Source organism: Streptomyces xanthophaeus, from assembly GCF_000725805.1.
Classification (GTDB): domain Bacteria; phylum Actinomycetota; class Actinomycetes; order Streptomycetales; family Streptomycetaceae; genus Streptomyces; species Streptomyces xanthophaeus.
Window position 1 is genome coordinate 1 of sequence record NZ_JOFT01000012.1, and the last position, 57,671, is coordinate 57,671.

The 57,671-nt window shown below is 73.6% G+C and carries 46 protein-coding genes and 1 riboswitch (1 of these 47 running past the window's edge); of the genes, 25 read left to right on the forward strand and 21 right to left on the reverse strand.

Going from position 1 to position 57,671, the window contains the following annotated elements; all coding sequences use genetic code 11:
- Positions 1–94 precede the first annotated feature (94 nt).
- The gene (locus IO30_RS0105925; protein ID WP_031139995.1) at positions 95–589 is read right to left on the reverse strand and encodes a hypothetical protein; all 495 of its coding nucleotides are present in this window, start codon (positions 587–589) and stop codon (positions 95–97) included.
- Between the two features lie 157 nt (positions 590–746).
- Positions 747–896: riboswitch (cobalamin riboswitch) on the reverse strand.
- Between the two features lie 91 nt (positions 897–987).
- Positions 988–1,194 (reverse strand): hypothetical protein, encoded by a 207-nt coding sequence (locus IO30_RS45250; RefSeq protein WP_157853119.1) that lies wholly within the window; start codon positions 1,192–1,194, stop codon positions 988–990.
- Positions 1,195–1,312: 118 nt separating this feature from the next.
- Here IO30_RS45250 and IO30_RS0105935 point away from each other — a divergent pair, with 118 nt between their 5' ends.
- From IO30_RS0105935 to IO30_RS0105970, 8 genes are all read left to right on the forward strand, one after another.
- A complete protein-coding gene (locus IO30_RS0105935) occupies positions 1,313–4,648 on the forward strand; it encodes a DUF3376 domain-containing protein (protein WP_031139996.1) in 3,336 nt (1,111 codons plus the stop codon).
- A 104-nt stretch (positions 4,649–4,752) separates the two neighbouring features.
- Entirely contained in the window at positions 4,753–5,769 is a 1,017-nt protein-coding gene (locus IO30_RS0105940; RefSeq protein ID WP_031139998.1) for a hydroxyacid dehydrogenase, read from the forward strand.
- 181 nt (positions 5,770–5,950) lie between these two features.
- Positions 5,951–7,261 (forward strand): ABC transporter substrate-binding protein, encoded by a 1,311-nt coding sequence (locus IO30_RS0105945; protein WP_031140001.1) that lies wholly within the window; start codon positions 5,951–5,953, stop codon positions 7,259–7,261.
- A gap of 82 nt (positions 7,262–7,343) precedes the next feature.
- Positions 7,344–8,270 carry a carbohydrate ABC transporter permease gene (locus IO30_RS0105950; RefSeq protein WP_234321599.1) on the forward strand — a complete coding sequence of 309 codons (927 nt, stop codon included), beginning with the start codon at positions 7,344–7,346 and terminating at the stop codon, positions 8,268–8,270.
- Positions 8,267–9,190, forward strand: coding sequence for a carbohydrate ABC transporter permease (locus IO30_RS0105955; protein ID WP_031140003.1), 924 nt, complete (start codon positions 8,267–8,269; stop codon positions 9,188–9,190). Before IO30_RS0105950 ends, IO30_RS0105955 begins: the two co-directional genes overlap by 4 nt.
- Positions 9,191–10,810 (forward strand): glycoside hydrolase family 13 protein, encoded by a 1,620-nt coding sequence (locus tag IO30_RS0105960; protein WP_031140005.1) that lies wholly within the window; start codon positions 9,191–9,193, stop codon positions 10,808–10,810.
- A 74-nt stretch (positions 10,811–10,884) separates the two neighbouring features.
- Positions 10,885–12,147, forward strand: a complete 1,263-nt coding sequence (locus IO30_RS0105965; RefSeq protein ID WP_037893240.1) for an alpha-L-fucosidase — start codon at positions 10,885–10,887, stop codon at positions 12,145–12,147.
- Between the two features lie 50 nt (positions 12,148–12,197).
- Entirely contained in the window at positions 12,198–13,715 is a 1,518-nt protein-coding gene (locus IO30_RS0105970) for an HAD-IA family hydrolase (RefSeq protein WP_031140008.1), read from the forward strand.
- Positions 13,716–13,750: 35 nt separating this feature from the next.
- On the opposite strand, the gene IO30_RS0105975 is transcribed toward IO30_RS0105970, so the two are convergent.
- The 3 genes from IO30_RS0105975 to IO30_RS0105985 form a co-directional block, all read right to left on the reverse strand.
- Positions 13,751–16,156 carry a polysaccharide lyase 8 family protein gene (locus IO30_RS0105975; RefSeq protein ID WP_031140010.1) on the reverse strand — a complete coding sequence of 802 codons (2,406 nt, stop codon included), beginning with the start codon at positions 16,154–16,156 and terminating at the stop codon, positions 13,751–13,753.
- A gap of 113 nt (positions 16,157–16,269) precedes the next feature.
- Entirely contained in the window at positions 16,270–17,370 is a 1,101-nt protein-coding gene (locus IO30_RS0105980; RefSeq protein WP_031140012.1) for a LacI family DNA-binding transcriptional regulator, read from the reverse strand.
- A 109-nt stretch (positions 17,371–17,479) separates the two neighbouring features.
- A complete protein-coding gene (locus IO30_RS0105985) occupies positions 17,480–18,736 on the reverse strand; it encodes a Gfo/Idh/MocA family protein (protein ID WP_031140014.1) in 1,257 nt (418 codons plus the stop codon).
- A gap of 453 nt (positions 18,737–19,189) precedes the next feature.
- Here IO30_RS0105985 and IO30_RS40110 point away from each other — a divergent pair, with 453 nt between their 5' ends.
- Complete coding sequence (locus tag IO30_RS40110) at positions 19,190–19,594, forward strand: luciferase domain-containing protein (protein WP_037893242.1); 405 nt, start codon at positions 19,190–19,192, stop codon at positions 19,592–19,594.
- Between the two features lie 25 nt (positions 19,595–19,619).
- On the opposite strand, the gene IO30_RS0105995 is transcribed toward IO30_RS40110, so the two are convergent.
- The gene (locus IO30_RS0105995) at positions 19,620–20,276 is read right to left on the reverse strand and encodes an HAD-IA family hydrolase (protein WP_031140018.1); all 657 of its coding nucleotides are present in this window, start codon (positions 20,274–20,276) and stop codon (positions 19,620–19,622) included.
- Positions 20,277–20,313: 37 nt separating this feature from the next.
- Positions 20,314–20,772, reverse strand: coding sequence for a MarR family winged helix-turn-helix transcriptional regulator (locus IO30_RS0106000; protein WP_031140020.1), 459 nt, complete (start codon positions 20,770–20,772; stop codon positions 20,314–20,316).
- An 84-nt stretch (positions 20,773–20,856) separates the two neighbouring features.
- Between IO30_RS0106000 and IO30_RS0106005 the strand changes: the two genes are divergently transcribed.
- The 7 genes from IO30_RS0106005 to IO30_RS45860 all read left to right on the forward strand — a co-directional run bounded on the left by IO30_RS0106005 (position 20,857) and on the right by IO30_RS45860 (position 28,463).
- Positions 20,857–21,708, forward strand: coding sequence for an SDR family NAD(P)-dependent oxidoreductase (locus IO30_RS0106005; protein ID WP_031140022.1), 852 nt, complete (start codon positions 20,857–20,859; stop codon positions 21,706–21,708).
- 127 nt (positions 21,709–21,835) lie between these two features.
- Positions 21,836–22,576: a PP2C family protein-serine/threonine phosphatase gene (locus IO30_RS0106010; RefSeq protein WP_031140024.1), complete on the forward strand. Its 741-nt coding sequence runs from the start codon at positions 21,836–21,838 to the stop codon at positions 22,574–22,576.
- 17 nt (positions 22,577–22,593) lie between these two features.
- Positions 22,594–23,121: a hypothetical protein gene (locus tag IO30_RS0106015; protein ID WP_051901958.1), complete on the forward strand. Its 528-nt coding sequence runs from the start codon at positions 22,594–22,596 to the stop codon at positions 23,119–23,121.
- Between the two features lie 179 nt (positions 23,122–23,300).
- Positions 23,301–24,572 (forward strand): MFS transporter, encoded by a 1,272-nt coding sequence (locus IO30_RS0106020; protein WP_037893244.1) that lies wholly within the window; start codon positions 23,301–23,303, stop codon positions 24,570–24,572.
- Between the two features lie 53 nt (positions 24,573–24,625).
- A complete protein-coding gene (locus IO30_RS0106025; RefSeq protein ID WP_234321598.1) occupies positions 24,626–25,195 on the forward strand; it encodes a TetR/AcrR family transcriptional regulator in 570 nt (189 codons plus the stop codon).
- A gap of 218 nt (positions 25,196–25,413) precedes the next feature.
- Positions 25,414–27,156, forward strand: a complete 1,743-nt coding sequence (gene paaN, locus IO30_RS0106030; RefSeq protein ID WP_051901959.1) for a phenylacetic acid degradation protein PaaN — start codon at positions 25,414–25,416, stop codon at positions 27,154–27,156.
- A 14-nt stretch (positions 27,157–27,170) separates the two neighbouring features.
- Positions 27,171–28,463, forward strand: coding sequence for a LuxR C-terminal-related transcriptional regulator (locus tag IO30_RS45860; RefSeq protein ID WP_031140034.1), 1,293 nt, complete (start codon positions 27,171–27,173; stop codon positions 28,461–28,463).
- A gap of 41 nt (positions 28,464–28,504) precedes the next feature.
- Here IO30_RS45860 and IO30_RS0106040 read toward each other — a convergent pair whose 3' ends face one another.
- From IO30_RS0106040 to IO30_RS0106050, 3 genes are read right to left on the reverse strand one after another with little or no spacing between them, the layout of a single operon-like run.
- On the reverse strand, positions 28,505–29,386 hold the full coding sequence (locus IO30_RS0106040) for an SDR family NAD(P)-dependent oxidoreductase (protein ID WP_031140036.1): 882 nt from the start codon (positions 29,384–29,386) through the stop codon (positions 28,505–28,507).
- Positions 29,370–30,617, reverse strand: a complete 1,248-nt coding sequence (locus IO30_RS0106045) for an FAD-dependent monooxygenase (RefSeq protein ID WP_078904572.1) — start codon at positions 30,615–30,617, stop codon at positions 29,370–29,372. The genes IO30_RS0106040 and IO30_RS0106045 overlap by 17 nt, the downstream gene beginning before the upstream one ends.
- Positions 30,618–30,625: 8 nt before the next feature.
- Positions 30,626–37,921 (reverse strand): amino acid adenylation domain-containing protein, encoded by a 7,296-nt coding sequence (locus IO30_RS0106050; RefSeq protein ID WP_031140040.1) that lies wholly within the window; start codon positions 37,919–37,921, stop codon positions 30,626–30,628.
- A 266-nt stretch (positions 37,922–38,187) separates the two neighbouring features.
- Here IO30_RS0106050 and IO30_RS0106055 point away from each other — a divergent pair, with 266 nt between their 5' ends.
- Entirely contained in the window at positions 38,188–40,092 is a 1,905-nt protein-coding gene (locus IO30_RS0106055) for a DUF2264 domain-containing protein (RefSeq protein ID WP_031140042.1), read from the forward strand.
- Positions 40,093–40,128: 36 nt separating this feature from the next.
- Here the strand turns inward: IO30_RS0106055 and IO30_RS0106060 are convergent, their stop codons facing one another.
- From IO30_RS0106060 to IO30_RS0106085, 6 genes are all read right to left on the reverse strand, one after another.
- Positions 40,129–40,971: a hypothetical protein gene (locus IO30_RS0106060; RefSeq protein ID WP_031140044.1), complete on the reverse strand. Its 843-nt coding sequence runs from the start codon at positions 40,969–40,971 to the stop codon at positions 40,129–40,131.
- On the reverse strand, positions 40,968–42,776 hold the full coding sequence (locus tag IO30_RS0106065; RefSeq protein WP_031140046.1) for a GMC oxidoreductase: 1,809 nt from the start codon (positions 42,774–42,776) through the stop codon (positions 40,968–40,970). The genes IO30_RS0106060 and IO30_RS0106065 overlap by 4 nt, the downstream gene beginning before the upstream one ends.
- Positions 42,773–43,297 carry a hypothetical protein gene (locus IO30_RS0106070; RefSeq protein ID WP_063768415.1) on the reverse strand — a complete coding sequence of 175 codons (525 nt, stop codon included), beginning with the start codon at positions 43,295–43,297 and terminating at the stop codon, positions 42,773–42,775. The genes IO30_RS0106065 and IO30_RS0106070 overlap by 4 nt, the downstream gene beginning before the upstream one ends.
- A complete protein-coding gene (locus tag IO30_RS0106075; RefSeq protein WP_051901960.1) occupies positions 43,257–44,171 on the reverse strand; it encodes an isocitrate lyase/PEP mutase family protein in 915 nt (304 codons plus the stop codon). Before IO30_RS0106075 ends, IO30_RS0106070 begins: the two co-directional genes overlap by 41 nt.
- Before the next feature lie 128 nt (positions 44,172–44,299).
- Entirely contained in the window at positions 44,300–44,551 is a 252-nt protein-coding gene (locus IO30_RS0106080; protein WP_031140051.1) for an EF-hand domain-containing protein, read from the reverse strand.
- Between the two features lie 96 nt (positions 44,552–44,647).
- Positions 44,648–46,150, reverse strand: a complete 1,503-nt coding sequence (locus tag IO30_RS0106085; RefSeq protein ID WP_031140053.1) for a glycoside hydrolase family 18 protein — start codon at positions 46,148–46,150, stop codon at positions 44,648–44,650.
- A gap of 238 nt (positions 46,151–46,388) precedes the next feature.
- Here IO30_RS0106085 and IO30_RS0106090 point away from each other — a divergent pair, with 238 nt between their 5' ends.
- Positions 46,389–46,829 carry a DUF6086 family protein gene (locus IO30_RS0106090; RefSeq protein ID WP_031140055.1) on the forward strand — a complete coding sequence of 147 codons (441 nt, stop codon included), beginning with the start codon at positions 46,389–46,391 and terminating at the stop codon, positions 46,827–46,829.
- Positions 46,830–46,921: 92 nt separating this feature from the next.
- Here the strand turns inward: IO30_RS0106090 and IO30_RS0106095 are convergent, their stop codons facing one another.
- The 3 genes from IO30_RS0106095 to IO30_RS0106105 form a co-directional block, all read right to left on the reverse strand.
- On the reverse strand, positions 46,922–47,101 hold the full coding sequence (locus IO30_RS0106095; RefSeq protein WP_031140057.1) for a CsbD family protein: 180 nt from the start codon (positions 47,099–47,101) through the stop codon (positions 46,922–46,924).
- Between the two features lie 83 nt (positions 47,102–47,184).
- Positions 47,185–48,315 (reverse strand): PP2C family protein-serine/threonine phosphatase, encoded by a 1,131-nt coding sequence (locus IO30_RS0106100; protein ID WP_031140059.1) that lies wholly within the window; start codon positions 48,313–48,315, stop codon positions 47,185–47,187.
- A 205-nt stretch (positions 48,316–48,520) separates the two neighbouring features.
- Positions 48,521–49,003, reverse strand: a complete 483-nt coding sequence (locus IO30_RS0106105; protein WP_031140061.1) for a DoxX family protein — start codon at positions 49,001–49,003, stop codon at positions 48,521–48,523.
- A gap of 279 nt (positions 49,004–49,282) precedes the next feature.
- Here IO30_RS0106105 and IO30_RS0106110 point away from each other — a divergent pair, with 279 nt between their 5' ends.
- Positions 49,283–50,227: a tellurite resistance/C4-dicarboxylate transporter family protein gene (locus IO30_RS0106110; RefSeq protein ID WP_051859019.1), complete on the forward strand. Its 945-nt coding sequence runs from the start codon at positions 49,283–49,285 to the stop codon at positions 50,225–50,227.
- On the opposite strand, the gene IO30_RS0106115 is transcribed toward IO30_RS0106110, so the two are convergent.
- Positions 50,184–51,011 (reverse strand): YoaK family protein, encoded by an 828-nt coding sequence (locus IO30_RS0106115; protein ID WP_063768416.1) that lies wholly within the window; start codon positions 51,009–51,011, stop codon positions 50,184–50,186. The genes IO30_RS0106110 and IO30_RS0106115 overlap by 44 nt on opposite strands.
- A 77-nt stretch (positions 51,012–51,088) precedes the next feature.
- Here IO30_RS0106115 and IO30_RS0106120 point away from each other — a divergent pair, with 77 nt between their 5' ends.
- From IO30_RS0106120 to IO30_RS0106140, 4 genes are all read left to right on the forward strand, one after another.
- Positions 51,089–51,523, forward strand: coding sequence for a VOC family protein (locus tag IO30_RS0106120; protein ID WP_031140068.1), 435 nt, complete (start codon positions 51,089–51,091; stop codon positions 51,521–51,523).
- Positions 51,524–51,543: 20 nt separating this feature from the next.
- Positions 51,544–52,230, forward strand: a complete 687-nt coding sequence (locus IO30_RS0106125; protein ID WP_031140070.1) for a Rossmann-fold NAD(P)-binding domain-containing protein — start codon at positions 51,544–51,546, stop codon at positions 52,228–52,230.
- Between the two features lie 91 nt (positions 52,231–52,321).
- Positions 52,322–54,643, forward strand: coding sequence for a phosphatase domain-containing protein (locus IO30_RS46760; RefSeq protein WP_237403367.1), 2,322 nt, complete (start codon positions 52,322–52,324; stop codon positions 54,641–54,643).
- Positions 54,640–55,008, forward strand: coding sequence for a PIN domain-containing protein (locus IO30_RS0106140; protein ID WP_031140072.1), 369 nt, complete (start codon positions 54,640–54,642; stop codon positions 55,006–55,008). The genes IO30_RS46760 and IO30_RS0106140 overlap by 4 nt, the downstream gene beginning before the upstream one ends.
- 9 nt (positions 55,009–55,017) lie before the next feature.
- Here IO30_RS0106140 and IO30_RS41690 read toward each other — a convergent pair whose 3' ends face one another.
- Positions 55,018–55,539 (reverse strand): SH3 domain-containing protein, encoded by a 522-nt coding sequence (locus IO30_RS41690; RefSeq protein WP_051901961.1) that lies wholly within the window; start codon positions 55,537–55,539, stop codon positions 55,018–55,020.
- A 424-nt stretch (positions 55,540–55,963) separates the two neighbouring features.
- On the opposite strand from IO30_RS41690, the gene IO30_RS0106150 reads away from it, so the two are divergent.
- Positions 55,964–57,160, forward strand: a complete 1,197-nt coding sequence (locus tag IO30_RS0106150; RefSeq protein WP_237403365.1) for a sensor histidine kinase — start codon at positions 55,964–55,966, stop codon at positions 57,158–57,160.
- A 52-nt stretch (positions 57,161–57,212) separates the two neighbouring features.
- Positions 57,213–57,671: the 5' portion of a response regulator gene (locus IO30_RS0106155; protein ID WP_031140078.1), read on the forward strand. 204 nt of this gene lie beyond the right edge of the window; the window shows 459 of its 663 coding nt (coding positions 1–459); the start codon lies at positions 57,213–57,215; the stop codon falls past the right edge of the window.

Consider the following 57,671-nt stretch of genomic DNA (forward strand, 5'->3'; position numbering starts at 1 on the left):
TCGGTGGAGATGTCGCAATCCACACCGAACCCGGAGGCCCTCACCCATTTCAAGAACCCAGCACGCGTGTCACCAACGTCCCGGGACAACACACCTAGAAGGCCGTCCAGACGAAGGCGACCTGGTCGCCCGCCCGGAGTCTGAACTGGCAGCCGCCGACCGGGGTCGACACCCCGTTCACGGAGATGTCCCAGTAGGCCTGCCCCCCGCCGCTCACGTCCTTGACGGTGTCGACGGAGAAGTCGTCGAAGGAGGCGTACCAGGTGCCGTCCCAGCCGAAGTAGTTGCTGCGGGCGGCGTCGTCGAGGGCGGCCGTGGGGGTGGGGACGGCGGTCGGGTTCGCGCCGCCGTTGGTGCCGTCGCACTTGTGGGTGCCGCCGGTGGCGGTGGTGACGTCGTGCCCCTTGGTGGTGACCTTGCCCGTGAACAGCACCCCGTCGGGGCCCTGCACGGTCAGGGCCACCCTGACCGGCTTGTTCGTGTTCGGGTGGTGCGCGGGCTGCGCCTGGGCGAGGGCCGGCGCAGTGGTCAGGGCGAGCCCGAGGACGGCCGCGGTGACGGCGGCGCGGCGTATGACGTTCTGGCGCATGGAGATGCCTTCCTGGCAACGGGCCACGGCCTGCGCCCGGCCGCACCCCGCCGGCCCGCGCGCGCGATGGCCCTCCCGCGGCCAGCCCGGAGGCGGGGGAGGAGGGACCGGTGGCCCGGGTGGGGTGCTCCGCGCTGTAGACCGTGACAGGGAGAAGCGGTGATCGCGCCGCACGCCGGGTTCTCCGACTCACGGCGCCGGGGCGCCGTTCACGGTTGCAGGTCAGCGCCGGATTCCCACCGGCTTCCCCCAGTCGCACACGCATTCAGTTGTCGCTCCGGTCAGGGCCGGAACATGCGCATCGTACGGCCTGGCGCGCAGCGGCCGCCAGGCTGTTCGGGACCCATCTCCGGCCGGGCGCACCGCCGTTCGGGGCGCGCCGGGGACCCGGGCGCGGTTCAGGCCCGCCGGAAGCGGTCGTCGTCGTCCACCCGCCGCCACCCGGCCGGGCTCACCGGCCGCGGCACCGTCCGGCCCGCGCGCAGCCATTCGAGCTCCAGCCGGTCGTAGATGGGCGAGTCCGACTTCACCCGCGCAGCACCGAGCGCACTGAGCGGACGCGGTGGCACGGCCGTTGCTTCTGTGGCGAAATGCGTCTCCTGCATGCCGGAGCAACGATCCTGCTGCCCCCGGCGTGGCGGTGCGTGACCGCATCGTCACCGCGCCGTGACCGCAGGGGGTCTCCACCGGGCCGCGCGCCGCGGGCGGGTGGACGCTGGGAGCATGACCCCTGCCGAGCCGAGTCCCCTGAGCAAGGAACTGCGCCTGGCCCTGGCCATGCGCGGCGGCGTGAGCCTCGCGGTGTGGATGGGCGGATCGTGCTGCGAGGTCGCCGCCCTGCGCAACAAGGACGGGGTCTACGGCCCGCTCCTGCGCGACTGCGGGTACGAGGACGTCACCGTCGACGTCCTCGCCGGCACGAGCGCGGGCGGCCTCAACGGCGTCCTGCTCGCCTGCCACCTCGTCTACGGGATGCCCTTCGACGCGGGCGTGCGCGACGTGTGGCTGGAGCTCGGCGACCTGGAGTCGCTGCTCCGCCGCGCCGCCCGGCCCGGCCGCGTCCCCGACTCCCTCCTGCGCGGCGACGCGGCCTTCTACCAGGGCCTGCGCGCCAAGCTGGAGCTGCTGATCGAGCGGGGCTCGCCGCCCGAGCAGCCCCCCGCCGCCCTGCGCCTGATCCTGACGGCCACCCGGCTGCGGGCACGGCCCGACCGGGTCCGGCCCACCCTCGGGCAGCCCCTGCTCACGGGCCGTTCCCGCGCCTACTTCCGGTTCCGCCACCGCACCGCGGCGGACCCCGCGGCCGCCGCCCTGACGGACTTCCCCACCGGTGCCGGGAGGCCGGAGGCCCTGAACCGGCTGGCCTACGCGGCCCGCGCCTCGTCCTCCTTCCCCGGTGCCTTCGAACCGGCCCGGCCGGTGACCGGAACCCCTCCGACCGGGCCCACGCACGTGCCGGACCCCCCGAACCTGTGGGGCATCAGCAGCGAGACCGGCTACCCGGACCCCGGCTCCGGCGGCCGGGTGGAACTGGTCGACGGAGGGCTGCTGGACAACATCCCGGTGGCCTGGGCCCTGCGGGCCATCGCGGGGTCCCCGGCGGACCGGAGCGTCGACCGGTGGCTGCTCTTCCTCCAGCCGGTACCCCCGTACCCGTCCGCCCCCGGGGAAACGGAAGCACCCGGGCGGGTCACCCGGATGCTGCACCTGGCGTTCAAGTCCTTCGCCGTCAAGGCCGGGGCCGAGTCCCTGCTCGACGACGCCGCCGAGTTCCAGGCGGTCGAGGACACCGTGGCCCGGCGGGCCGCCCTCACCGGGGTCCTCCCGCCCACCCTCGTCCAGTGCGCGCAGGCGGCCACCGGCGGGCTGGCCGGCTACCGCGAGCAGACGGGCGGCGCCGAGGCCCGCAGACTGGTCCGGCTGCTCCAGGACCCCGTCGAGGTGACCGGCGCGGACCCGCTGCCGCTGCCCTCCGGCCCGGGCCCGCTCGACGCGCTGGACACCGGCGGCGGCGACGGTTCGGTGCCGTTCCTCAAGGACCTGCGGACGCTGGGGGGCCACTGGATCCTGCCGGAGGGCATGCCCTTCGTACGGATCGCGGACCAGGGACGCTCCCCGATGACGCCTGCGCGTTCCCTGCGGCTGCTGCTGCAGTGGATCTGCACGTTCGAACGGATCGGCCGGACCGGGAACGTCCCCCTGCTGACGGAGTGCCGCCCCCGCCTGTACGCGCACCGGCTCGCCATCGCCACCCTCATCGCCGCCCGCGACCGGGCGCTGCTCACCGCGTTCAGGGCCGGGCTCGCCGCGGGCCTCCTCGATCCGGTCGCGCTCGTACGCAGTGCCACCGTCCAGCTGGACGGCGTACTGCCGGCCCTTCCGGACACGGACGAGGAGTGGGACGGCTGGGCTGCGCGCCTCGCCGCCGCGGCCGCCGGACCGGCGACGGCCACGGTGGCGCCGGGGACGCCGGGGGCGCCAGGGACCCCGCCGGGGGCTTCGCCCGGGGAGGAGCTCTACGCGCGCCTGTGGCGGAGCCTCGCCGAGCTCGGCCGGGACATCGGCCTGGCGATGTCCCCCGGTCCGGGCGCCGAGCCGGACCCGCCCGTGCCGGGATTCGCCGCTCTCCACGAGGCCGCCGCGCTGGGCAGCGCGGGCATGATGACCGCCCTGACGGCCGCGGAGGTGCTCCTGGGGCCGCTGTGCCCCGACCCGCTGGCCGAGCCCGCACCGGTCTCCTTCCACACGATCTCGGCGGCGAACACCAGCTGGGCGTCCGAGAGGCTGCTCGGTGACCGGGCCCCGAAGGAACTGGTCGAGGGCAAGCTCAGCGGCAACCAGCTCAGCAACTTCTCCGCGTTCCTCAGCGCGCGCTGGCGCATCGGCGACTGGACCTGGGGCCGCCTCGACGCCGCCGCCTCGCTGGTCCGGGTCGCCGCCACCGACGAACGCCTGGAGGAGGTGTTCCAGGACCCCGAGGCCCCGGGATTCTTCGACGGCGTCGTGGCCGCGCTCGCGCCCTCCCTGGGGTGGCTGCCCGGACAGCTGTGGCCCGCAGGCGTTCCGGACGATGCCTGTGCCGGTGCGGGCCCGGTCACCGCCGCCCTGTCCCGGCTCTGGGCTGAGGCACCGGACGGGTCGCCCTGGGACCGGCTGCGCCACCTGCTGATCCAGATCCGGCAGAGGGAGATCCTCGCGCAGGAACTCCCCGTGATCTCCGCGCTCGTCGGTGCACCCGGCGGAGGCGACCGGCCCCTGGTCCCGCAGGATCCCCCTGACGTCGAATTCGATGCGGCCCTCAAGGACTTCAAGGGCATCGGGGCCGAGAACGTCCCCGCCCTGCTGCGGGCTCCCGACCCCCGCCGAGCCCTCCTGCGGGCGGGCCTCCTGGCCTGGCCGGCGCTGCAGCCCTCGGGCAGGCGCCTGGCCCGGGTGCCCCAGGTCGTGCTCGGCCTGCTCAAGCCCTTCCTCTGCCTGCCCGCGGTCCTGGCGCTGGTCGCACCGTTGTGGGCGGCCTTCGCGGCCTCCCTGGCCTGGGTGGGCGTGGCCTTCGGCGCCGGAGCCTGGTTCTCGCCGCCCGGGCACCTCATCCTGCTCTGTGCCTTCGTACCCGGCCTGGTGGGCGGGATGGCCGTCCGGACCGGTGGGGAGGGCGCGCTCCGGGCCCTGGGGCGACTGGGCCTCGCCCTGCTGCCCGCCGCCCTCTTCGCGGTCCTCCTGTGCGTGGTGTGCGACGCGTGCCCGTCCGCGGGCCCGGACGGCCTCCCGCCGGGGGTGCGCTCGCTGATCGTGGGCGCCGCGATGGCCGCGGGCGCGGGCGGCGCCCTCTACGTGGGTTCGGACGGGGAGACGCACTGGGAGGCCATGGCAGGCGTGGCGGTGACGGCGGGGGTGCTCGCCTTCTTCCTGCAGAGCCTCGTTCCGGGAACGGGTACGAACGCCTGGTGGCCGGTTCTCGTCCTGTACGCCGTCCTGTTCCTGGTGACGGCAGCCCTCAGCTGGCTGCGCCCGCGTCCGCGGACCGGCCGCCGGAGACTGCGGGGGCCGGAAACCGAGTAGGCGATCGTATCGATCGAATCGACGTTTATGATTGATGAATCTTGACGATCGGAAACCGGCTTCGTAGAGTCGGCGCGGCCTCACTTCGCCGCAAGGAGCACCAGATGCCCGTTCGTCGCCCGCGGATCCTGCTGGCCATGGCCCCCGCGCTGGGCCCCCGCCTGCTGGACCACGCGACCGCCCGTCGGCTCCACGACGTGGCCGAGTTCGACCCGGAACTGATCGTCGAAGACTTCTCCGCACCCGAGGCGGCCGCGGCCCTGGACCGGGCCGAGGTGCTGCTCACCTTCTGGGGCGCGCCCGCCCTCGATGCCCGCGTCCTGGCCGCCGCACCCCGCCTGGAGGCCGTCGTCCATGCCGCGGGCTCCGTCAAGCACATCGTCACGGACGCCTGTTGGGACCGCGGCATCGCCGTGTCCTCCGCCGCCCAGGCCAACTCCCTGCCGGTGGCCGAGTACACCGTCGCGATGGTCCTGCTCGCGAACAAACGGGTGATGGAGCTCCGGGAGGAGTACCGCAGGGTCCGCGACAAGCCGCACGACTGGCACCTGAGGTACGGCCACGCGGGCAACTACCGCCGCACCGTCGGCATCGTGGGCGCCTCCCGGATCGGCCGCCGGGTGATCGAACTGCTGCGCCCCTACGACCTGGAGCCCGTCCTCTACGACCCCTACGTGAGCGTGGCCGAGGCCGCCGGACTGGGGGTCCGCAAGCTGGGGCTCGACGAACTCTGCGCGACGTCGGACGTGGTCAGCCTGCACGCGCCGGAGCTGCCCGAGACGCGCCGGCTGATCGACCGCCGGCGGCTGGCACTGATGCGCGACGGGGCCACCCTGATCAACACGGCGCGCGGTTCCCTGGTCGACGGGGCCGCGGTCACCGAGGAGTTGGTCTCCGGGCGGCTGCACGCCGTCATCGACGTGACCGATCCCGAGGTCCTGTCGGCCGACTCCCCGCTCTACGACCTGCCGAACGTGCTGCTGACCCCCCACGTCGCGGGCTCCCTCGGCAACGAACTGCACCGGATGGCCGATTCGGCGGTCGACGAGATCGCGCGCTATGCCGCGGGCCTGCCGTTCGTCCATGCGGTGCGCCGCGAAGAGCTCCGCCGCATCGCCTGACGCAGCACTTCCCCGGTTCCCCGTGCCCCGTGCCCCGTGCGCCGCCGCGCGCGCAGCCGTGCGCGCGTACGGGGCCGCCTTTGAGTGATCGTATTGATCAATTGTTCACATGCTCTTGACGTTCAAGATGTAGTGGGCGAATGATTCGACCCGTTCACTCCACTCGCCAAGGAGCAGGTCAATGAAAGCTCAGTCCTTGCGTGCCCACGGTGCGGTGGCCGCAGCGGTGTCCCTCGCCCTGCTGACCTCCGCCTGTGCCGGTTCCGGATCCGACTCCGAGGCCGGCGCCTCGGGCGACCAGGGCAAGCCCGTCACCCTCACGTACTGGACCTGGACCAGTGGAGCCGAAGCCGCGGCGGCCGCGTTCAACGCGTCGCACAAGGACATCCAGGTGAAGTTCTCCCAGATACCCGGCGGCGCCGACGGCTACAGCAAGATCAGCAACGCGATCAAGGCGGGCGACGCGCCCGACGTGGCGACCATCGAGTACAACATGGTCCCGGAGTTCGCGAGCCAGGGATACCTGGAGGACCTCACCGCCTCGTCGGGCGACCTGGTGAAGAAGCGCTTCCCGGCGGGCGTACAGAACCTCGTGACCTTCGGCGGCAAGACCTGGTCGGTGCCCTTCGACGCCACCCCGCAGGTCTACTTCTACCGCAAGGACCTCTTCGAGAAGCACGGCGTCGCCGTCCCCACCACCTGGGACGAGTACCGCGCCGCAGCGGAGAAGATCAAGGCCGCCGAGCCCCAGGCGCGCATCGGCAGCTTCCCGACCGACACCCCCCTGGAGGCGACCCTCTCCTGGCAGGCAGGGGCCAAGTGGTTCCAGATCAAGGACGGCGCCTGGAAGCCGGACATCAACGACGCCCCCTCCCAGAAGGTCGCCGCCTTCTGGCAGGGCATGCTCAAGGACGACCTGGTCTTCAACTACGGTGCCGGAAGCCCCGAGGAGAACAAGTCCAGGGCCGACGGCACCACCGCCAGCGTCCTCGGCGCCGCGTGGAGCGCGGGCGGGATGATCGCCGCCATGCCCGACCTCAAGGGCAAGTGGGGCGTCGCCCCGATCCCGCACTGGGGCACCCCCGCCAGCGGCATGTACGGCGGCACCAGTTTCGCCGTCACCAAGGGCAGCAAGCACGCCAAGGCGGCGGCCGAGTTCATCAAGTGGGTGACCACCGACCCGGCGGCGATGGAGGCCCGGATCGGCGCCCTGAAGAGCCCGAGCAGCGCCCTGCCCGCGAACCCGGAGATGGCGGCGGTCGCCGCCAAGGCCTTCGACACCTCCTACTTCGGCGGCCAGGACCTCTACAAGCTGACCGGGGAGCAGGTCGCCACGATCGTTCCCGGCTGGACCTGGGGTCCCGTCTGGGGGAAGGTCAACGCCGACTTCAAGGACGAGGCGGCGCGCAGCGGCCTGCCGAGCGGCCTGGTCAAGGCACAGGAGTCGGCCCGCACGGCGATCCAGAGCCGCGGTCTCAAGCTCGCCGACTGACCCGCCGGGGCGGCCGCGCAGACCCCAGTCCGGCGCGGCCGCCCCCACGTCCGAAGCACCCGCACCGCCAAGGAGCACGCCCGTGGCCACACCCTCCACCACAGCGGCAGCCGCCGCGAGCACCGCGCGACGCAGCAGACGCGGCGCCCTGGTCCTCTTCCTCTCCCCGTTCTTCGTCCTGTTCGCCGTCGTGATCGTGGCGCCGGTGGCCTACGCGGGCTGGATGAGCCTGTTCCGGGAACAGTCCTCGGGACTCGGCTTCGGCGGTGTCGAGCGCAGCTTCGCGGGACTGGCGAACTACTCGGCGGTCCTGGCCGACCCGGCCTTCCGCACCTCCTTCCTGCACGTGGCCGCGTACTGCCTGGTGTACATCCCGGTCCTGATCGGCGGGGCGCTGGGCCTGGCCCTGCTGGTCGACTCGGCCCACGCCCGGGCCAGGCGGTTCTTCCAGCTCGCGTTCTTCCTGCCGCACGCGGTCCCCGGACTGATCGCCGCGCTCATCTGGATCTACCTCTACACCCCGGGCCTCAGCCCGGTGATCGACTGGATCGACGCCGCCGGCGGCAGCTGGAACTTCTTCTCGCCCGCCAACTCCCTCTCCTCCATGGTCAACATCGCCGTCTGGCAGTGGATCGGCTACAACCTGGTGATCTTCTTCGCGGCGCTCCAGGCCGTGCCCCGCGAGGTCATCGAGGCCGCCACCGTGGACGGGGCCGGGGCCTGGCGCATCGCCCTGCGGATCAAGGTCCCGATCATTCGCTCCTCGGTGGTCATGACCGTCCTGTTCACCTGCGTCGGAGCGATCCAGCTCTTTACGGAGCCCCGGCTGCTCTCCGACAAGGCACAGGCCCTCGGCAACGACTGGTCGCCCACCATGTACATCGTCAGCAAGGCGTTCATCGACCAGGACTACGCGAGCGCGGCCGCCGCCTCGCTGCTCCTGGCGCTCGTGGCCGGAGCACTGTCCTTCCTGGTCACCCGGATCGGGAAGCGGTGGCAGGAATCATGAGCACACAGACCGCCGCACCGCGCACCGCGGAGCACACCGGCGCCGCCCCCGCGCCCCCCGCACCGACACCACGCCGCCGCCCCCGGCGCGCCTGGGCCTCGAAGACCGCCGTCAACGCCGTGCTGATCATGCTGGCCTGCTACACGCTGATGCCGGTCAGCTGGCTGCTGATCGCCGCCACCAAGAACCGCCGCGACCTCTTCGGCACCGACGGGTTCAGCCTCGGGGAGTTCAACCTCTTCAGCAACATCCACGAGGTGTTCACCCACGACGACGGCATCTACGGACGCTGGCTCCTCAACACCGTCCTCTACGCCGTGGTCGGCTCGGCCCTGTCCTCCCTCGTCTCCGTCGCGGCGGGATACGCCTTCGACAAGTACGAGTTCAGCGGCAAGGAGAAGCTCTTCGGAGTCGTCCTGGCGGGCGTGCTCGTCCCGGGAGCCGTACTCACCCTGCCGATGTACCTGCTCGCCTCCCAGGCCGGACTCACCAACACCTACTGGGCGCTGCTGATCCCCTCCCTGGTCAACCCGTTCGGCGTCTACCTCGCACGGGTCTTCTGCGAGGGCTACGTCCCTTACGAGGTCATCGAGGCGGCCCGCGTCGACGGCGCGGGCGACGTACGCACCTTCCGCTCCATCGCCCTGCCCATGCTCGCCCCGGGCTTCGTGACCCTGTTCCTGTTCTCCTTCACCGCCAGCTGGAACAACTTCTACGGCGGGCTGATCATGCTGAACGACAAGGACCTCTACCCGGTCAGCCTCGGCCTGCACATGTGGAACATCTCGATCACCGAGAGCCCCGAGATGTACTCGCTGGCCATCACCGGATCGCTGATCGCCGTGGTCCCGCTGGTGATCGCCTTCCTCTGCCTCCAGCGCTTCTGGCGCTCCGGCCTGACCGCAGGGGCGGTGAAGTAGGTGCCGGACCGCGGATGGCTGAGCAATGCCGTCGTCTACCAGATCTACCCCCGCAGCTTCGCCGACGGGAACGGCGACGGCATCGGCGACCTGGCCGGCATCCGTCAGCGGCTGCCCTACCTGGCCGGCCTCGGCGTCGACGCCGTCTGGCTCAGCCCCTGGTACGCCTCCCCGATGGCCGACGGCGGCTACGACATCGCCGACCACCGCGCCGTCGACCCTGTGTTCGGCACGCTCTCCGAGGCCGAGGCACTGATCGGCGAAGCCCACGCCCTGGGCCTGCGCATCATCGTCGACCTCGTGCCCAACCACTGCTCGGACCGCCACCCGTGGTTCCGGCGCGCCCTCGCCGCCGGACCAGGCTCACCCGAAAGGGCCCGCTTCCACTTCCGTCCGGGCCGAGGCCCCGACGGCGCGCTCCCGCCCACCGGCTGGTCCTCCCATTTCGGCGGCCCCGCCTGGACCAGGGTCCCCGACGGCGAGTGGTACCTGCACCTCTTCGCCCCCGAACAGCCCGACTTCAACTGGGAACACCCGGCGGTCCGCGCCGAGTTCGAGGACATCCTGCGCTTCTGGCTCGACCGCGGCGCCGACGGCTTCCGCATCGACGTCGCCGACCACCTCGTCAAGGCACCCGGGCTGCCCGAGCTCCACGACTACCCGGCCCGCGACGCAGACGACGTCCCCTGGGCCGACCAGGACGGCGTGCACGAGATATACCGCTCCTGGCGGGCCCTCGCCGACTCCTACGAAGGCGAGCGGGTCTTCGTCGGGGAGATATGGAGCGACGACCGGGAACGCCTGCGCGCCTACCTGCGCCCCGACGAACTGCACACCGCCTTCAACTTCCCCTTCCTCGGCGCCGCCTGGGACGCCGACGCACTGCGTGCAGTCATCGACCGCACCTTCGACGACCACACCCCCGTCGGCGCGGTCCCCACCTGGGTGCTCTCCAACCACGACGTGATCCGCCACGTCACCCGCTACGGCCGCGCCGACACCCGCCACCGGTGGGACCCGGTCACCGAGGGCGTCCCCGTCGACCTCGGCCGCGGAACCCGGCGCGCCCGGGCCGCCGCCCTGCTGACCCTCGCCCTCCCGGGGTGCGCCTACGTCTACCAGGGCGAGGAACTGGGCCTGGCCGAGGTCGAGGACATCCCCGCCGGCCTGCTCCAGGACCCGAGGTGGCCCCGGTCCGGCTACACCGACCGGGGCCGCGACGGATGCCGCGTACCCCTCCCCTGGTCGGGGGACCGGGCCCCGTACGGCTTCAGCCCCGACGGGGCGACCGCCCCGCCCTGGCTGCCGCAGCCCGCGCACTGGGCTCCGCTCACCGCCGCGGCGCAGCAGGGCGACCCGGCCTCCGTGCTGGAGCTCTACCGCGCGGCCCTGGCCCTGCGGTGCAGCGAACCCGCCCTGTCCGGAGCGGAGTTCGGCTGGCTCCCGGCACCGGCCGGAGCGCTGGCCTTCGGCCGCGGACCGGGCTTCACCTGCCTGGTCAACCTCGGCGACCGGCCGCTGCCGCTGCCGCCCCGGACGCGACCCCTCCTGGCCAGCGGACCGCTCCCCGCGGACGGAACGCTGCCGGGAGAGACCGCCGTGTGGCTCCGCACCGCCTAGGTGAGGGCCCCACAGGAGCCGGCCCCGGGCGTGGGGGCCCGCGGGCCGGCTCCGCCCCCTTCGAAGGAGACCCGATGACGATCCGCCCCACCCCCGCCCAACTCGCCTGGCAGCAAGACGGGTTCGGACTGTTCCTGCACTTCGGGGTGAACACCTTCGGCGGCTGCGAATGGAGCGACGGAACGCTGGACCCGGCCCTCTTCGCGCCCTGCGCCCTCGACACCCGCCAGTGGGTGCGGACCGCGGTCGAAGCAGGGGCCGCGTACGTCGTCCTGACGGCCAAGCACCACGACGGGTTCTGCCTCTGGCCGACCGCCACCACCGCCTACTCGGTCGCCTCCTCCCCGTGGCGCGGCGGGAAGGGCGACGTGGTCGGTGAACTCGCCGAAGCCTGCCGGGAGGCCGGCATCGGGCTCGGCCTCTACCTCTCGCCCTGGGACCGCAACGCGGCCTGCTACGAGGACCCCGAGGCCTACGACGCCTTCTACCGGCAGCAGCTCACCGAACTGTGCACCCGCTACGGACCGCTGTACGAGCTGTGGTTCGACGGTGCGGGCTCCGAAGGCAGGACGTACGGCTGGGACGCGGCGATGGCCGTCGTGGCCGAGCACCAGCCGGACGCGATGGTGTTCAACATGGGCCTGCCGACCATCCGCTGGGCCGGCAACGAGGACGGCCTCGCCGCCGACCCCTGCTGGTACACCGTCGACTCCACCGGCATCAGCCTGTACGACGACGGCGTCAGCGCCCTCGACCGGGCCCGCTACCTGCCGCCCGAGTGCGACGTGCCGATCCGCGCGAACTGGTTCTGGCAGGAGGGCGACCTGCACACCCTCAAGAGCCGCGAGCACCTGCTGGCCGTCTGGTACCGCTCGGTCGGACTCGGCGCAGGCCTGCTCCTCAACGTGCCGCCGGACCGCACGGGCCGGATCGACCCGGCGGACCGGGCCCGGCTGCTCGAATTCAGCGGGGAACTCGCCCGGCGCTTCGCACGCCCTGCCCGCGCCACGCTCGCCGCCGGACCCGACGGCGAGGTCGTGGCCCGCTTCACCGCGCCCGTCCTGCTCGACCACCTGGAACTGGCCGAGGAACTGACCCACGGCCAGCTCGTCACCGGCCACGAGGTGCTGGCCGACGGCGAGGTCATCGCCTCCGGCCGCACCGTGGGCGTACGCCGCGTGCACGCCTTCGCCCCCGTGGAAGTCACCAGGCTGACCGTCCGCCTCACCGGCCCCGGCGGCCGCCTGGCCGCCGTCACCGGCTTCTGCACGGGTCACAGCTCGCTCCCCGAACTGGCGGCGGAGCCCGGCCCCGCGGCCGGGCACCCCACCGCATGAACCCCCTGCCGTCCCCGCCGCCCCACCCCACCGAAGACGGGAGCCCGACCGTGGCCACCTCACCCAGCCCCCGCCGACACGTCCTGGTCGTCGGCATCGACGGAGTCCGCCTCGACCTGCTCCGCACCACCACGACACCGCACCTGGACGCGATCGCCGCAGCCGGATTCCTCGCCCCGGTCGAGATCGACGAGGACACGCCCACCATGTCCGGCCCGTGCTGGACCACCATCGCCACCGGCGTGGGCATCGCCAAGCACGGCGTCCACGGCAACCACTTCGGCGGCAACCGCCTGGCCGTCTTCCCCGACTTCACCACCCGGCTGGCCCAGGAGGACGGGCGCAGGACCTTCGTGGCCGGCGGCTGGCAGCCGCTGCTGCTGGCCCGTGACGGCGGCCCGCTGTTCGCGGCGCCGGCCCGGCTGTCCTACGTCGCCCCGCGCGCGGACACCTGCGAGGACTGGGAGGTCTGCGACGACCAGGTCACCGCGGAGGCCGTCCACGTCCTGGGCAGCGACGACCCCGAGGTCTCCTTCGTGTACCTCGGGGCGGTCGACGAGACCGGCCACCTGCGCGGCTGCGGCGCCGACTACCTGAGGGCGATCGAACGGGCCGACGAGCGCCTCGGGCGCCTCCTCGACGCCGTCCGGGCCCGGCCCGGCTACGCACAGGAGGCCTGGACGGTGATCGCGGTCACCGACCACGGACACCGCGACTGCGGCGGCCACGGCGGCCGCAGCGCCCGGGAACGGACGGCGTGGATCGCCTCCTGCGGGCCCGGCATCCCGGCCGCACCCCCTGCCCGGAAGCTGCGCCTGGAGGACGTCGCCGCGCAGGTGTACGCGGCCCTCGGGCGCACCGCAGACCCGCACTGGACGCTCGACGGCCTCCCGTTCTGCGCCCCCGACCGCCCGGCCGCGGGCCTGCAGGCGGTGCTCTTCGACATGGACGGCACGCTGGTGGACACCGAACCCCTGTGGTGGCAGACGGCGCAGGCCGTCACCCGCACCCTGGGCCACGCCCTCACCGAGGCCGACGAGCCGTCCGTGGTGGGACGTTCGGCCGCCGACACCGCCCGGCACGTGCACCGGGTCACCGGCGGCCGGTCCCCGGTCGAGGAGATCGAACGCGTCCTGCGCGCAGGCTTCCAGCAGCAGGTCGCCCGAGGTTCCCGGCCCATGCCGGGGGCCCTGGAACTCCTCGACGCCCTGGCCTCGGACGGCATCCCGCTCGGCCTCGTCTCCGCCTCACACCGGTCCGTCGTCGACCTGGTCCTGGAGGGACTCGGGGCGCACCGCTTCGCCGTCACCGTCGCGGAGGGCGAGACGCCGAGGACCAAACCGCACGCCGACCCGTACCTGGCCGCGGCGAAGGCCCTGGGCGTCGACCCGCGGTCCTGCGTGGCCGTGGAGGACAGCCCCGCGGGCCTGGCCTCCGCCGAGGCCGCGGGCTGCGCCGTGCTCGCCGTCCCCTCCACGGTGCCCATACCGGCCGCGGAAGGGCGGATGGTCCTCGGCCGGCTGACCGAGGCCGATCCGCAGCTGCTGCGTTCTCTCGTGGCGGACTGACCGGGGACTTCGGTGCGCCGGGCCTTCCGGGCCGCTCAGCCCAGCGCCACCTCGATCCGCTGGGTGGCCCCGGCCTGCCCGGTGAGGTCCCCGAAGGCCAGGGTCAGCGCGGACCCGGTACCGGCGGAGACGACGGTCGACGGCCGGGACAGCACGGCGGCCACGGGGCGGTTCCAGGTGACGGTGAGGCCGCTCTGCATCCGCATCGGGTCGCTCACGCAGACGGTCGCGGTCCCGTCGCCGCGCTCGCGGACCAGGACGCAGGCGGGCCGGTCGGCGGTGAGGCCGCCGACGCTCCCGGCGAACCAGAAGTTGACGGCGGTCACGCCGAGCGAAGCGACCCGGACGCCCTGCTGGTCGTTGGAGTTGGCGAGCACCGTCAGCCAGCCGGTGTCGGCGGCCCGGGCGGCGGTGGCCTGGACGGTGGCCCCGGGCATCAGCACGTACGCGCAGGCGGCGCCCGCCGGATCCACGCCGTGGTCGAACCAGAGCGTCAGGTAGCGGCGGGTCACCGGGTCGCTGCTGCCCCCGGTGTTGATGTCGCGCCAGGAGCCGGTCCGTGCCTCCCGCAGCGCCTTGACGGCCGCCCCGCCGGGGAAGACGTAGCCGCCGTGACCGGCTATCTGTGCCCAGGAGGCGCCGTTCAGGGTCGCCGACCAGCCGAGCGCGGCGGGCTGGACGGCGCCGTTCACGGTCAGGGCCTGGGTGCCGCTCGCGCCGAGGTTGCGGTTGTCGACCACGGTCTCGACGGCGACCCCGTCCGTGGCGCGGACGGAGCCCGCGAGGCAGACGACGGAGTCGGCCAGACAGAACCAGGACTTCTTGGCGTACAGGGTGCTGGACAGCCCGCGGACGAACTGCCCGAGGGCGGCGTACTCCCCGTCGGTGGCGCCGCCGACCCAGTTGACGTCCGGCCTGGGCAGTCCCCACGCGCCGCCCTCCGCGTCCGCGAGCACCTTGCGGCTCACCGTGGTCCCGGGCAGCCGGTACGGGTCGACGGTGGGCCAGAAGGCGTCGGTGTACTGGCCGTTGCCGAAGGTCCGGCCCCACCACTGGAGCATGCCGGCCCCGGCGTGCCAGCCGCGGAGGTTCTCGCCGTTGCCCGTCTCGTAGAGGCCCATCCGCTTCGAGGCCATGCTGATGGACGCCGCCCAGTCCGGCCTGCGGTGGACGGCCCGGTCCATGCCGGGGAAGAGGCGGTGTCCGGTGGGTTCGGGGAGCGCGGTGACGGAGGTGTCGTCCTGCACGGCCTTGAGGCGGGCCAGTGCGGCGACGCCCAGATCGGTGTCGGTGAGCGGGGGGCTGTAGTAGTCCCGCTGCATCCAGCCCTTCACCAGGGCGCGCCAGCGCGCGCCCTCCGCCTCGCCCGTGGCGGTGGCGAGCAGGGCGACGGCGGCCATGGCGCCGTGACCCCGGCCGTGGTCCCCGCCCTGGAACCCGTACGCGTTGGTCCTCGGGTTGCCCCGGCTGGTGGAGCGCCCGGAGACGGCGTCCATCATCAGGCCGTTGAACAGGAACGGGGCGAAGGACCCCTCCACCGAGTCGAGGACGAGCCGGCGGCGGGGGTCGGTGACCGCCCAGGCGGAGCCGTTCAGCAGGGAGAAGAGGCCGGCCAGGCCGCTCAGCAGCACCACACCGTAGGCGCCGGTGTAGGAGAGGTAGGTGTGCTGGACGAAGGAGCCGTCGGCGTAGAAGCCGTCCCCGGACGTCACGAGCGGGAAGACGGGGGAGAGGGCGTCGCGGGCGAGCGCGATCTTGGCCGGGTTCTTGCCGAGGACGCCGCGCAGGGCCAGGGAGCGGCACAGGTCCACCCGGTTGGCGCCGGTACTGACGCCGGTGTACGCGGAGACCGAGGAATCCGGTACGAAGCGGTCGACGGCCGCGAGATAGCCGGAGAGCCGGTCCGGGGAGAGCTCGTCGTAGAGGATCGTGACGGTGTCCAGCAGGCTCTGGGGGGAACCGATCTGGAAGTCCCACCAGTTGCCGAACTGGCTCTTCGCGGGGTTGTAGACCTGCTGGTGGAGGTGGTCGAGACCGGCCGTGATCTCGGCGGCCAGGGCGGGGGCGCCGGTCAGACCCGTGCCGGGCTGTGCGTACGCCTGGGCCATCGTGCCCAGCCGGGTGTAGCTGCCGGTGATCGAGGCGGACACCGTCAGGGGCAGGTCCGGCCAGAGCGAGCCGCTCACCGCCGCCATGGTGGCGCGGTGTCCGGCGGCCTGACTGCCCAACAGCGCCAGTTTCCCGGCGAAGGGCTCGGCCGCCGGGTCGAACCCGCTGCCCAGGACGGTCTCGCGCCAGACGCCGCGGAGGGTGTCGTAGGCGTCGCCCGCCGCGAGGGCGGGACCGGCCGCGGACAGGGCTCCGGCCGAGGAGAGCGCGGACAGCAGTGCGGCGCTGCCGGAGAGGTGCAGGAAGGAACGGCGGGACCATGGGGTGGACATGGAGCCTCCAGGAATGGGGCGCGGGGGTGGGAGGGGGCGCCGCGCTGACCGGTTTGTAGCACGCAGTTGAATGACCGCTCAAGAGGTGCGTAACAACCGATTCATTCAAGCGATCAGCTGGTGGGTGCTGCGCCGCACGATTCGCGCACGCGCAACGAGGGCAGCAGGTCGATGTGCTGACCGGGCCCCCGCTCCCCGCCGCCCAGCCGTTCGAGCAGCATCCGGGCGGCCGCCGCGCCCACCGCGCGCCGGGGCGGGGCCACGGCGGTGAGGGCCGGTTCGGACAGCCCCGCCACCTCGTCGTCGTGGACCACCAGCGCGAGATCTCCGGGGATCTTGATCCCGAGGGCCTGCAGGCGCGGCGCCAGCACCGCGGCGTCCGCGGCCGTGTGGACGAAGGCGGCCGTGACGCCCTGGCCGCGCACCCCGCGCAGCAGGAACTCCTGGGTGAGGTCGTGGCGTTCGGCCTCGGAGACCGTACGGCCCGGGGTGAAGCACGGCGCGGACTCCGCAGGCAGTCCGAGGCCGGTGAGGGCGTCTTCGAAACCGGCTCTCAACTGCCGTGCGTGCGGACCGTCCTGGAGGGCGAGCGCGATGCGACGGTGGCCCAGTGCGGCCAGGTGCCGTACGGCGCAGGCGGCGCCGAAGGCCGAGTCCGAGCGCACCCGGTCGAGGCCGTGCGCCGCACTGCCCGGCCCGGCCCACCGCTCGACCAGCACCGTGGGCACGGAGGCGGCGGGCAGGGGAAGGGCCTCGCCGGAGAGGGGCGCACCCTGCCAACTGGGAGTCAGCAGCAGGCCGTCGGCCCCGGCGGCGATCAGCCGCTCGATCTGGCTCCGGTCCTCCTCGGGCAGATAGCCGGACAGGCTGAGCACCAGGCGCGCCCCGCCCTGCGCGAGCACCTCCCGGGCGCCCTGGACGACCTCGGAGAACGAATGGCCCATGGTGGGCACGATCATGCCGACGACGGTCCCCGCCTTGACCGCCGGGGCGGGGGCCGCGAGCGTCATCTGCGCAGGCCGGCCGGGACCGGGCCACACCAGCGAGCCGTGCACCCGGCCGAGCCGCCCCTCGGAGACGAGGAGCCCCGCGTCGCGGCGGACGGTGACCATGGAGACGCCGAGCCGGACGGCGACCTCGGCGATGCTCAGGCTGCCGTGCTCGCGCACGATCCGGATCACCCGGTCCTGGCGCGCACGGACATGAGCTCGCATGGTGTGTCCCCCTGCCGTCGGCCGCTGACGTGACGTCCGGCACCACTCTAGGTGATTGTATTGAGCGATCGCTCGATATCGCCGATACCGTTCAGGCCGCCCGTACCGCTCAGGTGACCACGGTCTCGACGCTGCCCCGGCGCCGGGCCCGTTCGGCCGCGAGTACGGTCAGGTGGCTGACGAGGGACTCCTGAGGGCCGGACCTCACGAGAGAAGGGTCCCCGGCGGCGACCGCGCTCACGAAGGCGTCCATCAGCCCGGCGTCGCCGCCCCCGTGGCCCCCGGCTGCGTCCATCGCCCCCGCGGGGCCGGGGCCGATGCTCTCCGTCGTGCGCGTCAGGAAGTCGTAGACGTGCAACTGCCGTCCGTCCCCGCGGAGTTCGCCTCGTGTGCCGAAGATCCGGGTCTGGCGGTCGGCCTGTTCGGTGAACGCGGTCATCGTGAAGGTGGCGGTGGCTCCGGAGGCGAACTCCATGGCCACCACCTGGTGGTCGACCACGTCGTTGTCGCAGGCGTAGACGCAGCGCCCGTAGGGGCCCTCGCGCAGCGCGGTCTCCAGGGCCTGCGGGGTGAACTCGTCGATCAGCACGCTCAGCGGCCAGCCGTGCCTGCCCTGCGCCAGCCGGTCGCCGTACTCGCGTGGGGCGGAGTACGGGCAGGTGGCCTCCACCGCGCAGTCCAGGCACCGCCCGGCGGCGCCCACGGGCCGCTGCTCGGGCCGGAAGTGCGAGAGCCGGCCGAAACTCGACACGCGCACCGGAGGACCGCCGAGCACGTACTGGAGCCAGTCCAGATCGTGGCAGGACTTCGCCATCAGCATGGAGGTGGCCTCGTCCGAACGGCGCCAGTTCCCGCGCACGAACGAATGGGCCTGGTGCCAGAACCCGACCGGCTCCAGGTGCTGGACGCTCACGACCTCCCCGATCCTGCCGGAGTCCAGGACCTCCTTCAGCGCCCGCGTGTACGGGGTGTAGCGCAGGACGTGGCCGACGGAGAGGATCACCCCGGCCTCCTCCACCGCGGCCACGATCCGCCGGCACTCGTCCTCGGTCAGCGCCATCGGCTTCTCCAGCATGATGTGGTGGCCGAGCGCGGCGAACTCCAGTACGGGCTCCAGGTGTTCGCGGTCCAGGGTGCAGATCAGCACGGCGTCCGCTACCCGGCCGCGGGCCGCCAGCTCCCGCCAGTCGGACACCGCCGCCCCGGCCGGCAGGGCGTGGTCCGCGGCGAACCGCTCCCGCCGGACCGTGCGCGGCTCGGCCACCGCGACGACCTGGGCCCGCCCGGGATGCGCCAGCGCCCAACGCGCGTGCGCGGACCCGCGGTCCCCGGCTCCGACGACCGCGAGAGTGACTCCGAGAGGCATCGGGTTCCCCGTCCAGAGAGCTGTTCCCGGCGTACCGGGGTGCGGGCCGCGAGGCTAGCGAGCGGGGACGCCCCCGACAAGCCGCCCGGCCGGGGGAGCGAAAGCCATGGCGTACCCCTGCATTTCCCGGACTCTGCGGACCATCCGGGCGCCGGGATGTATCGTCACGGCCAGGGCCTCGCCGCAACCCCCGTCGGCGAGGCCCTGCCCCTCCCCGCCGGACCCCGCGGCCGTGCTCCGTCGTACCTCGCGGCCGTGCTCCCGACCGGCCTTCCGCGGCGTTCTCCCCGCCGTTCTCCCCACCGCCTCCCCGCCGTTTCTCCTCGCTCACCGCCCGGCCCCGTACGCGGGCAGTGACGGGCCCCGGCCGGGACCGGAACGGACTGCGCCGCGGGCCGACGGTATTGGGCCACGGGCCTTGTGCGGCGGCCTCCAGGCGGGCAGTCTCGGGGCATGAACACAGCTAGGCACGCCAGTGAACAGCTGATGGGCTGGCCCGCGCTCAGCGAGGGCCACCCGGCTTGTGGCGTCGGACTCGGGCTGAACGCCGGTCCGCAGGAGATCGTCCACTTCCACGGCGCGCACGAAGCCGACGTCCACCTCACCCGTTCCATGATCACGAAGCTCCGGCCGGCCCTCGCCGGCTCCACCGCGATCCGGCTGTCCGCCGGATCCGACTGGGTGACGGTGCGTCTGGACACGAGCTCCGACGTCGACCTGCTGGCCACCCTCGTCAGTGCCGCGCTCCAGGCGGCGACCCGTACACCGGTCGACGTGGCCGACGGGGCCCGGCGGCCTGATCCCTGTACGCACCACGGGAGTCGGGTCGCCATCGTCGCGGGCCTCGCCTGCGCCTGATCGGGTCGCAGCTCCTGATCCGGCCTCAGCCCCCGGACGCGAAGGCCAGGATCTCGGGGGCCGCTTCGCGCAGGGTCCCGAAGTGGCGGTGGACGCCCTCCACCGCCACGGGCGCGTTGACGCCCCATACGGTCATCCCGGCGCGCAGTCCGGACCGTACGCCCGAGGGCGCGTCCTCGACGACCAGGCAGTCCCGCGGCGCGGCGCCCAGCCGGGCGGCGGCCAGCAGGTAGGGGACGGGGGAGGGCTTGCCCTCCTCGACGCCGGCGGCGTCGACGAGCACCTCGGGCACCGGCAGGCCGGTCCGCGCGAAACGTCCGCGCACCCGGTGCCCGTAGTTGGAGGTGACCAGCGCCCACGTGCCCGGGGGCAGGGCGGCGAGCAGGCCGCGCGCGCCGCCGAAGGCCGCGTAGGTGCCGGAACGGACGTCCTCGTCCTCCAGCTCGTGCAGGGCGGCCAGACACTCCTGCGGGTCCCGGCCCGGCAGGACCTCGGCGAAGGTCTCCAGCGGCCGTGTCCGCAGGGCCACCCGGTACACCTCGTCCGGGTCCAGGCCGTGCCGCAGCGCCCACGTCGCCCAGACCCGGCGCTGGTTGGCGAGTGCGTCGATCAGGGTGCCGTCGACGTCGAAGAGGACGAACCGGGAGGGCGCGGGCCGGGGCGGGGCGCTTGCATCGTTCATGCCTCGATCCTGCCAGCAGGCCCTCCCGGCGCCGGAGTCAGGTGCCCTGGCGCTTGAGCTTGGCCCACACCGTTTCCAGGGCCTGGATGTCCGCGTCGTCCAGCCGGTCGTCGAAGACCTCCCGCAGCGTCTCGCGGCGAGTGGCGTCGGCCTCCGCGAAGGCCTGCCGGCCCGCGGCGGTCAGGGCGACGCACACGGAGCGGGCGTCGGTGGGGGAGGGGGCGCGCACGACCAGCCCGCGGGCCTGCAGCGAGTCGATCACGCGGGAGACCTGGCTCCGGCTCAGCAGCGTCCTGGCCCCGAGGTCGGAGGCGGCGACCGGTGCGCTCTGGCCGTGGAGCCAGAGCATCACCTCGAACCAGGACAGGGGCAGGCCGTGGGCCCGGGTGAGGGCTTGGTCCACCCGGGTGGCGAGGGTGGTCCCCGCCCAGATCAGGCCGTAGAAGGCGTGATCCCGGGAGCTGAGGGTGCCCAGGGTGAGGTCGGTGCGCGCCATGCGGGCAGCCTAGCTGTTTGCGTGTGCACGCACATAACTATATTGTGTGTGCACACACATAAAATCCGCTCGTCTGGAGACCCCGTGAGCACGCACACCCCCAAGACCGTCCTGATCACCGGCACCTCCTCCGGCATCGGCCTGGCCGCCGCCGTGGCGGCGGCCGCGGCCGGCTGGCAGGTGGTCGCCACCATGCGCGACACCGCCAAGGCGGGCCCGCTGCGGCGCGCGGCCGCCGAGGCCGGGGTCGCCGACCGTGTCGCGGTCAAGCGCCTGGACGTGGTCGACCACGACTCCGTCGCGGTCTGCCTGGAGGAGGTGCTCGCCGAGTACGGGCGCCTGGACGCGGTGGTGAACAACGCGGGCGCGGGGCGGGTCGGCACCATCGAGCAGAGCAGCATCGACGACGTCCGCGCCACGATGGAGGTGAACTTCTTCGGCGTCGTCGAGCTCACCCGGGCCGCCATGCCCCACCTGCGGGCCTCGCGGGGCCGCGTGATCACGGTCACCAGCGTCGGTGGCGTGATCGGCCAGCCCTTCAACGAGGCCTACTGCGCGGCCAAGTTCGCGGTCGAGGGGTTCATGGAGTCGCTGGCCCCGGTCGCCGCGAGCGTCGGCGTCGACGTGAGCGTGGTGGAACCGGGCGCGGTGGCCAGCGAGTTCGTCGCCAGCGTGGGCGTGGACAGGGCCGCGATGCTGGCTGCGGCGGGCCCGTACGCCCCTGCCCTCCAGGCGTACGTCGACCGCGTGACCAAGACCTTCACCGAGGCCCAGACCCCGGACGAGGCGGCGGCGCCGGTCGTCGAGGCCCTGACCGCCGAGCGGCCCGCCTTCCGCGTGCAGACCTCCGACTGGGCCCGCGCATTCGTCGGGACCAAGCTGACCGACCTGGACGGTTCCGCGGTCCAGGGCCTCACCGGCGACTGGGTCCGCTGACGGGCCTCTCCGCCCGCGCCTCCCCGTCCGGGCCCGCGCCCCCGGTCCCCACCGGCTGCCCTCCCGTACGCGCGGCGCGACAATGGGGTGAGGATGCGCCCGCCGGTGTGGAGAGGCGGTCGGTGAGGTGGCGTACGTAGCGGTGACCGCCCTGAGTCACGTCGGGCTGGTGCGCGAGCACAACGAGGACAGCCTCGCGGTCGGCCCGTGGACGCTGTGCGCGACCGTGACCCAGAACCCGCAGACCCTCGTGTTCCCCCTCGGCAGACCGCTCGTCGTCGCCGTCGCCGACGGGCTCGGCGGGCAGCCGGGCGGCGAGGTGGCCAGTGCGCTCGTCGTCCGCCGGCTCTCCTCCCTCGGCCCGGCCCTGGACGCAGCGGAGCCCCTCGGTGACGCGCTGGACGCGTGCAACCGCGAGGTGTACGCGGCCGCCGACGGCAGGCCGGACCTGGCGACCATGGGGACCACCGTCGCGGGCCTGCTCGTCCTGGCGGACTCCCTGCTGGCCTTCAACGTCGGCGACAGCAAGGTGTACGAGGTGACGCCGGACGGCCTGCGCCAGATGAGCGTGGACGACAGCCCGCCGCCGGAGCCGGGACGGCGCACCACCTCCGCCGTCACCCAGACCCTCGGCGGCACCCGGGGTTTCAGCCCCGTCTCGCCCCATCTGACCACCCGCGCGGTGTCCGCCGGGAAGCGCTACCTCGTGTGCAGCGACGGGCTGACCGATCCCGTACCCGACGAGACCCTCGGCGACCTGCTGCAGACGTACGACGACGGCAAGGCCGCCTTCGAGCTGTGGAAGGCCGCCATCGAGGCGGGCGGCCCCGACAACATCACGCTGGCGCTGGTGCGGATCGGCGCATAGACCCTGACCATGGGGTCATGCACGACGCGCCCCGCCCCGCCGCCCTCACGGCCGCTTCCCTCGCCGCCTGGCGCGACGAGGTGTCGACCGCCCTCTCCGCCCTGACCTGCGGATTCGAGGAGAAGTACGGTTACGCTCCGGGGGAGAACGAGATCCACCCCGCGACGGCGGACGACCGGGCGGCCGCGGAGCGGCTCGCCGCGGAACCTGCGGCCTTCGCCGACCTCGCGCTGTACTACGGCGCGATCGGCGCCGTGGACATGAGCGACGTCGGCAACGGCTACTTCCTGCACGGCGGGGCCGAGGCGCTGACGGAACGCACGGCCCTGCCGGAGGCGGGCCGGTCCGTGCCCGCCGTGCTGATCGGCTCCGACGGCGGCGGGATCCGGTTCGCGGTCGCAGCGGACGGCGCCGTGTGGCGCTCCAGGACCGCCTCCGACGAGGGCGGCTTCGACCGGATCGCAGCCGGCCTCCCCGAGTTCCTCGACCTCCTGCGGCGTTCCGTCCACCGCTTCAACCGGACCGGAGAGCCCGGCTTCGTGTAGGCCCGGGCAGGCCGCGGCCCGGCCGCGCCCGGCCCCCCTCCGGCCGCAAGTCCTGCGCACTTCCTCCCCCTTGGCGTTTGACAGGTCCCTTCGGGCATGCCCTACAGTAGAAAATGTAACACTCGTTCAATGTCTTGCGATCGTTCAAATTGTTTCGGACCGAACGGAAGGGCCCCGACGTGGCCAACGTCTACCGAGAGCTGTTCCGCGCACCCGGATCCGTGGCCTTCTCGGCCGCCGGGTTCGTGGGACGCATGCCGATCTCCATGACCGCGATCGGCATCATCACGATGCTCAGTCAGATGCGGGGCGAGTACGGGCTCGCCGGAGCCGTGTCCGCCACCTTCACGCTCTCCACGGCCTTCTTCGGGCCGCAGATCTCACGGATCGTCGACCGGAAGGGCCAGGGCAGGGTGCTGCTCCCGGCCACCGGGGTCAGCGTCGCGTCCATGGGCGTCCTGTTGCTCTGCGCGCGCTACGACGCCCCGGTGTGGACCCTGTTCGTCTTCGCCGTGCTCGCCGGAACCCTGCCCAACATGGCCGCGATGGTGCGCGCCCGCTGGACCCACGTGTACCGGGACTCCCCGCGCCTGCACACCGCCTTCTCGCTGGAATCGGTCGTCGACGAGCTGACCTTCGTCGTCGGTCCCGCGCTGTCGGTGGCCCTGTCCACGGCGCTGTTCCCCGAGGCCGGACCGCTGGTCGCCGTCGTGCTGCTGGCCGTGGGCGTCCTGCTGTTCGTACCGCAGAAGCGCACCGAACCGCCCGTGCACACCGCCGGTGACGCCGCCGCGGCCGGCGGTTCCGCCATCCGCAACGGCTCCGTACGCATCCTCGCGCTGCTGCTCGTGGCGGGCGGGGCCATCGTGGGGACCGTGGACGTGGTCAGCGTCGCCTTCGCCGAGGAGCGCGGCGCGCCGTCGAGCGCGGGCATCGTGCTGTCCGTCTACGCCGTCGGCTCGGCCCTCGCCGGACTGGTCTTCGGCGCCCTCGACACCAAGGTGCCGCTGCCCAGGCTGCTCCTCATCGGGGCCGCGGGCACGGCGCTGACGACCCTGCCGCTGCTCCTCGTCGGCAACATCGCGACGCTCGCCGTCGCCGTCTTCTTCTCCGGCATCTTCTTCGCCCCCACCATGATCGTCGTCATGGGCATGGTCGAGAAGAGCGTGCCGCCCGCGCAGCTCACCGAGGGCATGACCTGGGCCATCACGGGCCTGAGCGTGGGCGTGGCCCTCGGCGCCGCCGTCTCCGGGAACATGGTGGACGCGTACGGCCCGCGCGGCGGCTTCTTCGTCGCCATCGCCGCCGGCGCCGCCGCCCTGCTGCTGGCCCTGTCCGCCCGCGGTCCGCTGACCCGGCGGCTGGCCGCCCGCCAGGCGGAGGCCGGAGCCGAGCCGGCCGGGAGGGCGGGCGGCGCCGCGAGTGCCGAGGCTGCCGAGGTGCGTTCGTGACCGGCGGGTATGGTCTGGAGCGGACGATATCCGGACCCAGGGCGGGAGCGACGGTGGGCGAGACGGTGGGTGAGCCGACCACGGACGGCCGCCGCCTCAAGGGCGAGCGCCGCAAGCGGGAACTGATCGACGCCACCGTGCAGGTCGTCGCCCGCGAGGGCGTGGCCGGGGTGAGCCACCGGGCCGTCGCCCGCGAGGCCGGCCAGCCGCCGACCGCCGCCGCGTACTACTTCAAGAGCATCGACGACCTGCTCACCGCCGCCCTCACCCGCTGCATGGCCCAGGACGCCGAACGGATGCGCGCGCTGACCGGCGGCACCGACGGCGGCCCCGGCGGCCTGCGGGCGCTCGCCGAGCTGATGTCGGCCGTGGTCGCGCGGCCGGACCACCTGCTCGCCGAGTACGAGCTGTACCTCCTCGCCGCCCGCCGCCCGGAGCTGCGCGGGCCGACCCAGGACTGGCTGGAGGCGATCGCCGAGTTCGGGCGATGTTATACGGACGACCCGGTCCGCCTGCGGATCCTGAGCGGCGTCATGGACGGCCTGCTGATGCAGGCGCTGCTGACCGACACCCCGCCCACGGCGGACGAGTTCGAAGCGGTCCTGCGGGCCGTCCTGCTCTGACGCCGCTGCCGCGGCGGTGACGGCGGCGCCCCCGCACGGCCCCGGCGCCGCGGTGCGCCCGGCAGCGCCGTGCCCACCGGACCGGACCCTTCCGTAGTCGGCCGCACCCGTGCACCGTCCCGGCCGTGCCGTCCTGCGGCGCCGCACCGCACCGCCGCGCCCCGGTGGCCGGTCCCCGCCCATCGACCCCTTTTCCCCCTGCGTCCTTCGTCGCGTTTTTGTACCATTACGCAAGGTCAAGTAAGGAGCAAGTCTTGTTAACGGAGCTTACGCAGCGGCATCTCCCGTTGATTTCACGGGCACATGAGGTCCTGCGCAGCCGCGAGCACTGGTCCCCCTACCCCGAAGACCCGGACGCGTACGGGGAGAAGGGTCCCGCCGAGGGCGAAGCGGCCTTCCGCGAACTGCTCGGCCGGCCCTTCCCCCTCGACCAGCCCGGCCGGGACGGGACCGTGGGCCCCGCCCCCGAAGAGGGCGGCGAGCACTCCCCGTACGGCTTCCCGCTCGGCATCTCCTACCCCCACAGCGACCCCGCCGCCCTGATCTCCGCGATGCGCGCGGCCATGCCGGCGTGGCGCTCGGCCGGCCCCGACGCCCGGGCTGCCGTGTGCGCGGAGATCCTCGCCCGGCTGGCCGACCGCCCCCACGAACTGGCCCAGGCCGCCATGCACACCAGCGGCCACAACCCCGTGATGGCCTTCCACGCGGGCGCCGTCCACGCACTGGACCGCGGACTGGAAGCCGTTGCGCAGGCCCACGCCGAACAGACCCGGATGCCCGCCGCCCTGACCTGGCGCAAACCCCTGGCCGATGGCCGGATCTTCGCGCTCGACAAGTCGTTTTCCGCCGTTCCGCGCGGCATCTCCCTGCTGGTGGCCGGCTCCGTCTTCCCCACCTGGAACGGATACCCGGGCCTCTTCGCCTCCCTGGCCACCGGCAACCCCGTCCTGGTCAAACCGCACCCGCGCGCCGTCCTCCCGCTGGCCCTGACCGTCCGCACCGCCCGCGAGGTGCTGCACGAGGCGGGCTTCTCCCCGGACCTGATCGCCCTCGTCCCCGAACGCCCCGGCGAAGCGCTGGCGAAGCGCCTCGCGGTGCACCCCGAGGTCGCCATCGTCGACTACGCCGGCACGACCGCCTTCGGCGGCTGGCTGACCGTCAACGCCACCCAGGCACAGGTGTACACGAGCGTCTCGGCCGTCAACTCCGTCCTCGTGGAGTCCACCCCGAGCTACCGCGACATGCTCGACAACCTGGCCTTCAGCCTCGCCCTCTACAGCGGACAGCTGTGCACCAGCCCGCAGAACGTCCTGGTGCCCCGCGGGGGCATCGCCACCGACGAGGGCCACAAGACCTTCGCCGAAGTCCTCTCCGACCTCGGTACGGCCCTGGACCGGCTGCTGGCCGACGACGCCGGGGCGGCCGCCGTGCTCGGCGCCCTCTACGCCCCCTGCGTGCTCGAACGCGTGGAACGGGCCGACTCCGGCCGGCTGGGCCACGTCGCCCACCACACCCGCACCGTGCTCCACCCCGACTTCCCCGACGCGGTCGTGCGCACCCCCGTACTCGTGCAGCTCGACGCCGCCCGCGACCGCGACCGGGTCACCCTCGCCGCCGAATGGCCCGGCCCCGTCGTCCTCGTCGCCGCCGTGGACTCCGCCCGTGACGGGATCGCCCTGATCGCCCGTACCGTCCGCCGCAGCGGAGCCCTCTCCGTCGGCGCGTACACCGCCTCCCGGGAGGTCGAACGGGCCCTGGAGGACGCCTGCGCCGAGAGCGGGGTCATGCTCTCGCTCAACCTCACCGGCGACTGGTACCTGAGCCAGTCGGCCGTCTACTCGGACCTGCACGGCACCGGCCTCAACCCGGCCGGAAACGCCACCTACTGCGACGCCGCCTTCGTCGCGAACCGCTTCCGCACCGTCGCCGTGCGCCGCAAGGCCGCCGACGGCTTCATGTGACCCGGAGGTCGTCCGTGTTCGTCACCTCACTCGACCTACCGCTGCGTGGACGCGAGCGCGAACTCGCCCACATCCGTGACGTCCTGGTGCACGGCTGCACCGAGGGCAGCGCCCTGCTCGTCATCGAGGGCCCGCCCGGCTCCGGCAAGACGAGGCTGCTGCGCGCGTGCGCGACCATGGCGCAGGAGATGGGGTACGCGATGGCCGACCGTCCGTACACCGGGCGGCGGGAGGAGTTCCCGCGCCCCCGCTACAAGCACGGCCCGTTCGCCCGGCACGGCCTGCGCTCCGGCCGGGGCCGCGCCCGGCCGGAGGCGGGGCCGCCGCTGCTGCTGCTGATCGACGAGGCCGACCGGCTCGGCGTGGAGGCCCTGGAGACCCTGCTGGCCAGGCGGGCGGGCCTGCACGGCCACCACGCCGTCTCGGTGGTCGCCCACCGCAGCGGCAAGGGCCCCGAGTCCATCGGCGCGGTGCTCGCCACCCCGACCGGACGCCGTGACCGGCTCCTCCTGTCCCCGCTGGCCCCCGCGGCCTCGGCCCTGCTCACCGCCGACGTGCTGGGGATGCCCGCCGCGCCCTCCCTGCTCGAACTCGTCGACCAGGCCGAGGGCCTGCCCCGGCTGATCGTCGCCCTGCTGACCGGCCTGCGCGAGGAACAGGGCCTGCGGATCGCCGACGGCGAGGCACACCTCGCCGACCGGCGGCTCCCGCAGCGCGTCCGGGCGGAGGTCGCCGCCACCATGGAGACCTTCTCGCCCGACCTGCGCCAACTGCTGCGGATGGCCGCCGTCCTGGGCCGGGAACTGGAATACGAGGTACTGGCGCCCATGCTGCGCACCTCGCCCTCGGGGATGGTCCAGCTGATGGACGAGGCCGTCGCCACGGGCGCCGTCCACAGCGACGGCGTACGGACGGTCTTCCGCAGCGAACTGCTGCGGCGCCTCATCGCGGGCTCGGTGCCCGCCTCCCTCAAGCGGGCCCTGCTCCGCGAGGCCCAGGAAGCGCGCAGACCCCGGGTGCCGGCGGCGCGGACCGCCGCACCCGGGGCCGGGCACGGTCCCGGCCACGGACCCGCGTACGGGGACCGGTCCGGGAGCGTGGCGCTGAACGACCGGCGGAGCGCCGTCGTCAGCCTGGTGGCGCAGGGGCTGACCAACCAGCAGATCGCCCGCAGGCTGGAGGTCTCCCCCCACACCGTCAACTACCACCTGCGCAAGCTGTTCCACAGCTACGGCGTCCGCTCGCGCATCGATCTGCTGAGGGCCGTGGAGCGGCAGCGGGAGGCCGCCCCACGGCTCACCGGATGAGGCCCCGTGCCCGCCCGGGGGCGGCGGGCACGGGGCCCCGCTCAGCCCGCGGGCGCCCGCAGGTACCGGTCGAGGGCCGCGTCCGGCAGCAGCCTCGCCAGGACCGTCAGCCGCTTCACGTCCGCCCCGACCCGGTAGCGGGTCCTCGGCCGGCCGTCGGTCAGCGCCCGGACCACCCCGTCGGCCACCGCCGACGGGGTGGTCCGGCTGGCCCGCGCCGCCTGCTCGCTCTCGTACAGGAAGCGGTTGAAGCGGATGCGGTAGAGCTCGGCCAGCTCCCCGGGCATCGCGTCCAGCGCGTCCCGGCCCAGCTCGGAGACCTTGTCCCAGATCGGCGTCATCACGGCCCCGGGCTGGACCACGCTCACCGCGACACCGGAATCCCGCAGCTCCCGGCGCAGTACGTCGCTCAGCGCCTCCTTCGCGAACTGGGCTGCCGCGTACGCCCCGAGGTAGGGCAGGGCCACCGTCCCCAGGCCCGAGGTGACGTTCACCAGACGGCCCCGCGTCCTGCGCAGCTGCGGCAGGAAGGCCTGGGTGACGGAGAGCTGGCCCACCACGTTGGTGTCGAGCTGCCAGCGCAGCCGCTCGGGCGGTACGCACTCCAGCGGGGCGGGCACGCACACCCCCGCGTTGTTGACCAGGCCCCACAGGCCCTGCCCGCCGGTGTCCCGGTCGATGCGGGCGGCCGCCTCGCGGACCTGTCCGGGATCGGTGACGTCGACCCGGACGGCGCTCAGCCGGCCGTTCGGCGCGGCCTCCTCGAGCTCCTTGCCGACGCCGTCGTCCCGCACCCCGGCGAACACCCGGAACCCGAGACCGTCCAAGTGCAGTACGCAGGCCCGGCCCAGGCCGGTGGAGGCTCCGGTGACCAGGACGGCGCGGCCGTGCGGCGCGACGGGCTTCCTACGGGGTGCGGGCATGGCTGCTCTCCTTCACCGGGGCGGACGCGGGGGACGGGACGGACGAGGGGCGGGACGAGGGATGGTCGGTGCGGCGGCCCGCGCCGGGGAAGGACAGCGCACCCTCCAGCGTCGCCACGAGCCTGCGCTCGGGCATGAACCGGAAGTACGCGTCGCGCACGGGCCGCCGTACCGGGTTCTCGGACTGCTCGAACTCGCTGATCGAGCGGGAGGCGGCGACCATGCCCCGGGTCCGCTCGCGCCGTTCGTCCTCGTAACGGCGCAGCGCCCGGGGCACGTCGGTGGCGCCGCCCAGCACCCGGGCCAGGACGGCGGCGTCCTCCAGGGCCATGCCGGAGCCCTGGCCCAGGCTGGTCAGCATGGGGTGCGCCGCGTCGCCCAGCAGGGTCACGGGCCCCCGGCCCCAGCGTTCGAGGAAGACCCGGTCCCGGGAGGGCACCGCCAGGATCGACTCCGGCGGGGTGACGTCGATGGCCTGCCCCACCTCCTCGGCCCAGCCCGCGAAGGCCGCGGCCACGCCCTCCTTGCCGCCGCGCCAGTCGGCGGACTCGTGGGCGGGCATGTTCTTGGTGCCCCACCAGTAGAGGAGTCCGTCACCCATGTCGACCATGCCGAAGCGCTGCCCGCTGCCCCAGTAGTGCGTGACGGAGCCGGGGGTGAACCGGGGATGGCTGAAGGGGGTCAGCGCGAGCCAGCAGATGTAACCGCTGTCCCGGGACTCCTCCGGGCCGCCCACCAGCTGCCGCCGCACCGCCGATCCGAACCCGTCGGCCCCGATCAGTACGTCGCCGCGGGTCTCGCTGCCGTCCTCGAAACCCACCCACACCTCCTGGGTCTCCTCGTCCACCGCGATCTCGCGGGCCGCGGACCCCAGCCGCAGCGGTATGCCGTCCGCGGCGGCGAGGAGCGCCTGCTGGAGCTCGGAGCGGGTGATCAGCACACTGGGCACCCCCAGCCGTTCGATGATCGACGGGAAGGGGAACTCCCTGATCAGCCGCCCCCGCGCGGTCCGCACGTGGTACGACTCCAGGACCTGGCCCCGCTTCTCCAGCCCCAGGTCCAGCCCGACGGAGTCCAGTGCCGCGATGGCGTTGCTCATCACGGACAGCCCCGAGCCCGCCGCCCGCAGTTCGGTGGCCCGTTCGTGGATCTCCACCTCCAGGCCCGCCTTGCGCAGCGCGGCGCCTGCCGCGAGGCCTCCGATACCGGCCCCGATCACGATCGCCTTCATGTCCGTCCTCACTTCTCGATCAGTTCGGTGACGACCCGGACCACGTGTTCGATGTGCGGCTCCTCCATGATCGTCAGGTGGTCGCCCGGTACGTCGAGGACCGTGAGCTCACCGCTGGTGCGCTCGCGCCAGCCGTTGGCCGGGTCCCGGTGCATCGAGTCGATGGCGGTGTGCATGGAGTCCAGGACCTCCGGCAGCGGCTCCGAGGCGTGGATGAGGACCACGTCCTGGTCGACCACCTCCGGCCGGTAGGCGAACGCCCCGCGCCAGTTCGCCTCGTACACGTCGAACAGCCGCCGCACCAAGGCCCCCGTACTGCCCGCCGGGAGCACCCCCTCGTCCGCCGCGAGCCGGGCGATGAAGTCGAACTTCTCGTCCAGCGTCCGCAGCCCGTCGGGGATCAGCTCCAGGGGCGAGTCGCCGCCGCGCCGCAGCCACAGCAGCTCCCAGAAGAACCACCCCAGCAGCGCGTCGTCGTGGGTGCGCAGCCTGCGCCCGGGGTTGAGGGCCGTGGTGTCCAGCAGGATCAGCCTGCCGACCTCCTCGCCCGCCGCCCGCAGCTGCCGGGCGATCTCGAAGGCGACGAAGCCCCCGAAGGACCAGCCGCCGATCAGGTACGGGCCGCTGGGCTGCACCTCGCGCATCCGTGCCACGTAACTCGCGGCGATCTCCTCGACGCTGCGCAGCGGATCGCTGCCCGGGTCCACGCCGGCCGCCTGGAAGGCGTAGAACGGCCGGTCCTGCGGGAGGTACTTGGCGAACCGGACGTAGCACAGGACGTTGCCGCCCATGGGGTGGACGAAGAACAGCGGAGGCCGGTCCCCCTGCGCGCGGATGGGCACGAGCGGATCGAAGGCCGCCACCGCCCCTCCGGCGCGCAGCCGGGCCGCCAGCTCCGCCACGGTCGGCGCGGAGATGAACTCGGACAGCGGGACACCGATGCCGAAGCGCTGCTCGATCCTGACCACGAGGCGCATCGCGGTGAGCGAAGTCCCCCCGAGGTCGAAGATGTTGTCGTGCACGCTGACCTCGGGCAGCTGGAGCAGCTCGCCGAGCATGTCGGCGAGGGCGCGCTCGTACGCGTCGCGCGGGGCGGTCGCGTCGGCGGACACCGAGGCCGTCAGCCGCAGCTCGCGCAGCGCCTTGTCGTCGCGCTTGCCGCTGGGGGTGAGCGGCAGCTCCGGGAGCCACTGCACGTGCGAGGGCACCATGTAGTCGGGCAGTGCCGAACGCAGCTGCTTCATCAGCTGCTCCAGATCGGCCCGCTGCGGGTCGCCCACCAGGAACGCGGCGAGGAAGGCGTCGTTGCCCTCGCGGCGGCGGGCCACGACGGCCGCCCCCGCAAGTCCCGGATGGTCCGCGGCGAAGCGGGTGATGGCGAGCTCCACCTCCGCCGGCTCGACGCGGAAGCCCCGTACCTTGACCTGCGCGTCGGACCGCCCCAGGCACACCACGGAGCCGTCGGGCAGCACCAGGCCGAGGTCACCGGTCCGGTAGAGGCGCTCGCCGGGGGCCCCGCCCGGACGCGGCAGGAACCGCTCCGCCGTCAGCTCGGGCTGTCCGGCGTACCCGCGGGCCAGGCAGGTGCCGCCCAGGTGGATCTCGCCCTTGACGCCGACGGGCACCGGCCGCATCCGCGCGTCCAGGACGAGGACCTCCGCGCCGTCGACGGGCAGGCCGATCGGCGGCAGGGCCGGGAAGCGCAGCGGGTCGCCCGTCATGGTGTGGCTGGTGACCACATGGGACTCGGTGGGCCCGTACTGGTTCTCCAGGATCACCCCGGGCAGGGCCTTGCACAGGGCGCGTATCTCGTCCGTCACCCGCAGCTGTTCGCCCGAGGAGAGCAGCGCGCGCAGCGCGTGCGGGACGGTGTCCAGGGCCAGCGCGGTCTCCGCGAACTGCTGGAGGGCCACGTACGGGAGGTACAGGCGCTCGGCCCCCTCACGGTCCAGCAGGCGCAGCAGGGCCGGCATGTCGCGGCGCTCGTCCTCGGACACCAGCAGCAGGGTGCCGCCGCCGCAGAGCGTGGAGAAGAGTTCCTGGAAGGAGACGTCGAAGCTCAGGGGCGCGTACTGGACGGTGGTGCCGCCGACCACGCCGCTGGGGACGGAGTTCTGCCAGGCGACGAGGTTCGCCAGCGAGCGGTGGGGCATCTCCACGCCCTTGGGCAGGCCGGTGGATCCGGAGGTGAACAGCAGGTAGGCGATGGACTCCGGGTCGATCACCGGCAGCGCGCGGTCCGTGCCGGAGGCGGTGTCCGGCGCTCGCGCGGCCAGGTCTTCTCCCGTCGCCCCGGCGGTCTCCGGGAACAGCTCCTCGGCGGCCAGCACCGGGGAGGAGGCGTCGAGCTGCTCCGCGTACGCCCGGTGGGCGACCACCCGGAACGGCCGGGCCTGCTCCAGCATGGCGGCGATCCGCTCCCGCGGGTAGCCGGTGTCCAGCGGGACGGTCGCCCCGCCGGCCTTGAGGACGCCGAGGATCACGGCGACGGTCTCGGGGGAGCGGTCCATGGCGATGCCGATCCGGTCCCCGGGAGCCGCCCCGAGCGCCAGCAGGCGGTGGGCGACGCGGTCGGCGGCGGCGTCGAGCCCGGCGTAGCTCAGCCGCCGGTCGCGGAAGACCAGGGCGGTGGCCTGCGGGGTCCGGGCGGCCTGCGCCTCGAAGGCGCGCACGACGTCGGGGGCGCCCGTGGCGGCCGGACCCTGCGGCAGCGGGGCGGCGGCGTCCCCGGTCAGGAAGCCGAAGTCGGCGGCGTCCGTGGGGTGTTCGACGACCCGGTGCAGGATGTCGGTGAAGTACCGGGTGTACAGGTCGGCCTGCTCGGGCGTGAAGAGGCGTCCCTGGTAGTCCATCCGCAGCCAGATGTGGTCGTCGGCCGGTTCGGTGACGGCATTGACCAGCAGTGAGAAGTTGGTCTCCTCCCAGGTGCGGAAGTCCAGCGAACGCACCCCCGGCAGGCCGAAGACGGCGGCGAGCTGGCGGAAGTGGATGTAGTTGAAGGCGGTGTCGAGGACGGTCGCGCCGAGGTCCTCCTGGATGGCGCTGAGCGGATAGCGGCGGTGCGGGTGGCTGTCCTGCTCGGCGCGGAAGGCCGCGCGCACGACCGACAGCCAGCTGTCACCGGTGGCGTCGAGCCGGACGGGCATGGTGTTGAGGAAGAGCCCGGCGATGCGCTCGGCGCCCTCCCGGGCGGGCCGGCCGTGGGTGACCAGGCCGGTGGTCACGTCCGTGCTGCCGGAGAACAGGCGCAGCGTGAGCAGGTGCGCCGTGAACAGGACCGACTTCACCGGCAGGGTGTGGGCCCGGGAGAACTCCTTCACCGCGGCGACGAGTCCGGCCGGCAGGTCCACGCGCCGGGTGATCAGCCCCTCGCTGCCGGGCGATGCGTGCGGGCGGAAGGCGTCGAGCTGGAGCAGCTCGGCCCCCGCCAGGGTCCGCTGCCAGTGCTCCCGGGTCTGCGGGGACTCCAGGGCGCGCCGTTCGGCGAGGACGTGGTGCGCGGCCGAGGGCAGTTCCAGCTCCGGGACGGGCCCGATGTCCTGGCCCAGCGCGTGCGCGTAGTCCTGGAGGAGCTCCCGCACGAGGTTCGCGACGCTCCCGCCGTCCAGGAGGGCGTGGTGGAAGCTGAGGACCAGCTCCACCGTCCCGGGCAGGACGTGGACCCGCAGGTGGTAGAGCGGGGGACGCTCGAACTCGTACGGCCAAAAGCGCCGTTCCTCGATGTGGGCGCCGATCTCGCGCTCGGCGGACTCCGGCGCCAGTGCACGCAGGTCGGCGACGTCCAGGGCGCGTTCGACGGAGGTGTCCACGATCTGGAGCGGCTCGGAGAAGCTGCCGAGGTCGAAGGACGACCGCAGGACCGGGTGGCGGGCCACGAGCCGGTCGAAGGCGGCCGTGAAGAGCTCCGCGTCCCAGGCGAAGGAGAGGCTGTACCGGAACACGTCGCGGTAGACGGCCGAGTCCTGCTCGGCCCGGCTGTGGTAGAGCAGTCCCAGCTGGAGGCGGGTGACGGGGTAGGCGTCGGCCCGGCCTTCGAGGCGCGCCCGGTCGACCCCGGCGACGAGTGCGAAAGGCGCGGGTTCCGGATCGGCTCCCGCCGCGGCGGCGTCCGCGCGGGTCACGGCGGCCAGGGCCGCGACGGTGGGACGGCGCATCAGGTCGCTCAGATCGAAGGTGAGCCCCCGCTTCTGGGCGCGCACCAGGACCCGCAGCATCAGGATCGAGTCCCCGCCGAGGGCGAAGTAGTCGTCGTGGACACCGACGCGCGGTACGCCGAGCACCTCGGCCCAGACCTCGGCGAGCGCCGCCTCGACGGGGGTGCGCGCGGCCGTGTACGCGGTGGGGGAGTCGGGCACCGAAGGCTCGGGCAGCGCCCGGCGGTCGGCCTTGCCGTTGGGCGTCAGCGGGATCGCGGGGATCCGTACGAAGTAGGCGGGGAGCATGAACTCGGGCAGGGTGCGGGCGAGTCCGGTGCGCAGGCCGACCGGGTCGAGTTCCTCGTCGGCGACGTAGTAGGCCGCCAGGTGGGTGCCCCGGGTGGCGCTGTCGCGGTCCACGGCGAGGGCGTCGCGCACACCCGGGAGGGCGGCGAGCGCGCCCGCGACCTCGCCGAGCTCGACGCGGTTCCCGCGGATCTTGACCTGTCCGTCGATCCGGCCGAGGTACTCCAGGGAGCCGTCGGCGAGGCGGCGGGCCAGGTCGCCGGTGCGGTACATCCGGCCGCCCGGGACGAAGGGGTCCACGGTGAACTTCTCGGCCGTCAGCTCGGGCCGCTCCAGGTAGCCGCGGGCCACCTGGACACCGCCGATGCACAGTTCCCCGGGCAGGCCGACGGGCTGCGGCTCGCCGTGGGCGTCGAGGACGTACAGCCGGGTGTTGTCCACGGGCCGGCCGATGGGCACGCGGCGCACCGGCTCCCCCGGCACCACGGTGCAGTCGTGGTAGGAGACGTCCACGGTGGCCTCGGTCGGACCGTACAGGTTGACCAGGAGCGGCCCGTCACCGGCGAAGACCCGGTGGAACTGCTCGACGCGGGCGGGCGCCAGGGCCTCGCCGCTGCAGAACACGTACCGCAGGCCCGCGGCATCGGCGCGCAGCGCGGGATGGTCCTCCAGCAGGTCCAGGAAGGGCCCCAGCATGGAGGGCACGAAGTGCACGGTCGTGACGCCGTGCGCGGCGACGGCGGCGAGGAGGGTGCGCGGGTCGCGTTCGCCGCCGGGCTCCAGCAGGGCGAGCGAAGCGCCCTCGACGGCCCACCAGAACAGCTCCCACACCGACACGTCGAAGGAGACGGGCGTCTTCTGCAGGAGGACGTCGCCGGCGCCGATCGGGTACCGGGACTGCATCCAGGCCAGCCGGTTGACGACGGAGCGGTGCTCGACCATCACCCCCTTCGGGGTGCCGGTGGAACCGGAGGTGTAGATGACGTACGCCAGGTCGCGGGGCCCGGCGCCCGCCGCGGGGGCGGGCAGTTCGTCGGAGCGCAGCCCGTCGGTGGGCGCACCGTCCCTCCCGTCCCCGTCGGGTATCAGGTCCACGCGCAGGACGGGGACCCGGCCGGGGGCCAGCGGCTCCGGCGAGCCCGGACCGGTCAGGACGGCGCCCGCCCGGCTGTCGGACAGCAGGAAGGCGATCCGCTCCGCGGGGTACCCGGGGTCGACGGGCACGTACGCGGCGCCGGACTTGAGCACGCCCAGCAGGGCGGGCAGGGTGTGCGGGCCGCGTTCGAGGAGTACGGCCACGCGGTCGCCGGTCCGGATGCCGCGGGCCCGCAGGGCCCGGGCGACCTGCTCGGCGCGGGCGTCGAGAGCGGCGAAGGTGAGGGTGGCGCCGGGGTCGGTGGCGTCGGCCACGGCGACCCGGTCGGGGGTGCGGGCGGCCTGCTCCTCGAAGAGGGCGTGCAGGGTCGTGTCGTCCCGGAAGGGCACCGGGGCCCCCTGGTCCTGCCGGGTCAGCCGGTCGCGCTCGTCGGCGTCGAGGAGGGGCAGGGTGAGCGCGGGCCGCCCGGGCTCCCCGACGGCCGCCCGCAGCAGGTGCCCGAGGTGCGCGGCCACCGCCTCGACGGGACGGTCCTCGTCGAACACGTCGACGGCGTAGTCGAGGTCGACGCGCAGCGGACCGTCGTCCTCGAAGGCGTGCACCATCACGGACAGGGCGTCCTGGTGGTGCACGGGCGCGGCGATGACGCTCTCGTGCACCACGCCGGCCGGTACCGGGGGCCGGGGGAAGCGCAGGTAGGACACGGTGACGTCGAACAGCCGGCGGTCGCCCGCGACCGCGGGGGCCTCGCGCAGCACGTCGCCCAGCGCGAGCCTCGCGTGTCCGCGCAGCGCGTCCGCATCGCCGCGGATCCCGGCGGCGAGCCCGGCCAGCGAGGCCCCCTCGTCCACCCGGACGCGCAGCGGCAGGCTGTTGGCGAACTGGCCCACGGTGGAACGTTCCAGTTCGGTGCGGCGGTTGAGGAAGGGGACGCCGAGCACGACCTCCTCGGCCCGGTGCACCCGCGCGAGGTAGGAGGCGAACGCGGCGGTGAGGAAGGCGAAGGGGGAGCTCCCGCCCCGCCGCACGCGCGCGACGAGCTCGCCGTCCACGGTGAAGCTGTGCCGGCCCCGCCGCTGCGCCCCGCCCTCCGGCAGCCGCTCGGGCGTACGGGGGAACAGTGCGGGCGTCACGCCGGCCAGCGCCGCACGGTGGAAGGCGCGGTCGGCCTCCTGCTCGGCGGAACCGGCGTAGCGGGCGTCCGCCTCGGTGAAGTCGGCGTACGAGGGCGCGGGACCGGCCTCGGCCCGGGGGTCCGCCCGGGAGCCGGTCAGTTCGGCGTACCGGGCCCAGATCCCGTGGCTGATGCGGTTCAGGGCCCAGGCGTCGGCGACGATGTGGTGGACGGTGAGGTGCAGGTGGACGAGGGAGGCGCCCTCGCGGACCACGGCGGCCGAGAACAGCGGAACATCGGCCCTCAGGTCGAAAGGCTGCGCGAGGGAACGTTCCTTCAACTGCTCGACGGCCGCCGCCGGATCCTTCTCCCCGGACAGGTCGAATTCGTCCACCCATTCCTCGTCGGGCGTGCCGGAGGAATCCGCGAGCCACTGGAACGGAATTCCTTCCCACTCGCCGAAACGAAGAATTAACGCATCATTGACACGCAGTACGTGCGCCGTTGCCGCCCGCAGGGCCGGCACGTCGATCTCCCCGGACAGTCGCTCGTGCAGCATCACGTTGAACTGGGGGTCGCCCGGGGTCCGGGACTCGGCGGCCCAGATGTCGCGCTGGTAGGAGGTGAGCGGGAGGGTGCGGCGGACAGCCACGGCTTTTCCTCACTTTCGGATCTTGTCGACCGAATGAAAATCGCCAATTCGAATTCCTCCGAAATCGTATGCAGGGCACTACTCGAAGATCCACTACCGGAACGAGTGGCCCGACTACTCGTTTGAGTAGGGTCCGTTTGACCGCGATACGGCCGGTCCATTGACCGGGGGTGCCCCTTCGATGAGGATCTTGACGTCGATCGTCACGTCGATGCCCACGTCCCGTGCTCGCGCCCCGCGCCCGACGAAAGGCCGGTCCACCGCGCATGACGCTCCCCGGACTTCCCGCCGCCGACCACGAACTGAGCCCCCGCACCGGCTACGCGCGAGCGCACTGGGAGGCGGCCGCGGACGGACTGCTGCGCGCCGCCTGGCGCTGGGCCACCCCGCACGGCGCCCTCCTCGACCTGCCCGGCCGTCCCTCCGCCTCAGGGGTCCGCTCCGACGGCCTGGAGGGCTACGCCCGCACCTTCCTCGCCGCCGCCTTCCGCGTCGCGGGCGCCGACGGCAAGGACCCGGAGGGCTGGCTCGACCGGTACGCGGCCGGGCTCGCGGCAGGCACCCGCACCCCCGGCCGCACGGACGAGGAGTCCTGGCCCCTCATCCTCGACCTGCACGTCCAGGGCCAGCCGATGGTCGAATCGGCGTCCGTGGCCCTCGGGCTGCGCCTCACCCGGCCCTGGCTGTGGGACCGCCTGGACAGCGGGGACCAGGACCGCGCCGAGCACTGGCTGCGCGGCGCCCTGCGCCACCAGCCCTCCCCGAACAACTGGTACCTCTTCCCCTTCACGGTGGCAGGGTTCCTGGAGTCGGTGGGCCGCGGGGACCAGGAGACCGCCCGCGCCCGCCGAAGGGGCCTGGACCTCCTGGAGGGCTGGTACCGCGGCCAGGGCTGGTACGCCGACGGCGACGGCCGGTCCTTCGACCACTACAACGGCTGGGCCCTGCACCTGTACCCGGTGCTCGACGCCCACCTGGCCGCCGCCGAGGGCGCCGCCGCTCCGGCGGGCCCCTACGGCGCACGGCTGCGCGAACACCTGGAGAGCCTCTCGCTGCTCTTCGGCGCCGACGGCGCCCCGCTCCACTTCGGCCGCTCCCTGACCTACCGCTTCGCCGCGGCCTCGGCCGTCGGCCTCGGCGCGGTCACCGCGCACACCCCGCTCTCCCCGGGCACCTCCCGGCGGCTGCTGAGCGGAGCGCTGCGCCACTTCCTCGACCGGGGTGCCGTCGGCGCGGACGGGCTGCTCACCCCGGGCTGGTACGGGCCGCACGCGGCGACCCTCCAGGCCTACTCGGGTCCGGCCTCGCCCTACTGGGCCTCCAAGGCCTTCGTCTGCCTGCTCGCCCCGGCCGGCCATCCGCTGTGGACCGCGACGGAGGAACCGGCCCCCAGCGAGGGCCCGGACCGCGTCCTGGCCCTTCCCGCGCCGGGCTTCCTGGTGCAGAGCACGCGCGCGGACGGCATCGTACGGCTCCACAACCACGGCAGCGACCACGTGCACCCGGTGGGAGCCGAATCGGCGGCGGACGAGGACCCGCACTACGGCCGACACGCCTACTCCACCCGCACCGGCCCCACGATGCGCGAGAACACCGCCGACAACCACCTCGCCGTGGTCGTGTCAGGGGTGCGCAGCACCCGGCGCCGCATCCACCCGCTCGGCGCCGGACACGGCGAGGGATGGGGCTGGGCCGCCTCCTGGCACCGGCCCGTCTTCCCGAGCGGGCCCGCGGCCCTGCCGGGCCTGCGCGTGGAGAGCGTCACCTTGGTCCGGGGCCGCCACGAACTGCGCGCGCACCGGGTCCAAGGGGCCCCGTACGGAGCCCGCGTGGAGCAGACCGGCTGGGCCACCGGCCCCGGCGAACCCCTGCTGTCCGCGCTCCACCCGCTGCACGGCTGGGCGGAGCACGACGAGGCCAGGGCTCCCGCGGGCACCGCCTTCACGCCCTGGGCCCTCCTCCCGCGCCTTTCTGCCGCGGCGGAGGGCACCGCCCTGTACGCGGCGCTGGCCACGCTCACCGGCGAGGAGGACCCCGCCCCGCTGTCGTCCGCGGTCTCCGAAGTGACCGCGGACGAAGCCGTGCTGGAGGTGCGCTGGGCCGAAGACGGCGCGCTGACCCGGATCTCCTTCGGCCCGCCCCTCCTCGTGGAGCACCTGCCGCCTCGCTGAGCGGCGGGTGGACGGTGGCCGTCGGCTGACGGGGTCTCAGGCCAGGTAGTAGGGCCGGTTGTGGGCGGCGACCGGGGCGGACTGGTAGGTCCAGGCACCCGCCGCCGGAGCGCCGCCGACCAGCCGGGCCAGGTCCTGGCCGACCTCGCTGGTCCGGTCCTGCACGCTCAGGTGCGCCCGCTCGGCGGCCGGGCCGGCCAGGTCGTACCAGCGGTAGGGCTGGTAGACGTTCATCGGTCCGGCCAGCGCCCGGCCGTCGGCGTCGGTCCCGTACCCGGTGACGGGGGTGTTGTTCACGCTCGCGGGGACGAGCCGCCCCAGCTCGACGCCGAAGGAGAACAGTTCCGCCTCCCCCCGCTCGATGCCCCCGTCCGCCGTGAGCTCCGCCGCGCGGCAGCGGACGTTCCACGCCTCGCCCGCGGGCCCGTTGAGCGAGGGCATCTCCACCTCGAACCAGCCCGCGTACTTCGGCTCCGCGTACAGCTTGCGCCCGGCGTCGATGGCCAGGGGGTTGTCGCACAGGACGTGGATGCGGGCGATGCCCAGCAGCTTCGACTGGTCCTCCCCGCGCGCGTACTGCTCGTAGCGGAGCTCCGGGAGCCGGCCGGCCGCCGCGGTGGGATGGGCGACGACGTTGACCTCGATCTCCTGGGTGACGCCCGCGCCGGTCCGGTACTGCGCGAAGTACAGCTGATAGTTCAGCGACACCAGGCCGCGGCCGCCGAACTCCGCAGCCGTCAGGGCCGGGTGGCACTTCGCCAGCAGCTCGCGGACCGGCCCGGGGTCCACGAGGTAGTCCAGGCCGATGTTGTGGAGCGCCCCGTAGTGGAAGGGCAGCTGGTAGGGGGCTGCGACGGGAGGCAGCGGCAGGTGGGTCACGGGGAGGCTCCGGAGGTGCGGGAGGGGGACAGCGGGACGGGCCGGTCGCGGGAGGCGAGCTCCGCCTCGATCCGGCGTGCGCTGCGCAGGGCCAGGGCGGCCATGGTCAGCGTCGGGTTGGAGGTGGCCACCGACGGCATGCTGCCGCAGCCGACGGCGTACAGCCCGGGGTGGTCCCAGCAGCGCTGCCACCGGTCGACCACCGAACTGCCGGGCGAGGAGCCCATGATGTGCGTGCCGGCGCCGTGGCCCGCGCCCCGGTAGCCGTAGGCCCGGTCCTTGTGCGTGAAGCGGCCGGGCCAGGCTGCCGGGGCGAAGTCGGTGTGGTCCTCGGCCCCCAGCAGCGTGAAGAGCTGGTCGGAGACCGCCTTCGCCGCGGCGATCCCCTCCTTGACGTGGTCCGAGAGGTCGTACGTGATCACCGGCCGCGGGAGTCCGGACGCGTCGAGGTGGCCGGGGTCGAGGGTGACCCGGTTGGCGGGGTCCGCGCCCTGCTCCATCTCGAACTGCAGCGCGAACTGACGGCCGACCCGGTCGGCCACCGCCCGCCGCAGCTCGGGACCGCGCAGTCCGCGCCCGTCCGCGCCGGTGGACCGCAGCAGCTCCGCCACCTCGATGCCGACCGGACCCTTGGCCCACAGCCAGCCCCAGTTGCCGATCTCGATGCGGAAGGGGGCCCGGACGCGCCGGGCCGGACCGGCCCGGAACCCTTCGAGGCCCGAGGTGGACCCCGGACCCCGGTACGGGCCGACCTGCTCGGGCATCAGCCCCCAGGTCACCAGCACCGGATGGTCCATCAGGTTGCGGCCCACCTGGTCGCTCCGGTTGGCGAGGCCCGACAGCAGCAGGAGCCGGGCGTTCTCGACGGCATGCGCCGCCAGCACCACCACGTCGGCGCTCACCGTGCGGGTGCTCACCGGGCCCGCGGCCGGGCGGGTGAGGTACTCGACGCCCGTGGCCCGGCCGCCGGGGCCGACGAGCACCCGGCTGACCACGGCCCGGTCCACCAGCGTCACCGTCGGGCCCCACCGCGCCTGCGTCTTGAGCGGGGTGTACTTGGCGTGCGAGGGGCAGTGGGGGATGCACGTCGCGCTGCCCGCACAGCGGCTGCCGGGGTCGGGCAGGCCGTGCGCGCCGAGGGGCCGGTAGCCCGCCCCGCCGCCGTACGAGGGGTGCGGGATGCCGTTGCGGCCGTGCGGGGTGCCCACCACGCGCAGTTCCACCGGCTCGGGTCCGGCGCCCGGGTCCGTGATCCGCCGGCCGTCGAGCCGGCCCGCCACCACGGAGTCGAGGTGGCTCGGGGGGAGGGCCTGCATGGGGAAGACGTAGCCCTCGGGGAAGGGCAGGCCGACGTGGCTCCGCTGCTCCTCGACGTCGGCCGACACCCCGATCTCGTACTCGGCGGCCCGGTAGTCCGGCTCCAGGTCCTCGTAGGACAGGGGCCAGCTGCGGCCGTAGCCGAAGGCCTCGGTGTCGAAGTCCTCGGGCAGCATCCGCGGGGTCAGCCCCGTCCAGACGGTGCCGGTGCCGCCGTTGACCCGTACGTAGGCGCTGGCGTAGGGGAGCGGGCCGCGCTGGACGAAGTACCCGTCCGCGCGGTAGCCGCCGCCCTCCAGGCCGGTCAGGTCGCTGACCTCGGGCCCTGGAGCCGCTGCGTCCGCATCCGCTCCGGGGCCGCCGCCGGTCCGGGCTCCGGCCTCCAGGACCAGGACGCGGCGTCCGCCCTCGCCCAGCTGCCGGGCGACGAGGGACCCGGCGACCCCGCCACCGACGACGATCACGTCGTAGTGCACCGCCCCGGTCACCGCGTGCTCCCCGCCCGTGCGTCCACGGCGTCCGCCCCGGCCGTCGTCTGCGCGGTGGCCGGCGAGCGCGGTGCGGCGGCCGGCGCGGCCGCCGGCTCCGGCGCCACCACCGGCACCGGCTCGGCCCAGCTCCCGAATCCCCGCGGCCTGGTGCCGGGCGCGCTCACGCCGACCGCGCGCCACACCAGCCCCGCCGCGTAGGCCTCGGGCGAGACGGTGAACGCCCCGCCACCACCGGGCAGCCCCGGCCAACTGCCCGTGTACCACAGGTGGATCAGCGCCCTGGCGGCCTCGGCGTCCTCACCCTCCCCGGCCTCCAGGGGGTCGGCCGCGTCCACGAGCCGCCCGTAGGGGACGGCGCCGGCCTGCTCGCGCACGACGGCCAGGTAGGCGTGCGCCGTGCCCGCGGCGCGCAGCTCGTCGGTGGTGAAGCCGGTCAGTGCGGCCGACAGCGCGAGGAAGTCCCGCACCGCGCCGTCCTCAGCCGCGGCCGGGGACGGCGTGCCCGTCGTCGAGCCCATGCCGCTCTCCTTCCCGGGGCGCGGGGGCCGAGCGGGGGCGGCCGAGGTTGCGGGCGAGCAGCTCGGTCGACCGGGCGACGCCGATCTCGGCCCCGTCGGCGGGATCGGGCAGCCGGCCGTCCGTGGCCCGCAGCGCGGCCAGGGTCTGCTCCATGGCCCGGTGCGCCGCGAACAGACAGGGAGTGCTGTAGATCGCCGCGTCGACCCCGAGGCCGGTCAGTTCGGTGAGGGAGAAGCGCGGGGAACGGCCTCCGCCGATCTGGTTGAAGAGCAACGGCTTGTCGCCCGCCGCGTCCCGGACGAGCCTGAGCTGGGCGGTACTGCGTACGCCGTCCACCAGGACCATGTCGGCCTCGGTGGCGGCCAGTTCCTTGGTCCGCAGCAGCATCTCGGCCTCCTCCGTGGCATCGGTGCGGGCCACGACGAACAGGTCCCGTCGCGCATCGAGGACCCGGTCCAGCTTGGCGAGGTACTCCCGCAGGGGCAGGATCTGCTTGCCGTCCGCGTGTCCGCAGCGGCGGGGGCGCTGCTGGTCCTCCAGGATCACGCCCGAAGCCCCGGCGCCTTCCAGCCGCCGTACGACGTGGGCCGCGACCTCGGGGTCCCCGTAGCCGTCGTCGATGTCCACCAGCAGGTGCTGCCCGGGGAAGGCGGCACGCAGCCGCTCGGTGAAGGCCACCATGTCCGGCCAGGCGATGAACCCGACGTCGGGCAGACCGTAGAAGGAGGCCGCGAATCCGAAGCCGGAGACGAAGAAGGCGTCGTAGTGACCGGCCGCCACGGACGCCGAGTACATGTCGTACACGCCGATGAGCGGCGTCGTACCCGGCTCTGCCACGTGTCCGCGCAGCGCGCTCCCGTAGGGCCCGTCCACCGGCTCTCCTCACCTGCCGCGGACCCCGATCGGGCCCGGTTGCGGTGATCCTTACGGAGCGGGCCGGAGCAGGAACGATCCGGCCGGACAGGCCCGCGGGACTTTCACCCGGACGTGTCGCCGGAGCGCTACCAGCCGAACCGGCGGTCGACCTCCCTGGAGAACTCCTCGAAGGTCAGCACGCCGTCCCCGTCCAGGTTCGCGGCGTCGAACAGGGCCGAGGAGGCGTCGGCGTCGCCCACGCCCCAGAACGGCAGATCGCCCCGAGCGGCCAGGGTGGGGCCCTTCGACCGCAGGGCCGAGATCACTTCGGCCCTGGTCAGGGCCCCGTCCTCGTTCAGATCGAGGGCGTCGAACAGCTTGCGGGCCTTCTCGCTCATCATGCGGTCCCCTTCCGGCGGGGCCCGGCCGGCCCGTGCACCCTGTGGGCAAGAACGATGCGGAGGGCGGCCGGGTTCCCCGGACGGGGACGACGGCTACTTGAGCGCTGCGAACGCCTTCGTGAAGGCGAGCGGCTCCTGGAGCACCGAGCTGCACGTGGCGTCGGCATGGCCGGCGGCACCTCCCGGGCACTGCTTGTCCCGCGTCGCCGACCACATCGCCAACCGCCCGATCCCCTTCGCCGCCGCGAACTCCACGAGCTGCGTCGCGTCCGCGACGGTGAAGACCTCGCTCACGACGTCGTTGACGCCGATCATCGGGGTGACGGCCACGGCCTTCCAGGCCGCCGCGTCGGACAGTCCGAGGACCCCCTTGACCTGCGCCTGGGTGGCCGTCGCGGCCTGGACCGCGTACTGGCCCATGTCCCCGGCGTAGGCCGGGCCGTAGTCCATGGCCATGATGTTGACGGCGTCGACCCGGACCCCGTTCTTCTTGGCGTCGGCCAGCAGCGCCACCCCCGGCTGGGTCAGGCCCTCGGGCATGACCGGGAGCGTGAAGGCCACGTCCAGGCCGGGGTGGGACTTCTGCAGGCGGGCGATGGCCTGGGCCCGCCGGGAGTTGGCCGCGGTGTCGGGGAGGGCCGCGCCCTCGATGTCGAAGTCGACCTTGGTGAGCTTGTAGTGGTCGATGACCTTCCCGTACGCGGCGGCCAGCTCGTCGACGGTGGCGCAGTTGAGCGCCAGCTCGTGCCCGGCGGCTCCGCCGAAGGAGACCCGGACGTCCCCGCCCTTGCCGCGCAGCGCCCCGATCTGCGCGGCGACCTTGTCGCTCGCCAGGTCGGTGACCCCGCCCCACAGGGGCGCGCAGGCGCCGCCGGAGGTGATGAAGGCGAGGTGGAACTCCTTCACGCCGGTCCTGGCGGCGGTGTCGAGGAGGTCGTACGAGGGGTACAGGGAGGTGTCGACGTACGGGGCGAAGCGCGCGCCGCCCGCGGGGGAGCCACCGCCACCGCCCGGGGTGGTGGTCGCGGTCGGCGTGGGAGCCGGGGTGGCGGTCGCGGTCGGCCGGGCCGTGGGGGAGGAGCTCGCGGTCGGCGTGGGGGCCGCCGTGGCCGTGGGAGGGCTGGTGGGGCGACCGCTCGGCTGGGCCGTCGCGCCCTGGTCCACGGAGCACTTCAGCCCGTTGATGCGGCAGCCGGACGGGTCGCCGGGAGCGCCGGACCCGCTCGTCACGAAACCGACCGTGACCGAGGCTCCCGCCGCCAGTTCCTTGTTCCAGCTCGCGGGCTTCACCGTGACGCGCTGCCCGTCGACGGTGTGGGCGCCGTTCCACAGGGAGTCGATCTTCGTGCCCGCGGGCAGTTCGAACTGGAGCGTCCAGTCCGCCTGCTTCTGCCCGGTGTGGTTGGTGATCACGTACTGGCCCGTGTAACCGCCGCTCCAGGAGCTGGACTTGGTGTACACGGCGCCGACCGTGGAGGCCTGGGCGGTACCGGTGAACACGAAGGCCGCTCCTCCGATCACCGCTGCCGCCACGACCGCGCCCGTGACCTTCGCCGTACGGCTCGCCCTGCGCCGGTGACCGCCTGTGCTGCTCATCGCGTGCCTGCCTCTGTATTACTGGGGAGTTGGGGATGCGGCAGCACGCTAGCCGCCCCGAAACGGACATCCGTTCGTTTCGGGGCGGCCCGTATGAGTCTTAGGTTCCGCTTAAGGAAGCGGTAAGCGGGACCTCAGGAAGCGGCTCGGCGGGGTGGCCGGGTGGGCGGTAATGGCTTCGACGGCGATGGTCCGGCTGGATACGCTCAACTGCCGTGATCAGCTGGAGGGGGCAGGCGTGAGCCAGTACTTCGACGTGGGTGAAGAGACCCTGTGGAATCCGTCCAACGGGGCGTCCCGGATGTTCCGGCGCCAGGTGGCGGTCTTCGAGGCGGAGCTGGAGCTTCCCTCGGGCATCGCCCCGATGGAGAACGACGAGTGCCAGATCGACCCGGCCGTCTTCGAGGTCTTCGTCCACGCCCTGCTCGCGCAGCACCGCAGGACGGGCCACGCCATCGTGCTCGCCCTCTCCGAGGGCTTCACCGCCACCGTGCTGGTCCTGGCGGAGCGTGCCGGGATCAGGGTGGACTGGGTGCACCTCGGGGCCGCCCCGCAGGGCCCGCTCACCGATGTGCAAGTGACCGCCGGCGCCGGGATGTCCGCCCCGGCCGAGGGTGGCGCCTGGGGTGCGGCGCTGCGCGAGAAGGCGTACGAGCTGGGGCGGCGCATGCCCTGCTGACCCGGTGTCCCGGGGCCTGGGGAGCAGGCCCCGGAAGCGGGCCGGCCGCGTCCGTCGGGGGACGGGCGCGGCCGGGTGGTTCCGGGGCGGTGTCAGTGCTTGCCCCGGGCCTTCTTCATCTTGTCGTCGGCCTTGGCGACCATTTCCTCGGCCTTGCCGCTCATCCGCTCGGAGCTGCCCTCCGCCTGCATGCGGTGGTCGTCCATGGCGCTGCCCGCGGACTCCTTGAGCTTGCCCTTCATCTGCTTGGCCTTTGCCTTTGCCTTGCCCATGACGAGGTCGTTCCTTCCTGGGAGGAATGTGCATGCCCACCATGCGTCCGGAGCCGACGCGGCGCAATCTATGACAAAACGGGTCAGGCGGGCTGTGTCGGGCCGTTCCCTGCGGTGTCCGGCAGCCGTTCGATCGCCACCATCGCGGCGTCGTCCCCGAGGGTGTTGCCGACGGCGTGCGCGAGCAGGTCGGCGCACAGGTGCTCCAGGAGGGCGTGCGGGCCGGCTCCGGACCGGGCGGCCGCGCGTTCCTCCAGCGGGAAGAAGGCCCCCGACCTGTCGCGGGCCTCCAGTACGCCGTCCGTGTAGAGGAGCAGCACGTCGCCGGCCTCGAAGCCGAACGTCTGCGCCTCGGCGGGGGATTCCACCAGGCCCGCGAGGCCGAGCGGCGGCGCCGGCAGGTCCACCGCGAGCGGGAGGGCCCGGCCGTGGCGCAGGAGCAGCGGCGGAGGGTGGCCGCAGCTGACGAGGTGCAGGACCGGGTCCCGGTCGGGGATCTCCAGGACGGCCGCGGTGATGAAGCTCTCGCCCCGGTCCTGCGGGTCGTCGAGGTCCGGGGCGACCGCCCCCTCCAGGTACGCCACCAGCCCCGGCAGGCCGGATTCCTGGTGGGCGGCGGCCCGGAAGGCGCCGAGGGTGAGGGCGGCGTCGCCGACGGCCTCCAGGCCCTTGCCGCGGACGTCGCCGATGATCAGCCGGGTGCCCGTGGCCGTACGGGCGGCGGCGTACAGGTCCCCGCCGATCTGCGCCTCGGCCGCGGCGGCCAGGTAGACGGAGGCGACGTGGAGCGGACCGATGCGGTCGCGCAGCGGACGCAGCACCACCTGCTGGGCGGTCTCGGCCACCGTGCGCAGCTGGACGAACTCCTTCTCGTGCACCTCGCGCAGATGGGCGAAGAAGGTGACGAACACCGAGATCATGATGAGCGCGATGATCTGGAACGTGTGGTTCAGATCGGTCAGGCTGGTCCGTGCGACGGCGACCACGGACTGGGCCAGTACGGCGACCAGACCCACGAAGCCCGTCATCCACGGCCCCGCGAAGGAGGCCGTGACGGCGGGGGCCGCGGCCAGGAAAGGGCCGAGGTGGACCTCGGGCGGGGCGATGACGTCGACCACGGTCACCAGGGCGATCAGCGCGAACGGGACCGCGAGCTGCGCGCGGCCCAGCTGCCGGAACCGGTCGCGGTGCTGGTGGGGTGGCCGGAGTTCCATCCCCCCTGCATACACTGCGCGGCCGCCGCAGGCCCCCAGGCCAGGCCGTGGGCGGCGCGGCCGTGCTCCGGCTGGTGGCCGAGGGGCAGTCGAGGGTGCGGCCGAGCGCGACGCGGACCCCGCTCCCGGAGGTCGTTCCCTGAGGCTGCTCCCTCCGGGCCGCTCCCTCCGGGATGAGCGGCCCGGAGGGAGCAGGAACGATGCGTCAGGCGGTGGAGGCGGCAGACGTGGTCGAGGGCGCCGAGACGGTCACGGCCTCCGGCCGCCGCTCGTCCTGCTGCGCCGAGGTGCGCGCGGGGAGCAGCCCCTCCAGTGCGAGGGCGCCGGGCCCCGTGAAGACCAGCAGGAGGAAGGCCCAGCAGAACAGGGCGGAGGCTTCGCCGCCGTTCTGCAGCGGCCACAGGGCGTCCGGCTGGTGCGCCGTGAAGTACGCGTAGGCCATCGAGCCGGAGGCGATGAAGGCGGCGCTGCGGGTGCCGATGCCCAGCAGGACGAGGGTGCCGCCTGCCAGCTGAATGGCGGCGGCGTACCAGCCCGGCCAGGTGCCGGCCGCGATCGTGCCGCCGCCGTGCGCCCCGCCGAGGACGCCGAAGAGGGAGGCGGCGCCGTGGCAGGCGAAGAGCAGCCCTATGACGATCCGGAACATACCGACGGCATAGGGCTGGGCGGAGTTGAGACGTCTGTTCATGGGGGGAGTGCTCCTTCGGTTGGGGACGGGTCCCGAAGTGCAGGCCGCAGTTCAGCGGAAGGTGAGCACAGGTTAGGTAGGCCTAACTAAACTGACAAGGTCGACTTCTGGCCACCTCCGGCGCGGGCCGGCCCGGCAAACGGAACCCGACGGGCGGCCGGGCCGCCCCGCCCGGAGCGACCCGGTCCGCCGGCGGGCCGCACGCCGCCGACGGGCCGCACACCGCCGGCGGGCCGTGCACCGGTGGCGGCCCGCACACCGGTGGTGTCCGCTGGGGGGATGAGGCTCCTCCCAGGGCGCGGCTGGTGGTCCGGGCTGCCGCCCGCCGCGGGCGCCGCCGTGATGGCCGCCGGCATCCTCTCGGTCGGGCTGGACCTGACCGGCCACGAGGTCCTGTCCCTCGCCGCGCTGGCCCTCGCCGTGGCGCTGTGGTGCGTGCTCGCCGTGGACTTCGCCCACCGGCTGCTGAAGGACCGCGGCCGGTTCCGGGCCGAGGCCGACACCCCGGCAGCCCTGACCGCCGTCGCCGCCACCACCGTGATCGGTGCGCGGGTGGCCGTGCTGGGCCTGTATGAGGTGGCCGCCGCCCTGCTGGCACTGGCCGCCGTCCTGTGGCCAGGGCTGCTGTTCCACGTCCTGCGCCACTGGCGGCACCGGATGCCCGGCGCCGCCTTCCTCGTCTGCGTGGCCACCCAGGGCCTCGCCGTCCTCGCGGCCGTGCTCGCCACCGAGGGGCACCACGACTGGCTGGCCCGGGTCGCCCTGGCCGCCTTCTGCCTCGGCCTGCTGCTCTACGCAGGGGCCCTCGTGCGCTTCGACTTCCGCGAGGTCGCGGGCGGCGCGGGCGACCACTGGGTCGCGGGCGGCGCCCTGTCCATCTCCGCCCTGACCGGAGCCAAGCTGACCGCCTCACCCGTATGGACCGGCTGGACGCACGATGCGCTGCGCACGGTCACGCTGGTCACGCTCGGCCTGTCGCTGGTCTGGTACGCGGTCCTGCTCGCCGCCGAACTGCGCCACCCGCGGTCGCACTACGACGTGCGCCGCTGGGCCACCGTCTTCCCCCTCGGCATGACGGCCACCGCCTGCCTCTCCGCGGCGCAGCCGACCGGGGTGGGCTGGCTGCGCCCGCTGGGTGAGGTCCTGCTCTGGATCGCCGTGGGCGCCTGGCTGCTGACCTTCACCGCGCTGGTCGCCTCCCGCCGGGCCGCCCGCCCGGGCTGATCCCCGTACGCGCCCGGAACCCGAGGACCGCCACCCACACGAGCAGGACGACCGCGGCCAGCAGCGCCCACCGGGCCCCGTGATGCAGCATCAGCAGGCCTCCGGCCAGCGCCCCGCAGAGCAGGGCCCCCACGGAGACCAGACGGCGTACGGAGGCGGCTCCCCACGGGTCCGCGGCCAGGCCGGTCAAGGTGCGGGTGACGACCGTGGTGGTCAGGTCGGGGACGGCGAGCCGGTGCACGACGGCGTTCTGCAGCCCCATGCCGAGGGCCAGCAGCCCGACGACGGCCGACTGCCCGGCCCCGGCCGCCGCCGTGGTCGTCGCGAGGGCGGCGGCCACGAGGACGGCCTGCGCGGCGACGAGCGGGCCGAACATCCACTGCGCCGTACGGTCGCGCCGCAGCCGCCCGGCGGCCGTCGCCCCGGCCAGGAACGCGCCCAGCGCCAGGAGGGAGGCCGGGGCGGAGAGTTCCCGGTCCCCGGCGAGCGCGAAACCGAGGAAGGCCACGTTCCCGGTCATGTTGGCCACGAAGACGTGATCGAGCCCGAGGAAGCTCACGGCGTCCACCAGCCCGCTCACGAAGGTGAGCACGACGAGCAGCGGCGGCAGCACCCCGTGCGGCCCGTGCACCCCGTCGGGACCGTCGGGGCCGCCCGATCCGTCGGGCCCGCCCGGGCCGTCGGTACCGCCCGAGCCGTCCTGCCCGCCCGAGCCGCCCGGCCCCGCCGGGAAGAGCAGCGCGGCCAGCGGCCGCAGGATGCCGCGCCGGGCGGTCGGCGTCATCGAGCCCCTTCCCAAGGGTCCGTCGGGTCCGGGTTCTTCCGGTGGCAGCCGCGGACGGGTGTCAGTAGGGTCCCGGCATGGCCTACACGTTCCAGGTGACCATCGACTCGCCCGACCCGCACCCGCTCGCCGACTGGTGGGCCGACGCCCTCGGCTGGGAAGTCGAGCCGAGCGACGAAGCCTTCATCCGCGGCCTGATCGCCGCGGGCCACGCGACCGAGGACGACACGACCACCCACCGGGGAGTCCTCGTCTGGAAGACGGGCGCGGGGATCCGCCACCCGGAGGGCCTGGAGCGCGCACCGCGCATCCTCTTCCAGTACGTCCCCGAGGCCAAGACGGTCAAGAACCGCGTGCACCTCGACGTCCGCACCGGGTCCGACGACCCGAAGGCCGTCGTCGAACGCCTGCTGGCCAAGGGCGCGACCTTCCTCCACGAGGGCAACGAGGGCCCCTCCGTCTGGACCACCCTCACCGACCCCCAGGGCAACGAGCTCTGCATCTCCCATTAGCGGCCACTAGGCTGCGCCGGGTGAACGTCATCCTCTTCGGTGCGACCGGCATGATCGGCCGGGGCGTGCTCCGCGAATGCCTGCGCGACGACTCCGTCGAAAGCGTCCTGGCCGTGGGCCGCACCCCCCTCGGCGTGAGCCACCCCAAGCTGCGCGAGCGGGTGCAGGAGGACCCGTCCGACCTGTCCGCGCCGGATCTGGACCTCACCGCCTACGACGCCTGCTTCTTCTGCCTCGGTGTTTCCTCCGTCGGGATGAAGGAGGAGGCGTACCGGCGCGTCACCTACGACCTGACGCTCGCCGTGGCCCGCCCCCTGGCCGCCGCCGACCCGGACCTGACCTTCGTCTATGTCTCAGGCGAGGGCACGGACAGCACCGGCCAGGGCCGTTCGATGTGGGCCCGGGTCAAGGGGGAGACCGAGAACGACCTGCTGGAACTGCCCTTCCAGGCCTACATGTTCCGCCCCGGGATCGTCCAGCCCGTGCGCGGCATCCCCTCCAAGACCCGGCTCTACCGCACCCTCTACGCCGTCACCGCACCGCTGATCTCCCTCCTGCGGCGCGTCGCGCCGAACCTCGTCACCACCACCGAGGACATCGGCCGCGCGATGATCGCCGTCGCCACACCGGGCACCGGGATTCCCGGCCGCGTCCTGCGCCCCGCGGACATCAACCGGCTCGGTGCCGCGGCCGCCGGACACCGCTGAGCACCGCAGACCATCGAGAGCCGGACATAATTGAGTACCGGGCACCCTCTCCCGCACCTGAGAATGGACCATCTCAATCCGGGAGGAACCCATGAGCCAGGAGCTCCTGACTCTGCATGACCTGGTGCCCGCGCAGGCACTGGCCGAGTCGATCGCCGCCGGGTACGTGACCCGCAAGTCGCACCCCGAGCTGCCGCTGTCGATCTACACCTACACGCGGTCCGCCCAGTACGAGGGCGTCTGGAACCAGGTCACCACGCGCTGCCGCGGCCTCGTCGCCGACGACACCACCGGAGCGGTCGTCGCCCTGCCGCTGCCGAAGTTCTTCAACGTCGGCGAGCACGAGGCCGGCATGCCGTACGCGCCCGCCCTCCCGGACGAGCCGTTCGAGGTGTACGACAAGGTCGACGGCAGCCTCGCGGTGGTGTTCCACTACGCCGGCCGCTGGCGGGTCGCCTCCAAGGGCTCCTTCGTCAGCGCCCAGGCGACCTGGGCCCAGCGGCGCCTCGACACCAAGGACACCTCCGCCCTGCGCCCGGGCGTCACCTACCTCGCCGAGATCCTCTACCCGCAGAACCGCATCGTCGTGAACTACGGCGACCGCCGGGACCTCGTCCTCCTCGCCGCCTTCGGCCTGGACGGCACCGAGGTGCCGCTCACCGAGGCCGCGCCCCACTGGGAGGGCATCGGCTCCGTGGTCACCGTGTGGCCCGCCATGCCGCTGGCCGAGCTGATGGCGCTGACGGAGTCCAACACCCTGCCCGGCGGCGCCACGGCCACCGGCACCGACGCCGAGGGCTTCGTCCTGCGGTTCGCCTCCGGTGTGCGCGCCAAGGCCAAGCTGGCCGAGTACGTGCGCCTGCACCGGGTCCTCACCGGCGTCAACGAGCGCGACATCTGGCGCAGCTACGGCATCCAGCGCTTCGCCGGCCTGCCCGTCAACCGCCTCGCGCAGGGCCTCAACTGCACCGCCGCCGAAGTCGAGGCCTCGGGCGGCAAGCCGCTGGACGCGCTGCTGGAGCAGGTGCCCGACGAGTTCGACGCCTGGGTGCGCGAGGTGATCGCCCGCCTGGAGGGCGAGGCGGCGGCGCACGAACGCGCCATCGACGAGGCCTACGCGGGCCTCGTGCACCTGGCCGCCGACCGGGGCGCCTTCGCCCGCGCCGTCAAGGAACTGCCGGACCGGCAGGTCCGGCCCGCGATGTTCCTGCGGCTCGACGGCCGTTCGACCGAGCTCACGACCTGGCGCCACGTACGGCCGGAGACGGCCGACCCGTACACCAGCGACGAGGAGGCGGCCGAGACGCCGGACGGAGCCGAGACGCCGGACGGAGCCGGCCGCGCCGCGCCGAAGGCCCCGCCGCGCGCCGTCGTACCCGCCGCTGCCCGCCCGGCGGCCCCGGCCGCACGGCAGCCCGCCGCCCCGGACACCGGGGCGCAGCATGCCGTCGCAGCGCGGACCGAAGAGCAGGAAGCCGCGCTGCCCGTCGTCCACGTGATGACCGGACTGCCGGCCTCCGGCAAGACGACCGCCGCCCGCGCCCTCCAGGCGCAGTCCGGCGGCCGGATGCGCCGCGTCAACCTCGACGACCTGCGGGCCATGCTCGACCTGCCGGACCCCGAGCGGGGCCGGTCCTTCGCCCACGAGAAGACCGTGCTGGAGGTCCAGGACGCGGCGGTCCGCGCCGCCGTCGACGGCGGGTTCGACGTGGTCGTGGACAACACCCACCTGACCAAGAACATCCCCAAGCGGCTCAAGGCGGCGGTCGGCGGACTCGCCACCTTCGTCGTGCACGACTTCACCGACGTCCCGCTGGAGGAATGCCTGCGCCGGGACGCCGCCCGGGAGCGACAGGTCGGCGAGGAGATCATCCGGATCCTTGCGGACAAGCACCAGAAGGCCCGCAAGGGCGGCTGGCGGCTCACGTCGGAGTGGATGAACGGCGTGTCCGGCGGGGCCGCCGTGCCGCCCGTGCAGACGTACGTCCCCGACCCGGCGCTCCCCTCGGCCGTGATGTGCGACATCGACGGCACCCTGGCGCTGCTCGGCAACCGGGGCCCGTACGACTTCTCGCGCTGCGAGCTCGACGTGCTCAACGAGTCGGTCCGCCACGCTCTGGACGCCTTCCGGCGGGCCGACGGCGACGTGATCGTGCTGCTGTCGGGGCGCAGCGAGGAGCACCGCCCGCAGACGGAGTCCTGGCTGCGGCGGCACGGGGTGCCGTACGACGAGCTGTGGATGCGCGCGACCGGTGACACCCGCCGCGACGACGTGGTCAAGGCGGAACTGTTCGACGCTCACGTCCGCCACCGCTACGCGGTCCGGGTCTCCCTCGACGACCGCGACCGGGTCGTGGCCGTCTGGCGCCGGATGGGCCTGCCCACCTGGCAGGTCAACTACGGCGACTTCTGAGGGACGTGACGGGTGTGCTGCTGATCGTGGACGCCGCCAATGTCGTCGGGTCCGTACCCGACGGCTGGTGGCGGGACCGCCGGGGCGCCACCGAGCGGCTGCGCGACCGGCTGGCCGCCCGGGACGAGGGCGAGGAGATCGTCCTCGTCGTCGAGGGCGCCGCCCGGGGCGTCGGGTCCGTGCCCGGAGTACGGGTGGACCCGGCGCCCGGCAGCGGCGACGACCGGATCGTGGAACTGGCCGCAGCCGCGGCCCGTGAGGACCGCGGCTGCGTGGTGGTCACCGCGGACCGTGCGCTGCGCGAACGGGTCCGGGCGTACGGGGCGCAGTGCCGGGGACCGCGTACGGTCCGCCCGGCGGACTGACCGGGAGGGTCAGCGGCAGTACTGCACCGGGGACTGGTTCTTGACGTAGCGGGCGGCGACCCAGCGCTCCGCGCCGTACTGGCGGCCCTTCGCGGCGGGGCCGTTCTGCCAGTCGCCGTTGCCGTTCTGGCCGTTCTGACCGTTCTCGCCGTTCTGACCGTTCTGACCGTTCTGACCGTTCTGGCCGTTCTCGCCGTTCTGCCAGTCGTCCGTCCCGTCCGCCAGGCGGTACCAGATGCGGTTCCCGTCGACCGACTCGCCGTACTTCTTGCAGTCGATCTCGACCGTGCGGTTCGGGTACACCTTGCCGACGCTCTCCGAGCGGGTGGTCGGCTTGCTGCGGACCGTCAGCGCGCCGCGCGAGACGACCTTGCCGATCACGGACCTGTACGCGGCTGCGCCGGCGGCGGTCTCGTGCGCGGGCAGGGTGGACACCGGTCCCTCGTCCGCGACGGACACGCCCGCCCCGACCAGACCGAGCACCAGGCTTCCGGTGGCGAGAGCGAGGATGGTCCTGGTGGGCTTCAGCATGAGCCGGCTCCTCTACGAAAGACGTCCGCCCGGCCGCGGCGTGCGGCGCGGGGCGGCAACCAGGGGGTTGCCACGGACGACTATGGCCACGCAAGGGCGTACAGCCCGGATGACTCACCGCCGTTACGTCCGATATGCCCCATCCGGGGCATCGGTCATCGGTTCGGTCGGCCCAGCGATCCCGGCGCACCCGGCCTGCCTGTCCGGCGTCCCGGCGCAGACGGGGACGCGGCCGTGCCCTCCCCCGAACGGGCACGGCCGCGCGGCGGGCCCCCGGGGGGCAAGGGCCGGCGCCGGCGGAAGGGCCGGCACGACCGAATCTACGCACGGACACCCCTGCCCCGCGCCCGTCCACGGGTTGAAACCGGCTACCCCTCAGGTGGGTCACCCTGTACAACCAGGGGGGTACACCGAGGGGGTTGAAGTGCAGTGGTCCGTACATCCGGTGGCGGCGCGGACCCGCGCCCTGCTGCCGGTCGTCGGCGAGGTCGTGTGGGCGGTCGGCTCGCTGTGGATGTCCGCCGACCTGCTGCACAACTGGCCCGACCCGAACGACTACTGGCGGGACAACGACGCGCTCGCCTACGCCCTGCTCGCCGCGATCTACCTGCCGCTCGTACTGCGTCGCCGCCATCCCGTGGCCGTACTGGTGAGCACCGGGCTCTGCGTCAGCACCTACTTCACCCTCGGCTACTACCACGTGGTCGCCGCCTGTTCGATGGCCACCGCCCTGTATACCGTGGCCTCCCTGCGGCCCCGCCGGGTCTCCCTCCGGTGCGCGGCCGTGACGCTCGCCGTGCTCCTGTGGGGCACCCGCCTCGCCGAAGCGGGGGTCGTGGCGATGAGCGCGGCCTTCGTGACCGTCGCCACCGTCGTCTGCTGGGTCGCCGGTGACGGATCGCGCCGCCTGCGCGAGCTCACCCGGCAACTGCGCCTGGAGCAGGAGGACAAGGCCCGACGCGCGGTGGCGGAGGAACGCATCAGGATCGCCCGGGAACTGCACGACGTCATCGCGCACCACGTCTCGGTCATCTCCGTCCAGACGGGACTCGCGGGATACGTGTTCACCTCGGACCCGCCCACCGCCCGCCGGGCCCTGGACACCATCGGCGACAGCGCGCACGAGGCCCTGGCGGAGATGCGCCGCATGCTGGTGGTCCTGCGCGAGACGGACCCGGCCCGCGCGGCGCACACGGCCCCCGAGACCTCCGGGCTCGGGCGGCTGGACGACCTGGTCAAACGGGTCGGGGAGGCCGGGGTGCCCGTGGACGTACGGATCACCGGGACGGCGTACGACCTGCCGCCCGGGATCGACCAGTGCGCCTACCGGGTGGTCCAGGAGGCCCTCACGAACGTGATCAAGCACGCTCCGGACGCCCGGACGACCGTCCGCGTCCACTACGCCGCCGACGAGGTCCGTGTACGCGTCAAGGACGACGGAAGTGCCCGCCCGCGGCCGCGCTCTGCGGACTCCGGCCGGAAAGCTGCCGGTCAGGGGTTGATCGGAATGCGCGAGCGGGCGACGATCTACCACGGCACCGTGACCGCGGAACCCGCCCCGGACGGCGGATTCGAGGTCAGCCTGCGGGTACCCGTGCCGCGGCCGGGCCGTGGCGCATGAGCAGGGCCGGAGCCGTGACAGCAGCCGTACACCGGGGGAGGAGGGCAGGCCGATGCCGCGCGTGCTCGTCGTCGACGACCAGTTCCTGATCCGGTCCGGACTGACCGCCCTGCTGACCGCCGCACCCGGCTTCGAGGTCGCCGGAGAGGCACAGGACGGCGAGGAGGCCGTCCGGCTCGCCGCCGGGACCCGTCCCGACGTGATCCTCATGGACGTCCGGATGCCCGGTGTGGACGGCATCACCGCCACCGAGCGGATCCTGGCCGCGCACGGCGAGGCACCCGGTCGGCCCAAGGTGCTGGTCCTGACGACCTTCGACTCCGACGAGTACGTGCTGCGGGCGATCAGGGTCGGTGCCGACGGCTTCCTCCTCAAGGACACCCCGCCCGACCGGCTGCTCGCCGCCATCACCACCGTGCACGCCGGCGAGATGCTCTTCAGCCCCCAGGCGCTGCGCGGACTGATCGACACCTACGCGGCCCCCGCCCCGCGGGTCCCGCACCCGGGCCTG

Bases quoted from the DNA above. Each gene is read 5' to 3' on its own strand.
- IO30_RS0106120 (WP_031140068.1), top strand. From the start codon at position 51,089: ATGGCCTACACGTTCCAGGTGACCATCGACTCGCCCGACCCGCACCCG.
- IO30_RS41690 (WP_051901961.1), bottom strand. From the start codon at position 55,539: ATGCTGAAGCCCACCAGGACCATCCTCGCTCTCGCCACCGGAAGCCTG.
- IO30_RS0105965 (WP_037893240.1), top strand. From the start codon at position 10,885: ATGACGATCCGCCCCACCCCCGCCCAACTCGCCTGGCAGCAAGACGGG.
- IO30_RS0105945 (WP_031140001.1), top strand. From the start codon at position 5,951: ATGAAAGCTCAGTCCTTGCGTGCCCACGGTGCGGTGGCCGCAGCGGTG.
- IO30_RS40110 (WP_037893242.1), top strand. From the start codon at position 19,190: ATGAACACAGCTAGGCACGCCAGTGAACAGCTGATGGGCTGGCCCGCG.
- IO30_RS0106095 (WP_031140057.1), bottom strand. From the start codon at position 47,101: ATGGGCAAGGCAAAGGCAAAGGCCAAGCAGATGAAGGGCAAGCTCAAG.
- IO30_RS0105975 (WP_031140010.1), bottom strand. From the start codon at position 16,156: ATGTCCACCCCATGGTCCCGCCGTTCCTTCCTGCACCTCTCCGGCAGC.
- IO30_RS0105985 (WP_031140014.1), bottom strand. From the start codon at position 18,736: ATGCCTCTCGGAGTCACTCTCGCGGTCGTCGGAGCCGGGGACCGCGGG.
- IO30_RS0106015 (WP_051901958.1), top strand. From the start codon at position 22,594: ATGCACGACGCGCCCCGCCCCGCCGCCCTCACGGCCGCTTCCCTCGCC.
- IO30_RS0106055 (WP_031140042.1), top strand. From the start codon at position 38,188: ATGACGCTCCCCGGACTTCCCGCCGCCGACCACGAACTGAGCCCCCGC.
- IO30_RS0106070 (WP_063768415.1), bottom strand. From the start codon at position 43,297: ATGGGCTCGACGACGGGCACGCCGTCCCCGGCCGCGGCTGAGGACGGC.
- IO30_RS0106100 (WP_031140059.1), bottom strand. From the start codon at position 48,315: ATGGAACTCCGGCCACCCCACCAGCACCGCGACCGGTTCCGGCAGCTG.
- IO30_RS0105955 (WP_031140003.1), top strand. From the start codon at position 8,267: ATGAGCACACAGACCGCCGCACCGCGCACCGCGGAGCACACCGGCGCC.
- IO30_RS46760 (WP_237403367.1), top strand. From the start codon at position 52,322: ATGAGCCAGGAGCTCCTGACTCTGCATGACCTGGTGCCCGCGCAGGCA.
- IO30_RS45250 (WP_157853119.1), bottom strand. From the start codon at position 1,194: ATGCAGGAGACGCATTTCGCCACAGAAGCAACGGCCGTGCCACCGCGT.
- IO30_RS0106040 (WP_031140036.1), bottom strand. From the start codon at position 29,386: ATGCCCGCACCCCGTAGGAAGCCCGTCGCGCCGCACGGCCGCGCCGTC.
- IO30_RS0106110 (WP_051859019.1), top strand. From the start codon at position 49,283: ATGAGGCTCCTCCCAGGGCGCGGCTGGTGGTCCGGGCTGCCGCCCGCC.
- IO30_RS0105925 (WP_031139995.1), bottom strand. From the start codon at position 589: ATGCGCCAGAACGTCATACGCCGCGCCGCCGTCACCGCGGCCGTCCTC.
- IO30_RS0106080 (WP_031140051.1), bottom strand. From the start codon at position 44,551: ATGAGCGAGAAGGCCCGCAAGCTGTTCGACGCCCTCGATCTGAACGAG.
- IO30_RS0105935 (WP_031139996.1), top strand. From the start codon at position 1,313: ATGACCCCTGCCGAGCCGAGTCCCCTGAGCAAGGAACTGCGCCTGGCC.
- IO30_RS0106000 (WP_031140020.1), bottom strand. From the start codon at position 20,772: ATGGCGCGCACCGACCTCACCCTGGGCACCCTCAGCTCCCGGGATCAC.
- IO30_RS0105980 (WP_031140012.1), bottom strand. From the start codon at position 17,370: ATGCGAGCTCATGTCCGTGCGCGCCAGGACCGGGTGATCCGGATCGTG.
- IO30_RS0105995 (WP_031140018.1), bottom strand. From the start codon at position 20,276: ATGAACGATGCAAGCGCCCCGCCCCGGCCCGCGCCCTCCCGGTTCGTC.
- IO30_RS0106115 (WP_063768416.1), bottom strand. From the start codon at position 51,011: ATGACGCCGACCGCCCGGCGCGGCATCCTGCGGCCGCTGGCCGCGCTG.
- IO30_RS0105940 (WP_031139998.1), top strand. From the start codon at position 4,753: ATGCCCGTTCGTCGCCCGCGGATCCTGCTGGCCATGGCCCCCGCGCTG.
- IO30_RS0106045 (WP_078904572.1), bottom strand. From the start codon at position 30,617: ATGAAGGCGATCGTGATCGGGGCCGGTATCGGAGGCCTCGCGGCAGGC.
- IO30_RS0106105 (WP_031140061.1), bottom strand. From the start codon at position 49,003: ATGAACAGACGTCTCAACTCCGCCCAGCCCTATGCCGTCGGTATGTTC.
- IO30_RS0106085 (WP_031140053.1), bottom strand. From the start codon at position 46,150: ATGAGCAGCACAGGCGGTCACCGGCGCAGGGCGAGCCGTACGGCGAAG.